We start from the raw sequence: 57,671 nt of genomic DNA, 5'->3' as shown, positions 1-57,671 counted from the left end.
CGGTCCGGAGTGGGGCGCGTACAACAGCACCACCTTCGTCGGCTGGCCGAGCGAGGAGGACCCCTACGCGACCCTCTCCCCCGAGTCGTCCAGCACGGTCAAGGTGCTGACCACCATCCACCCGCGCTAGTCCCCGCCGTCGGCGGCGGGGCCCCCGGGTCCCGCCGCCCCCCCCCTCTCGAAAGCGACTCCCGTGACCCTGTTCTACAAGCCCGAGCGCGCGCGCCTCGGCGACACCATCCCCTACTTCGCGGACGGCGTGTTCCACGTCTTCTACCTCAAGCGCTACGCCGACGACACCCACGACCGCATCGAGACGGACTGGTGGCACGTCTCGACGACCGACTTCGTCGAGTTCGAGGAGCACGGCCCGGCCGTCCGCCGCGGCGGCCTCCGCGACGCCGACGCCTCGGCGGCGACCGGCAGCGTGATCCGCATCGGCGACCGCTGGTACGCCTACTACACCGGCTTCGGCGAGTGGCAGAAGGAGCAGGGCGGCCGTCACCAGACCGTCCTCCGCGCCACCAGCACCGATCTCGTCACCTGGGAGAAGGACGCCGGCTTCGCACTCGTCGCCGACGCCGAGCGCTACGACGCCCACGAGTGGCGCGACCCCTTCGTCCTCGAGCAGGAGGACGGCACGTACCTGATGCTGATCGCCGGCCAGAGCCTCGAGGGTCCTGCCCTGCGCCGGGGAGTGACGGCCACCGCCACCTCGCTCGACGGCCTGACCTGGACCGTCGGCGAGCCGCTCTGGGCGCCCGGCCTGTTCTCGATGCACGAGTGCCCCGACCTGTTCCGGATGGGCGACCGCTGGTACCTCGTCTACTCCACCCTCACCGACCGCACCGTCACCCGGTACCGCACGGCGACCTCGCTCGAGGGCCCCTGGACCGCGCCGGACGACGACGAGCTCGACGGCCTCGGCCTCTACGCCGCGAAGACGATCTCCGACGGCGAGCGCCGCTACCTCGTCGGCTGGTGCCCGAACTACGCCGTCGGCAAGGACGGCGCGCCGTGGCTCTGGGGCGGGAACCTCGTCGTGCACGAGCTGCTGCAGAACGAGGACGGCACGCTCCGCGTCGTCGAGGCGGCCCTGACCCGCCGGACGCTGCAGCGGGATCGGGCGGCCGCTCCGGTCGCCCTCGCTGCGACGAGCGTGGGCTCCGAGCACGACTTCGAGCGGCTGGTCCTCACCCGGATGCCGCACACGGGACTCGTCGACCTCGTGCTCACGCCGCAGCCCGGCACGAAGGCGTTCGGCGTGGAGCTGCGCACCGACGAGACCGGCCGCTCCGGCTACTCCGTGACGATCGAGCCCGGGAAGCACCGCGTGCGGATCGACCGCCTCGACCGGTTCGGCTCGGACGCGCCGTTCGACGTGCGCCCGTTCGAGGCGCCGGAGGGCGAGCTGGCGATGACCGTCGTGTTCGACGGCGAGGTCTCGGTCGTCTACCTCGGCGGCACGTCCGCCTTCACCTTCCGCGGCTACGACCAGCGGGGCGACTCCCTCGCGGTCTTCGCGCAGGAGGGGCGCATCGAGGTCTCCGGGGAGCTCCGGAGCATCCAGGACGAGAAGGAGGACGACCGATGAGCAGCGAGTTCCTGACCCGCTCGAACGCCGCACTGACCGCTGGGGACCGCTCGCGGTCCGTCACGGCGGAGAACCCGACCGGTGCGCCGGGCGAGGGCGGGCGCGCCGCCTCGATCCTCGGCCCCGGTCGGAAGGGCGCCCCGTGCATCACCCTCCCCGCCGGCGAGACGACCGTGCTGGCCGATCTCTCCGGCGCCGGCGAGATCCGGCACGTCTGGTTCACGGTCGGCACGCACACCGAGGCCGTCGGCTTCGTGCTGCGCGACCTGGTGCTGCGGATGTACTGGGACGGCTCCGAGACGCCCGCCGTCGAGGCGCCGCTCGGCGACTTCTTCTGCAACGGCAACGGCCAGCGGAGCCTGGTCACCTCGAGCCTCGTGCTCGTCGCGCCGACCGGCGGGATGAACGCCTACTTCGCGATGCCGTTCGCCGAGGGCGCGCGGATCACCATCGAGAACCAGCACCCGGTCGATGTCGGCGGGCTGTTCTATCAGATCGACTACGTCGAGAAGCAGGACGCGTCGGCGATCGGCCCGCTGCGCTTCCACGCGGAGTACCGGCGCGAGAACCCGACGGTGCGCGGCGTGGACTACACGGTCCTCGACGGTGTCGAGGGCTCGGGCGTCCTCGTCGGCACCTCGCTGACGATCGTCCAGCTGGAGCGCTACTGGTGGGGCGAGGGCGAGATGAAGTTCTTCCTCGACGGCGACACCGAGCACCCGACGATCTGCGGCACCGGCACCGAGGACTACTACGGCGGGGCCTGGGCGTTCCAGGACAGGCTGTCGAAGGAGTTCGAGCCGCAGGTCCTCACCTACAGCGCCCCGTACGTCGGCTACCCGACCTACGCCACCCGGGACGAGTCGCAGCAGGCGGTCTACGCGACCGCGATGGCGCCCGTCCACGGCATGTACCGCTGGCACGAGCCCGACCCGATCTACTTCCACTCGAGCCTGCGGGTGACCCTGCAGCAGATCGGGCAGGTCGGCCCGGACCTCGTCGAGCGCTCGGACGACGTGTCCTCGGTCGCCTACTGGTACCAGGACGCGCCGAGCCGCCCCGCTCGCCCCTTCCCGGCTCGCGCGGACCGTGTCCCCCGCTGAGTCCGTCCCGTCCGGCGCGCGCCGGGCGGGACGCCCCTCCCCCTCCCTTCGATCCTCCGGAGGACCGCAGTCATGACCTTCGTGCTCCGCCGCCTCGGCTTCTACCTCATCGCCTTCTGGGCGTCGCTGACGATCAACTTCCTGCTCCCGCGCCTCATCCCCGGCGACCCCGTCGGCCGGATGATCGGCACGATGCAGGGCACGCTCACCGACGAGCAGATCGATCAGTTCCGCCACCTCTTCGGCCTCGACGACCGCCCGCTGCCGCTGCAGTACGTGCAGTACCTCGGCGACGTGCTCACCGGGCACCTGGGCATGTCGATCTCGCAGTTCCCCACCCCGGTCACCGAGGTGATCGGGACGCAGCTCGGCTGGACCCTGCTCCTGGGCGGCTCCGCCCTGATCGTCGCCGTGGTCCTCGGCAACCTGCTCGGCATCGTCGTCGCCTGGCGGCGGAACGGCGTGCTCGACCGGATCCTCCCGCCGCTGCTCGTCTTCGTCGGCTCGTTCCCCTACTTCTTCATCGCGATGGGCGCCCTTTTCCTGTTCGCGGTCTCGCTGAAGTGGTTCCCGATCGGGCAGGCCTTCACTCTCGGGTCGCAGCCGTCGTTCTCGCCGCAGTTCCTCGGCGACGTGCTCACGCACCTGTTCCTGCCGGCGGTGACCATCGTCGCCGTCTCGATCGGCGGCTGGATGCTCGGCATGCGCAACACGATGATCGCCACGTCGGCCGAGGACTACATCACGATGGCCCGCGCCAAGGGCCTGCGGGAGGGCCGGATCATGTTCCGCTACGCCGCCCGCAACGCGATGCTGCCCTCGATCACCTCGTTCGGCATGTCCATCGGCTTCGTCGTCGGCGGCGCCCTGCTGACCGAGGTCGTCTTCGCCTACCCGGGCATCGGCTACCAGCTGCTGCGCGCCGTCCAGGCCCTGGACTACCCGCTGATGCAGGGGATCTTCCTCACCCTGACCGCGGCGGTCCTGATCGCCAACTTCCTGATCGACATCGTCTACGTGCGGCTCGACCCGCGCGTGCGAGTGAGGTAGTCATGTCCCTGCAGAACCCGATCCCCGTCACCGCCGTCGACGACCCGCTGAGCGCGACGCCCGCGCCGCCTCGAGTGGTCCGCAGCCACTTCCTCGCGCGGATCCTCCGGGACCGCCGCGCGCTCGTCGGCGTCGTGATCCTCGCCCTCTTCGTGCTGCTCTCGCTGGCGGCTCCGCTCCTCTCGCCCGGCGATCCGAACACCGCCGTCGTCGCCGGCTCCGAGCCGCCCTCGCTCGCGCACCTGCTCGGCACGACGGCCAAGGGCGAGGACGTGCTCGCCCTGCTGATCTGGGGCTCGCGCAGCTCGCTCTCGATCGGCTTCGCGGTCGGCATCGCCGCCACCGCCGTCGGCCTGATCGTCGGCCTGGCCTCCGCCTACTTCGGCCGCGTCGTCGACGACGTGCTCTCGGTCGTCACCAACGTCTTCCTGCTCATCCCCGGGCTGCCGCTGCTGATCATCCTCGCCGCGTTCCTGCCGCCGGGGCCGGCCACGATCGTCCTGGTCCTCGTCGCCACCGGCTGGGCGGGCTCGGCCCGCGTCATCCGCTCGCAGGCGCTCTCGCTGCGCGGCAAGGACTTCATCGACGCCTCCGTGGTCACCGGCGAGCGCTCGCCGCACATCATGCTGCGCGAGATGCTCCCCAACATGGCGTCCGTCGTGATGAGCACCTTCCTCGCCTGCGTCATCTTCGGCATCGGCGCCCAGGCCGGCCTCGAGTTCCTCGGCCTCGGCGACGTCTCCTCGGTCAGCTGGGGCACGAACCTCTACTGGTCCAGCATCGAGGGCTCCCTCATCCGCGCGACCTGGTGGACCTTCGTCCCCTCGGGCGTCGCGATCGCTCTCGTCGCCTTCTCGCTCGCCCTCATCAACTACGCGGTCGACGAGATCACCAACCCGCGTCTCATCCGCGCCACGAAGAAGGGCTCCCGGAAATGAGCACCCTCCCCTCCCAGGACGACGTCGTCCTCGACGTCCGCAACCTCACCGTCGAGTACGAGACCGCCACCGGAACCGTGCGCGCCGTCGACGACGTGTCCTTCACCATCCGCCGCGGTGAGACCTTCGGCTTGGCCGGCGAGTCCGGCAGCGGCAAGTCCACCATCGCCACGGCGATCCTGCGGCTGCTCGGCGCCAACGGCCGGGTCGTCTCCGGCTCGATCCACTGCGACGGCGTCGACGTCACCTCGCTCGGCGCCGAGGAGCTGCGCCGCTTCCGCTGGAGCCGCGTCTCGATGGTGTTCCAGAGCGCGATGAACGCGCTCAACCCGGTGATGACCGTCGGCGACCAGATCGTCGACGTCCTCACCACGCACCGCGGCGACAGCCGGCGGGCGGCCAGGGCCCGCGCGGCCGAGCTGCTCGAGCTGGTCGGGATCGACCCCGCCCGCATCGACGCCTTCCCGCACCAGCTCTCCGGCGGGATGCGCCAGCGCGCCGTCATCGCGATCGCCCTCGCGCTCGAGCCGCCGATGCTGATCATGGACGAGCCGACCACCGCGCTCGACGTGGTCGTGCAGCAGGAGATCATCCACGAGATCAAGGAGCTCCAGCGCCGGCTGGGCTTCGCGATCCTCTTCATCACCCACGACCTCTCGCTCATGGTCGAGATCTCGCAGCGACTCGGCGTGATGCGCCACGGCCGGCTGCTCGAGAGCGGGGTCTCCCGCGAGGTCTACGCGAACCCGCAGAGCGACTACACCCGCACGCTGATCGCGGCGTTCCCGCCGATCCAGAAGGGCGGACCGGGAGCCGCCGCGGTCGCGCCCACGCCGCAGGAGACCGACGTGGTCGTCTCCCTCGGCGGGCTGACCAAGGAGTTCCGCACGGGTGGGCTCTTCTCGAAGAAGTCGACCGTCGCGGTGGACCACGCCGACCTCGAGCTGCACCGCGGCGAAATCATGGCCCTGGTCGGCGAGTCGGGCAGCGGGAAGAGCACCATCGCCCGGATGCTCGCGCGGCTGGTCGAGCCGACCTCCGGCCGCATGGTGGTCGGCGGCGTCGACGTGCTGGCGAAGGAGCCGCGGCGGGCGTCCCGCTCCTACCGCCGCACCGTGCAGATGGTCTTCCAGGACCCGTTCGGCTCGCTGAACCCGACCAAGAAGGTCCGTCACTTCCTCGAGCGGCCCCTGGTGCTGCACGCCCCCGAGCTGAGCGCCCGCGAGCGCGCGGCCCGCGCAGAGGAGCTCCTGCTCTCGGTCGAGCTCGACCCGGCCTTCCTCGACCGCTACCCGCACGAGCTCTCCGGCGGCCAGCGCCAGCGCGTCGCCGTCGCCCGGGCCCTCGCCGCCGACCCGACGGTCATCCTCGCCGACGAGCCGACCTCGATGCTCGACGTCTCGGTGCGGATGGGCGTCCTCCAGCTGCTGCGCCGCCTGCGCGACGAGCGCGGGATCTCGATCCTCTACATCACCCACGACCTCGCCTCCGCCCGCTTCCTCGCCGACACCACCAGCGTGATGCTCCAGGGCGTGATCGTCGAGGGCGGCAGCAGCGCCGAGGTGATGGACACGCCCAGCCACCCCTACACGCGCCTGCTGATCTCGGCCGCACCCGACCCGCACCGCACCACGGCCTTCGACCGCGCCGACCGCGCCCGGGCCCGCGCCGAGATCGCGGGCATCACCGCCCGCCGCAGCGCGGGCGCCGACCGCGGGGCCGTGCACTGGGTGACCGCCACGCACTGGGTGAACCGCGACGGCATCGAGGACGCCGACCGGCCCGTCGTCGGCGCCCTCGGCGGCAGCCCGTCCCTGGGCAGCCCGTCGCCGGGCACGCCGTCCCTGGGCACCGCCGATCCGACCCTGCTCCCGAACTCCGGAAGGACCCCTCGATGACCACCATCGCTCTCTCCGTGCGCCCGGCCGTGCACTTCGCACCGGCCCGCCACTGGATGAACGACCCCAACGGCCTGATCTTCCACGACGGCCGCTACCACCTCTACTTCCAGCACAACCCGAGCGGCGACGACTGGGGCAACATGAGCTGGGGCCACGCCTCCAGCGCCGACCTCCTCGAGTGGATCGAGCACCCCGTCGCCCTGCTGCACGACGAGCACGAGGGCGTCTTCTCGGGCTCGATCGTGTTCGACCGCACGAACTCCTCCGGGCTGGGCACCGTCGAGCGGCCGCCGCTCGTCGCGCTGTACACCTCCGCGCGCGAGGGCAGTCAGGCGCAGGCCCTCGCGTCGAGCCTGGACGGCGGCGAGACCTGGACGAAGCACGGCGTGGTCCTGGACCGCGGCACGGCCGACTTCCGCGACCCGAAGGTCTTCCGCCACGGGGACCACTGGATCATGGCGACCGTGGAGGCGCTCGACCGGCAGGTCCACCTCTTCCGCTCGGAGGATCTGCGCGACTGGGAGCCGCTCTCGGTCTTCGGCCCGGCCGGCTCCACCGAGGGGATGTGGGAGTGCCCCGACCTCTTCCCGCTCGACGACCGCTGGGTCCTCGTGATCTCGACCAACCCGGGCAACCCGGCCGGCGGCTCGGGCATGCAGTACTTCGTCGGCGACTTCGACGGCACGATCTTCACCGCCACCTCGTGGGACTGGCTCGACCGCGGCCGCGACTTCTACGCGGGAGTGACGGTGGCCGACGCTCCGGAGCCGACGATGATCGGCTGGATGAGCAACTGGGACTACGCGCACACGGTGCCGACCTCTCCCTGGCGCGGATCCGCCGCTCTGCCCCGCCTGCTCTCGCTCGAGGGCGAGCGGCTGGTGCAGCGTCCGGCGCTCCCGATGACCGGGGAGCCCGACTTCTCCTCCGACGACGCCTCCCCGGAAGCGGGGCTCTTCACGGTCCCGGAGAGCGCGCACGGTCGGGCTCTGCGGATCCGCCTCGTGGGCCGGCCCGCCGAGGCTCCCCTCGAGCTCGTCGTGCGCGCCTCGGCCGACGGCCTGCGCGGCACGATCGTGCGCCTCGAGGAGGGTCGCCTGAGCATCGACCGCCGCGACTCCGGCGACAGCGCCTTCTCGGACATCTTCGCGAGCGTCTCGGAGACCGCGCTCCCGCACCGCCCCGACGGGACCGTCGAGCTCGACGTGTGGGTCGACGCGTCCTCGATCGAGGTGTTCGCCGACGACGGCCGGATCGTCCTCACGGACCAGATCTTCCCCGCCGACGACGACATCGCCGTGCTGCTGCGCTCCGAGTCCGCGGTCCTCGCGGGCGTCTCCCTCGACGTCACCGTGCTCGATGGCACCGCGAGCGGTCCCCGCCTACTGAGCGAGTAGCGCGCGGAGCTGGCGCTGCCTGTCGATCCGACAGCCCGCGAAGCGGGCCCACTCCATGCTGATCGAGTAGCCCGCGCAGCGGGCGTATCGAGATCCACCGTCCTGCAGACCGTGGGTCTCGATACGCGCTGCGCGCTACTCGACCAGCATGGAGGGGCTGCGACGCACTCGCCCCGCGCAGCGTGCCCTGCATGCCGACCCAGCAGCCCGCGCAGCGGCCCCCGCATGCTGATCGAGCAGCCCGCGGCGCGGGCCCCCTGCATGCTGATCGAGCAGCCCGCGGCGAGGGCCCCCTGCATGCTGATCGAGTAGCCCGCGGAGCGGGCGTATCGAGATCCACCGCCATGCAGAGAGTTGGTCTCGATACGCGCTCCGCGCTGCTCGACCAGCATGGATGGCGCAGACACGGCCGTTCTCGGATTCATCGGATTGATGCAGATCCGACTCCAGCCGCTTTCGCAAGAATAGCCGGAACTTTCGCAAGAACGCCTTCTCCGACTTTCGAAAGAATCATCGCGCCCGTCTTTTCCGGGCGCCGCTCGAGAAGTACACGAAACGTTTCGTTTTCTTATTGACACGGGTGTTATCGGCTGCTTAGTCTCGTCCTCGTTCCGAATCACCGGCGATTGGATGCTCTCGACATGACGACCCGACCTGGGGCACGCGACGCCTGCACGGCGACCCGTCCGCCCCTCCTCCCGACACCGGTCGGCACGGCATGGTCATGCCGCTGACCGGCGCGCCCGGGACCACCGTCCCCGGCTCGACCGTGCCCGGCGCCCCCGGCCCGGAGGCGCCCGTCCCCGGCGGCCCGGCGTCGATCCGGGGCCGCTCGAACGCCCGCGGCTTCCGCGCCGCCCGGCGCAGCTTCCGGCGGCACTGGCAGCTCTACCTGCTGATCCTGCCGCCGCTGCTCTACTTCATCGTCTTCAAGTACGTGCCGATGTCGAACGCGACCATCGCGTTCAAGGACTACAACGTCATCGACGGCGTCTGGGGCAGCCCCTGGGTGGGCTTCAAGCACTTCGAGCGGTTCTTCTCGAACCCGATCTTCTGGACGCTGCTGAAGAACACCTTCCTGCTCTCCGCGTACGTGGTGCTGGCCGGCTTCCCGTTCCCGATCCTGCTCGCGCTGGCCCTGAACGAGGTGCGGCTGCGCTTCTTCCAGCGCACCGTGCAGATGGTCACCTACGCGCCCTACTTCATCTCCACCGTCGTCGTGATCTCGATGACGATCCTCTTCCTCTCGCCCAAGCTCGGCCCGGTCAGCGACGTCACGTCGTTCTTCGGACTCGGGGCGATCGACTTCCTCGGCGACCCGGACTTCTTCCGGCACATCTACGTCTTCAGCGACGTCTGGCAGACGACCGGCTATTCCGCGGTCCTCTATCTGGCGGCCCTGTCCTCCATCGACACCTCGCTCTACGAGGCCGCCCGGATGGACGGCGCGAGCCGGCTGCAGAAGATCTGGCACGTCGACATCCCGGGCATCATGCCCACGGCGATCACCATCCTGATCCTCGGCGTCGGCAATGTGATGGCGATCGGATTCGAGAAGGCCTTCCTCCTGCAGAACTCCCTCAATCTCTCGCAGTCCGAGATCATCCCCACCTACGTCTACAAGGTGGGTCTGCTCAACGCCGACTTCAGTCAGGCCGCGGCCATCGGGCTCTTCAACGGAATGATCAATCTGGTCCTGCTCCTGGGCGTCAACTCGCTCGCGAAGCGGATCACGGGACAGGGGCTCTGGTGACCGCACTCGACACGCCATCGACCACCGCTCACGAGGACGGCGAGGCCTCCCGGCCGCCGCGCCGCCGGCAGCGAGCGACCCGGATCAAGGACCCGATGGTCGACCGCGTCTTCATGATCGCCGTCTACGTCCTGCTCACGACGTTCCTGCTCGCAGTCCTCCTGCCGCTGCTCTACATCCTGGCCAGCTCGTTCAGCTCGCCGCTGGCCGTCTCGTCCGGCCGGGTGAGCTTCTGGCCGATCGACTTCACCCTCGAGGGCTACGAGCGCGCCCTCGGCGACTCGACGATCGTCACCGGCTTCGCCAACTCGCTCTTCTACACGGCCGCCGGCACCTTCGTCAGCCTCGCGCTGACCGTCGCGATCGCCTATCCGCTCTCGCGGAAGGACTTCTGGGGCCGCGGCGGGATCACCCTCGGCGTCATCTTCACGATGCTCTTCGCCGGCGGCATCATCCCCACCTATCTGGTGGTGCAGCAGCTCGGCCTGCTCGACACCCGCTGGGCGCTGATCCTCCCCCAGGCCGTCGGCGTCTGGCAGGTGATCATCGCCGTCGTCTTCTTCCGCTCCTCCATCCCGGACGAGCTGTACGAGGCGGCGCAGCTGGACGGCGCGAGCGATCTGCGCTTCCTCTGGACGATCGTGCTCCCGCTCTCGAAGCCGCTGCTCGCGGTGGTCGCGCTGATGTACGCGATCTACCAGTGGAACTCCTACTTCGACGCCCTGCTCTATCTCCGCGATCCGAGCCTCTATCCGCTGCAGCTCGTGCTGCGGAACGTCCTGATCCTCAATCAGGCGACACCGGGCATGGACGCGGCCGCGCAGATCGAGCGCCAGCAGCTCGCGGATCTCCTCAAGTACTCGCTGATCGTCATCTCGACGGTCCCGGTGATGATCCTCTATCCCTTCGTCGCCCGGTACTTCAACAAGGGCATCATGCTCGGCGCCGTCAAGGGCTGAGCACCCCGAGCACGGCCCGCACAGGGCCGACTCCCCCGGTCGCGCGGAACTCCCCCGCGGCTCTCTCACCCATGGAAGGAAACACCTTGTTCTCTCGCACACAGCACGGCAGAGTCGCCGCGCGGAGGAAGCACCTCCTCCTCGGCGCCGTCCTCACCACCGCGATCATCGGGCTCACCGGTTGCACCGGCGAGAGCCCGGAGGCGGACCGCAAGGTCATCCGGATCTTCGGCGAGCAGGGCGCGCAGATCGACCTGAACACCAACTCGTTCACCAAGGTCCTCGAGGACAAGTTCGACGTCGACATCCAGTTCGAGACCACGTCCTACGGCGCGTCCGAGGCGGCCGAGGCACGCCAGATCTCGCTCGCCGGCGGCGACCTGCCCGAGGCGTACATGCTCGTCCCCTGGGCCTCGCAGTTCAGCCGCGCCGAGCTCCAGCGCTACGGCGACCAGGGCCTGCTCGTGCAGCTCAACGACCTCATCGACGAGAACGGCCCGAACATCAAGGCGGCCCTCGACGCGGAGCCGGGCTTCAAGGAGCTCACCGAGACTCCGGACGGGAAGATCTGGGGCCTGCCGCAGTGGAACGACTGCTACCACTGCTCCTACCCCTACAAGTTCTGGATCAACACCGATTGGCTCGACACCCTCGGGCTCGCCGCTCCCACCACGCCCGACGAGTTCTTCGCGGTGATGCAGGCCTTCAAGACCCAGGATCCGAACGGCAACGGCCAGGCTGACGAGATCCCGCTGACCGGCAGCACCCAGCAGTCGCTGGTGCCGTACATCATGAACGCCTTCATCTACAACGCGTTCAACACCGGCTCCGGAGCGAACGGGCAGCCCGTCTCGCTCGGTCTCGACGGCGACACCGTGCAGCTGCAGACCATGCAGAACGGCTGGCGCGACGGCCTCAAGTTCCTCCGCAAGCTGTGGGACGCCGGCCTGATCGACCCCGCCACCTTCTCGCAGGGCGGCGACCAGATGACCGCGACCGGCAACGCGGCGCAGGGCGTGCTCATCGGCGGCTTCACCGCCATCCACCCCGGATTCGCCGTGACCATCGGCCAGGAGGACGGGCGCGACACGCAGTACGACCTGCTCCCGCCGCTCACAGGCCCCGGCGGCCAGAACGCCACCTTCCTGCTCCCGAGCGTCCCCGGTGCGACCTTCGTCGTGACCAAGGCGGCCGACGAGGTGGAGCAGAAGGTCATCGTCGAGATGATGGACTACCTCTTCTCGCCCGAGGGCCACGTCCGCGGCGAGTTCGGCGAGGAGGGCATCGGCTGGCGCGCGCCCGAGGAGGGCGAGATCGCGCTGGATCAGAGCCTCGAGCCGTCCCTCGTCGACACCAAGATGGACGAGTCGAACGAGGCCGACTACAACGGCAACTGGGGCCCAATGGCCCAGGTGTTCGACACGGCCGAGTTCCGCGCCAGCCAGGTCCAGCCGCTCGACATCTACACCGAGGCGGGCTTCGAGCGCCGCCTGTTCGAGGCGACCGACCAGTACGCCGGCAAGGAGTCGGACGCGATGTTCCCCTACTGGAACATCTGGGTCCCCTCCGAGGACGCCAGCGAGCTCTCCACCCTCACCGCCAACGTCGAGAGCAGCGTCGCCACGGCGACCGCCGAGTTCGTCACCGGGGTCCGCGACCCCGCGAGCGACGCCGACTGGCAGTCCTACCTCGACGCCCTGACCAGCCTCGGCGCGGACCGCTACGCCGAGATCTGGCAGAGCGCCTACGACCAGTAGCGGCACGCGCGTCCCCTCCCCTCGCCCGCGACCCGGGCGGCGGGAGGGGACTCCGCTGTCCGCGCCCGCACCGCTGCATGTCCGACGCACCAAGCCCGACGCCCCACGCACGACGCACCCCCAAGGAGCACCGCATGACCCTCGCCCAGGAGTGGAACGACCCCGACGTGTTCGAGTGGGGCACGGAGCCGGCGCACGCCGTGCTCACCCCCTTCGCCACGCTCGACGCCGCACTGGAGGGCGACCGCGCGAGCACGCCGCTCGCGCACAGCCTCGACGGCGACTGGCGCTTCCACTGGGCGCCGGACCCGGCAGCCCGCCTGGACGGCTTCGCGGCCGAGGACTGGGACGACTCGGCCTGGCCGACCATCCCGGTCCCCGCCAGCTGGCAGCTGCACGGCTACGACTTCCCGATCGGCACCAATCTCGTGCTGCCGTGGACCGGCGCGAACGGGCGGCACGAGCAGCCGGACCCGCGCGGCGACTACCCGAACGCGCCGACCCTCTACAACCCGGTCGCCCAGTACCGCACCGCCTTCGAGCTGCCGGACGGCTGGGCCGAGCGCCGCACCTTCCTCCAGTTCGACGGCGTGGAGTCGGCATGCTCGGTCTGGCTCAACGGGCAGCGCCTCGGCTACCGGGAGGACAGCTACACGACCGGCGAGTTCGAGGTCACGGAGCACGTGCGGGCCGGCTCGAACATCCTCGCCGTCGAGGTGCACCGCTGGTGCACGGGCTCCTACCTCGAGAACCAGGACAACGTCCGCCTCTCCGGGATCTTCCGGAGCGTGCGGCTGCTCTCGCGCGCGGCGGCGATGATCCGCGACGTCACGGTGCGCACCCCGCTCGATGACACGTTCACCGCCGGGTCGGTCGAGGTGTCGGTCGCGATCGACGCGCACGCCGGGGCGCCCGCGGCCGGTCTCGAGCTCCGCACGCGGCTGTTCGACGGCACCGCGCCGGGTGCGGCGGAGGTCGGCGAGCAGAGCCGGACGGTCGCTCTCGACGCCGACGGACGCGCGGCGAGCCAGGCGAGCATCCCCGTCTCGTCCCCGCGACTCTGGTCCGCGGAGACGCCCGAGCTCTCCACGCTCGTCGTCGAGCTGAGCGACGCGACCGGCGCCGTCCTCGAGCGCGTCGCCTTGAGGGTCGGCTTCCGCCGCGTCGAGATCGTGGACGGCGTGCTGCTCGTGAACGGCCGAGTGGTGTCGCTCCGCGGCGTCAACCGGCACGAGTGGAGCCCGCGCACCGGCCGCACGCTGAGCCGCGACGACATGATCGCGGACATCCGGCTGATGAAGCAGAGCAACATCACCGCCGTCCGCACCTCGCACTACCCGAACGACCCGCGCTGGTACGACCTGGCCGACGAGTACGGGCTCTACCTCGTCGACGAGGCGAACAACGAGACGCACATCAACCGCATCGACGACGACGGGACACCCTTCCTGCCCGGCGACCGCCCGGAGCTGCGCGCTCCCCTGCTCCAGCGGATGCGCAGCATGGTCGAGCGGGACAAGAACCACCCCAGCGTGATCGCCTGGTCGATCGGCAACGAGTCCGGAGTCGGCGCGAACCTGCAGGCGATGTACGAGTGGGCGAAGAAGCACGACCCGACCCGCCCCGTCAGCTATCAGGACCCCGTCGGCTCCGGCACCTGGGTCGTCCCGGCCGGTCTCTCGGACTTCGACGGCGACTTCTACCCGCCGGTCGCGCAGTTCGCCGAGCGCTCGCGCCGGGATCCGCGGCCCTACCTGCTGGTCGAGTACGCCTTCAGCCAGGGCAACACCTCCGGCTACCTCGAGGAGTACTGGGCGGCCGCCCGCGAGGACCCGCGCGCGATGCCCGGCGGCTTCCTCTGGGACTGGGCCGACAAGGGCCTGTACTGGCCGCGCCCCGATCGGCCCGAGGAGGAGTTCCTCGCCTACGGCGGCGACTGGGGCGACGAGCCGAACCAGGAGAGCGCCCACATGAGCGGCCTCGTCCTCGCCGACCGCACGCCGACCCCGAAGCTGGCTGAGGCGGCGCTCGCCTACCAGCCGGTCTCCCTCACCGCGGTCGATCTGCGCGCCGGCGAGCTCCTCGTCGCGAACGAGCACCTGTTCACCGGGCTCGACGGCTACGTCGTGCACTGGACCGTGTCGGCGGACGGCGAGCCGGTGCAGCAGGGGTCGCTGCCCGGCGCGGAGTGGGCCATCGGCCCGCAGGAGGAGGGGCGGGTCACGGTGCCGTACCCGCTGCCGGAGCCGGCTGCGCAGGACACGGCGCGCGAGTACCGCCTCGACGTGCAGCTGGCACTCGCCGCTCCCACCGCCTGGGCGGAGGAGGGACACGTCGTCGCGCGCGCCCAGTTCGAGCTGCCCGTCGACGCCTCTGCGGCCCGCCGCCGGGCGCCGCGGGAGCTGCCGCCGGTGACCGCGACCGAGGAGGGCACGGCGATCGTCGTGCGCGGGCCCGCGTTCTCCGCGACCGTCGACCGCTCCACCGGGCGCCTGACCTCGCTCCGCTACGGCGGTCGCGAGCGGCTCGCCGCGCCGCTGCTGCCGAACTTCTGGCGCACCCCGAACGACCCCGAGCTCTCGATCCCGGACATCCGGCTCGAGCGCCCGGAGCCGTCGCTGCCCTGGCGCGGCGTCGGCGAGGAGTGGGCGATCGATCGGGTCGACGTCGAGGAGACGCCGGGCGCCGTCCGCATCACGGTCGACGGGTCGGTGACCACGGCGGTGCCGTTCCGGCCGAGCGGCCGGGTGACGACCTCTCCGCAGTCGATCGTCTACATGATCCACGGCACGGGCCAGGTCGACGTGCTCTCCACCTTCTCGCCGGTCGAGGGCACGCCGAACCCGCAGGTCGTCGGCACCACGTTCGGGCTCGCGCCGGAGCTCTCGACCCTGCACTGGCACGGCCGCGGCCCGCACGAGTCGTCCGCCGACCGCCGCGCGTCGGCGTTCTTCGGCCGCTGGAGCGGTGCCGTCGCCGACCAGCCGACCCGCTACAGCCGGCCGCAGGACAGCGCGAACAAGGCCGACACCCGCTGGGCGGCCCTCGTCGACGGCGGCGGCGCGGGCGTGCTCGTCCTGGCCTGCGGCGGCACGTCAGGCGGCGGCACGTCGGTCGAGAGCATGTTCTTCAACGCTCAGCCGAACAGCCCGGACGAGCTGGCCGACCGCCGGCACTGGCACGAGGTGCCTGCGTCGACGAGGACGGTCGTCCGGGTCGACGCCGCCCAGGAGGGCCTCCAGGGCGGCAACTGGGACGTGCAGACCCGCCCGGAGAAGTACAGCAACACCCCGGAGAAGGGCCCCTACCGCCAGCACTTCCGCCTCCTCCCCCTGCGCAGCGGCGAGGACCCGGCGTCGGTCGCCGCCGCCGCCGTGCCCACCGAGTCCCCCGTGTCGCAGCCTGAGCGGGTGCCTGCCTGACCGCGGCGGGTCCCGACGCGCCCTGCGCGCTGCTCGACCAGCATGTGCGGACGCACGCCGGCGCACCCTGTGCGGTTCCTGCAGTACGTACGGGCTCGCACCGACGTCCTGGGGGCGATGCGTGCTGATCGAGTAGCTCGCGCAGCGGGCGTATCGAGATCCCCCCACCGTCAGAACGGTGCGGGAACATCGACGAAGTGCGGCCGAGGGGGCGGGTCGGGCGGCCGCCCGGGCAGTGGGGGCGGGCGGTTGCTGATCCGCCGGCCGGTGGGGCTCGTCCACACGAGGGTCCCCTGGTCGTCGATTCTGTCGTAGCTCCACTGGTCCCCGTGCCGGACGTGGTGGTGCGAAGTGCAGAGCGAGACGAGGTTCTCGAGGGAGGTCTCGCCGCCGTTGCGCCACTCGAGGGTGTGGTCGGCCTCGCTTGTGCTGGCGGGCCGGGTGCAGCCGGCGAAGCGGCAGGTCTGGTCCCGCAGCTGCAGGTGCAGGCGCATCTGCGGCGGTGGGACGCGGTGGGTGCGGCCCACGGAGACGACCGCGCCGGTATCGGAGTCGGTGAGGACGCGGGTGAAGGAGGCTGCGGTGCGGATCAGCTCGCGCGCGATCGGTGCGGGGACCGGTCCGTAGCCGTCGAGATCCGCGTGCGCATCGTCGAGACCGACCGCGGTCGAGGCGGCGAGGGTGAGGCGCACCTCGGCCCGCACTCCGGGGACGAAGGTCGGGTCGGGTCGGTGCTCGGGGTCCGGGGTGGTGCCGGCGATGTCGCCGTCGCAGAGCAGGTCGACCGCGGCGTCCGCGCTGAGCTGCTGGAGGGTGCGCGGGTCGCCGTCGTCGCGGAGGGTGCGGGCGATGCGGAGGGTGCGGGCGATGCGGCGGAGGCGGTCGTACGCGCCCGTCACCGCCGGCGCGGGAGCGTGGACGCAGAGGGTGGCCATCCCGTCGACGTCCGGGGTGACCCAGACGGCGCGGTTCAGCGTGGCTCGGGAGTGGCGCTCGGCAAGGGGCTGCTCGTGCAGCGCCTCGCGCCAGCGGCTCAGTGTGCGACGCAGCTGGGTCGTCGTCATCGTGAGCGCGGCGTCGGCCGCGCGCTCGTCGAGGGCCGCGCGGGAGGCCTCGGGAAGGCTGATCGCGGTTCTGCAGATCGCCTCGCCCGCCTCCCAGAGGATCCGCGCGTCCCTGAGCAGGGCGCGAGTGAGCGGCAGGTGCTCCATCAGCATCTGCGCGGTCTCGAGGCGGCGCGAGACGTCTCGCTCGGAGACGCCGAGCGTTACCGCGAGCTCGGCGCGGATGGAGCGCTCGACGAGGTCCCGGGTCTCACTGCGGGACGTGCCGCGAGCGAACGATTCCGGGACGGTGAGCGCGACGCGGTAGCCGCGGTGGATGCGTTCCGCGGTTCTCAGGTGCGTCGGGGATGCGGCGCGCTCGGTGGCGGCGGCGTCGGTGAAGCAGTCGCGCACCTCCGCGAGTGCTGCCGCATTCTCATCTTCTGACATACGCGTATTGAAGCAGGAGCCACCGACACCGGGACCGGAACCATGGGCTGATCGGGGACAACGCCGTCGGATCGACGAGTGTGGAGGAGACTCGCTCCCGGATGTCTCGGCGATGTGGGGTCTCGATACGCCGCCGAAGGCGGCTACTCGACCAACGGGTGGGTCTACTGGGAAGAGACGTCCGCAGACATGCTGGTCGAGTAGCCCCGAAGGGGCGTATCGAGACCCGCCCAGCGTGAGGACGGCTGTCTCTTCCCCGCCCTGCGCCGGCACCGAAGGCGCCCCCTCCGCTCGATCTGCCGCTGGAGGCGGCTACTCGACCAGCACGATGGGCTGCCTCGGTGGCTCTTCGTGGCAGCAGGAGTGGCCGCATCGGTGGCTGCTGGACGGGCACGAGCGGCCGCCCTGCGGGCTGACCGGCGACCGCGCGGGGCCCTGTCACCGCACCGTAGCGACCACGGGCCCCGTCCCGACCTCGGTGCGCGCGTGGGTTCGGCGGCGTCGCCGTCAGCGCCGGGTGAGGAGCGCGACGTGGATCTCCTCCGCGAGGAGGTCCAGCGCTCGCGCGTGAGCGGCGAGGGAGTCCCGCCCGGCACGCGTGATCGAGAACTGCGCGATGCGCAGCAGCATCGTTCGACGGTGTCCTTCCAGGAGCACCATGCCTCGGTTCGCGAGCTCGCGGAGTCGTGACCGCAACTGCACGAGGCCGATCCGGTGATCCACTCGAACCGCCAGAGCCGACAGCAGGCGCGACTCATCGCAGTTCACGCCTCGCGCGAGCTCGATGAGGATCAGGGCGTCGAGGGAGCGGCCGGCGGCGCAGGAGCGGCAGGTGATGGGAACCGCGTCAGGGCGGAAGGCTGCCATCAGGAGCGGAGGCCGAGTGATCGGGGGTGCGGTGAGCGCAAGGTCATCCCTGGGGGAAAGGGGCGGGCGGTGGCGGGCGGGGACGTCGGCGTGCTGATCGAGTGGGCTGCGGAGTGGGTGGGTCGAGATCCACCGCGGTGGGCGGGGTGTGTCTCGATACGCCGCCTGCGGCGGCTACTCGACCAGCAGGAAAGAGGCACGCCGGGGGCTACTCGGCCGGCGTGCGCCGGGTCACTCGAAGAGGGAGAGGGTGAGCGTCGAGCTGTAGTCGCCGGCGTCGACGGTGGTGGGGGTCTTGAGGGTCAGGGCCGCGTTCGCGGTCCAGGAGCCCTCCTCGGCCACTCCGGCGCTGTCGTTGGTGATGGCGAGGAGCTCCTGGTCGACGAGGCCGACGCCGTCGGGGCCGCCGTCGAGGGCGGTGTCGACGACGTCGCCCTCGGCGACCAGGCCCGAGTCGCCGCCGTCGATCAGGTTCGGGGCCCAGCCGAGGTTCTCGGCGCCGATGGTGTCGCCGGTCGACGAGGTGAAGTCGCTGGCGGTTCCGAGGACGTACCAGCCGGCCCCGGCCGGGATGTCGGCGGCGTCGCGGGTGTCGGTGACGGTGACCGTGGGGAGGGTGCCCGTGAACTGGCGAGCCACGCTGGTCGAGCCGTTCTCGGTCAGGGCGGTGGAGTCGCTCGCGACGGTCATCGAGAGCGAGCCGGGCGTGGTGAGCGGCGCGATCTGCACGTTGACGTCGACGTCGTCGGCGCCCTGCTGCTCGTCGGCGAACGCGGTGCCGGCGACGCCGAGCAGGAGCAGGCCTCCGGCGATGCCGGCGGTTCCGCGGAGGAGGAAGGAGCGAGCCGTGGAGGTGTGGTTCTGCATGCGGGTGTTCTCCGTTCTCGAGACGGCGTCGTCGCCGTCCGGTTCAGTGGTGTGGGGTCGGTGGTGTCGGGTGGTCGGTGGGAGGCGCGAGCGCGTCAGCCGCAGCTCGCCGCCGCGTACGGCGCCGTGGCCGTCGCGGTGGCGGGCTTGCCCGCGACGAACGCGGTGGCCGTGGCGGTCGCGGAGCCGGCGGGCAGCGCGGCGGTGCGGGTCGTGAACGAGTGGGTGACGCTCTTGCCCGCGGCCACCTCCTCGAACGTCTTCGAGCCCGAGGTCGAGGTGACGACCATCTTCACCGGGAAGGCGTTCGGATTCGTCGCGACGACCGAGAGGACGACCTTGCCCTGCACGCAGCGGGTCGAGGCCGTGGCCGTCGACGTGATGGCGGGAGCCGCCGGGGGCGCCGTGGCCGTGATCGTCGCCACGGCGAGGGTCGCTGACGAGTTCTGCAGCCGTCCCGTCACCTGGACGGTGTCGCCGGCCTTCTTCAGTCCTGAGAGGTCGGCCGTGCGCCAGGTCACGCCGACGGTCTCGCTGTGGCCGTCCCGGAAGCCGGCCGAGACGGTGGCGGGCAGTGCCACCGTCGTGGCGCCGACCGGGGCGGTGGCGGCGACGGGCTTCACGGAGGTGACCAGGAGGGCCGGGTTCCACTTCGCGGCGAGCGCGTCGCGCTCCTTCGCCGTGATCGACAGGACGGAGCCGTGCCGGGGCGAGCTCGGCAGCGAGAACGCGGCGGGGTAGGTCCACTGGATGTCGCCCTCGAGCGAGTTCGTCGCGAGCGGGATGTAGCCCACTCCCCCGTAGTTGTCGACCCAGAGGAAGTACCGGTAGCCGCTGGTGTCGCCGGGGTTGGCGCGGAAGATCTCGGGTCCCTCCACCTCGGGAGTGCCGGCGGTGCGGCCGATGCAGGTGTCGAGGAGGCTCCAGGCGCCGGAGGCGGTGGTGGCGCGGAGGTCGCTGGAGCGCTGGGCGATGATGTCCGGCGACGGGCACCCGGAGGACTGGGTGGCCTTGGTGAAGCGGTAGTACTGATCGCCCTCCCTGAGCACGGTCGCGTCGATCAGGCCGTTGCCCTTGTTCAGCCCGGCGATGTCCGCGGAGGCGAACCACGGCTCCGGCTCGGTGAAGGTGCGGAAGTCGCGGGTGATCGAGGTGACGATCTGCGGCCCGTTGCCGTCGGGCCGGGTGCGCGCGTCGTCGAGGTACATCGAGGAGGTCCAGTAGACGACGTAGGCGTCGATGGCCGGGTCGTAGGTCGCCTCGGGCGCCCAGGTCATCCCGGCGTTCGGGACGTTGACCTCGATGTGGCGCTGCTCGCCCCAGTTCACGAGATCGGTGGACTCCCAGACCTCCAGATGGCGGCTGCCGTTGCTGGTCGCGTCTCCCCAGCCCGAGCGGCCGACGGAGAGGTCGGTCGCGAGGAGGAAGAAGCGATCGCCCTCGGCCGAGCGCAGGATGTACGGGTCTCGGAGCCCCTGGGTCCCCTCGGTCGAGGTGAGGACCGGCTGGGCGTCGTTGAGGGTCTTCCACTGCAGGGCGTTGTCGCCGTCGGACGTCGCGAAGCGCAGCTTCTCGCCCTCGACGCTGTCGCCGGTGAAGTAGACGAACAGGTAGGCGTTCAGGTCGGCGGGGTCGAGAGGCGAGGCGGCGAGCACGGTGACCGGCAGCGACACCGTCACCGGGGTCGTCCCGTCGACGCGCACGGTGGCGGTCAGAGTGACGGGGGTGTCGGTGCTCCCGCGGGTGACCGAGCCCTTCCGGACGACGTCCGGCTCCGCGCCCTCATCGACGGCGCTGACGACGGCCGGTGCGGAGGAGGACCACTCGATCACCGCGTCCGCGGCTCCCGCTCGGGAGGCGACCGCGTCGAGCTCGGCTCCCGAGTCGGGCAGCGAGAGACTGCCGCGGACCGGCCCCTGCAGCGCCGGGTCGCTGCGCACGGCGTCGGCGACGGCGCGAGCGAGCTCGGCCTGCGCGCTGTCACCGGCGGCGAACGCCTTCACGGTGACGGTGATCGGTGAGCCGATGACGGTCGCCGCCCCGTGGGTGGCGGTCGGGGTCAGCTGCACGACGGCATCGGAGCTGCCGGCGGGCGGCCGGGTGACCGCTCCGGTGCTGGAGACCGTGCGGGGAGCGCTGGAGGACCAGGTGAGAGTCGATCCGTTCGCACCGCCGGCGGGGAGCAACAGATCCGCGGTGACAGCGGACGTGCCGCCGAGCGACACCGCCGCGTCCTTGGTCGCGAGCGCGGAGTGGACGTCCGCGGCGCTCTGCTGGACCTGCTCGGCGGACAGCGCGGAGGACCACACTCGGACGTCGTCGAGTGCACCGGCCCAGAAGGCGTCGGCGCCGTAGAACGACTTGCCGAGGTAGCCCGAGAAGGTGCTGGAGCCGATCGCGGCCGCCGCGGTGGACGTCGTCACCCCACGCCCGACCAGGCTGCCGTCGAGGTAGGTCGAGACGGAGTCGCCGCCGTCGACGACGACGGCCATGTGGACCCAGCGGGCGGCGGGGACCGGAGCCGGAGCGGACGCGCGCACCTCGGTGCCGTTCGTGAGCGCCCCGTAGGCGGACGCGCCGCACTGCGTGGTCGCGAGCAGGTGCGCAGAGACGCCCGACCCCAGAGTGAAGGGCCAGGTGCACTCCGGAGAGCCGCTCCAGAGCAGCCACGCGGACATCGTGACGTCCACGGTGTCGGCCGGGATCAGCCCCGGGGCGATCCGGACGGAGGCGGCGGCCGATCCGCTCGCGCCTCCGGGGAGGGAGAGCGCGCGATCAGAGGCGGACCCGGAGGCCCCGGCCACCGAGCGGGCCCCGGACCCGACGACGGTGCCGGGGTGCGGGTTCGAGGCTCCGTCCGTGACGACCGCCCCGTCAGGGATCGCCGACCCGACGACAGCCGAGGTCCCGACCTCGTCGAAGCTGTAGCGCAGGATCGGCTCCGGCACGGTGGTCGCCGCGCCGGCTGCTCCGAGCGGGGCCATCGCCCCGGTCAGCAGCAGTGCGGCGATCGCCAGGCTCGGCCAGCCGGCCCTGCGTCGTCGGCCGCGGGTCGACTCGGCGGAGGGGCGTCCGGAACGCGGAAGTCGTGACGTCATCAGTGACGCATCCTCTCGGGCTCTGCTTCGAACCATCGGCCGGCCGCGGACGGAGGAGTGTCGTCCCGGTGGCGGCGTCTTCACCGTAGCAACAAAATGTTCACGGTAACAAGTTAACTATCGATTCCGCGGATAACGGACAGTCGTCGGCATCCGGAATACTTCTCGAACGCCGATCGCTCACAAAGCCGAATGGCACTCGGCATGGCGACCTGTCCCCCACTCGGGGCGTCATTCCGGCTTGACAGCAGTCGTCCGGCACGCAGAAGATCGGACCAGGAAGAGTGTTCACGATAACAATCCGCTCGTCCCCGAAAGATCCGGATTCCGGCCTCTCACTCTCCTTCAGTCGCGTCTCTCGACCTCCTGAAGAATGCGCCGGAAAGCCGGATCGACCATCTTCTGACCGTATCCGCGGTGGAAGGAATCAGTACGTCGACCACCCGTCAGGGCGGCCGAAGAACCTGAAAGGCATCGCATGTCCAGGACAGTGAAGTCCACCATCACGACACGCCTCCTCGGAACACTGACGGCAGCACTGATCGCGGGTCTGACCACCCTCGGCGCCGCCGCACCGGCCGAGGCGGCGACCGCGCCCGTCGGGGTCGGCGCGGCCCAGGAGATCCGCAATCAGCACAGCAGCATGTGTCTGGACGATTTCGACTTCGTCACTCAGCCGGGTGCCGAAGTCCGCCAGTGGAGCTGCTCGGAAGCGAGCAATCAGCGCTGGCAGATCCGCGATCTCGGGACCGGTTATGCCGAGATCAAGAACGTCTTCAGCAACCTCTGCTTGGACGACTTCAACTTCGGAACCGCTCCCGGCGCCGAGGTGCGGCAGTGGACCTGCACCGGGGCCGCCAACCAGCAGTGGCAGATCACGGACGTCGGCGGCGGATCCAGCCAGATCCTCAACCGCCACAGCAACCTCTGCCTCGACGACAGGGACTTCGCTCAGACCGACGGCGCCGCGATCCAGCAGTGGACCTGCACCGGTTCGAAGGTGCAGCGGTGGAGCATCACCGACCCGGCCGTGCAGAAGATGACCTACGCCCTCGTCCGCTCGGCGAACCCCTCCGCCGACGAGCTCGACGCCTACGCCCGGATCACCGACGCGATGGATCGGGCGGTCGCGCGCTACAACCGCCTCTCGAACATCGACCGGTTCTACACCGTCTACTACGTGCCCGGCGTGCCCACCGCCGACGCGAACCCGAACGGCACCATCCGCTTCGGCGCCGACCGCGGCTACATGCAGGAGGGCACCGCCCTGCACGAGCTCTCGCACACCGTCGGAGTCGGCTACGACGCCTTCGTCGACCGCTGCCAGAACAACGGCTGGACCTCTGCCCTTCCGCTGCTGCGCACCTGGGACGGCCCCACCGCGACCATCAACTGCGGCGGCGGCCACATGTGGCCCTACGGCCTGAACTACAACCCCGAGTACACCGAGCTCAACTCCGAGCGCCACGTGAAGCTCGTGCAGGCGATGCTCTCCGACGGAATGTAGTCCGAGAGATCCACCTGCGGGCCCCGGCCCGGCGAGCGACCTCAGCACGAGGTCGCCTCGCCGGGCCGGGGCCTTCTGTCTTCTCCTGCCGCGTCACGATTCTGGAATCGACGAGGCCGCGCCCACAGCGCATTCGGATTCACTCGGATACTCGCATCTTTCATCGCCATCGCCATCGCCCTTGCCCTTGCCCTTGCCCTTGCTATTGCCGTGGCCATTGCCATGGCGTCCCGCCCGAGAATCGACGCGAGATCACGCTCGTCCTTCGATTCTCGGTTTCTCTCCTGCCCCTCTTTCTCGAGAGTGCCTCGCCGACCGACTCGGACACGAGAGCGGAGAATCACCACGCGTGTCGCTCCAGCTCCGGTCCGAGTCATCATTCGCTGCGCGGCGCCGCCAGGCGTGTGCGCGATGCGGGGGACGCCGAGAGGGGGCCCGCCCACTCGACGTGGACGGACCCCCTCGGTCGGCTCAGCTGCAGCGTGCTGCGGGGTAGGTCGCCGTCACCGGAGTGGCGGCTCCGTTCACCGTGGCGGTTCCCTCGAGCGTCCCGGCCGACAGGGAGGCGGCCCGGGTGGTGATCGCCAGCGTGCCCGTCTTCTGTGCACCGATCCGCTGGCTGCGCGCGCCCCAGGGGGTGACCCAGGCGACGTCCGCGGTGCCGGCGCCGGCGTTGCGGGTGGTGATCGTGACGACGGCCCTGCCGGAGATGCAGCGCGTCGTGGCGGTCGCGGTCACGGTGACGGCCGACGCCTGGACGGTGATGGTGGCGCGGACCGTGCGATTCGCGGTGAGCACCTCTTCCGCGGCGCTCATGTCGAGGACCGGTCTCCCGTCGGCGGCCCAGTGGATCCGGCGGAGGTAGGTGTCGCGGTTGCTGCTTCCGTTCGAGCGGGCGTGGAACACCAGGACCTCGTTGCCGTCCTCGTCGACCGTGAAGCTGTTGTGTCCAGGGCCCCACAGGTTCGCGGCCGGGTCGCTCGTGAGGAGCGGAGCGTCGGACTTGGCCCAGACCGTCTGATCGGTGAGATCGGCGCCGGACGGGGCGGTCAGGAGGCCGACGGCGTACGTGCGATCGGTTCCCGATCCCGAGTAGGTGAGGTAGACCTTCCCGTTGTGGGTGATGGCCGTCGCTCCTTCTGCGACGTTCGTGAGGTTGGTCTCCCAGCCGTAGGAGGCGGTGACGAGCTTGCGCGGTTCGCTGGTGAGGCGCCACGGGTTCGCGGGATCGATGGTGGCGATCCAGAGCTCGGCGTCGCCGATGACACCGCCGGTGACGTAGCGCTGCGACCAGGACACGTAGGTGCGGCCGCCGTCCTGGAAGACCGTCATGTCGAGGCTGATGCCGGGGTGCTGGGCGTCGCGCTGCAGCGCCGTGCCGTCCTGCTTGAGCACGGGTTTCGGCGTCTCCCAGTCGGCGAGACGTGTCGGGTCGCCGCCGGTCTTCAGCTTCTGCACGTAGGACGTCACGCGCTGCCAGTCGATCGCGCCGATGCAGGGCGAGTAGTAGATGTAGAGCTCGCCGTCGAGATCGTGCAGCTCGGGCGCCCAGTAGCAGCCGGCGATGCCGGCCGTGCCCTGCGCGACGACCATGCTGTCGGCGGAGGTGCGGAGGCCGTCGATGGTCGGTGAGCTCCGCAGGAACATGCCGGGCTGGTCGTCGCCGCGGTCGTCCGTGGAGATGAAGAGGTAGCGGTCCTTCCAGCGGAGGATGTCCGGGTCGGCCTCGGCGCGGAGGAACGGCGCCGCGTAGTCGCGCTGTCGCACGGTTCCGCTGACCTGGTAGGTCCCCGGCGTGGTCGTGTCCACGGCGGCCAGATCGGCGGCCGACCAGTCGACGGGCAGCTTCTTCGTGGAGCCGTCCGAGTAGCCGAGGGTCGCTGCCCCGAGCGCGGGCACCGCCGCCCCCTGCGGGACGGTCGCGGCGTCGACGGCCACGGTGGTGTTCCGGATCCGGCCCAGTCGCTTCTCGAGAGAAGAGGCGGTGTCGGCGGGGACGACCAGCAGATTGGAGGGCACGGCTCCGGTGATCGAGGTGGAGACGGCGGCATCGGGCAGCGAGATCGCGCCTCGGCGCAGGTCGCCGCGGGTTCCCGCGTCGGCGAGGTCGGTGAAGGACCGCGAGAAGTCCGCTCCCGCCGCGTCCTTCCAGGTCACTCGGTACTGCCTCGCGGCCGAATCCCAGACGGCACGCGGCTCGGAGGCCACGGTCACCCCGAGGTCGACGAAGCCACGCGGTTCGTAGGAGACGAGGTCCTGGGTGGTGAAGAAGAGCGGCGTTCCGCGGCGCTCGGAGTCGACGTCGCCGTTGGTGAGCGTGCGGGTGGCGAGCACGCCGTAGCCGCCGGTCGCGAGCTGGAAGACGTAGGGGTCTCGGAGCGTCCGGGTCTGCACGACATCCAGCACGCCGGTGGGCTGAGCGTCTGCGAACAGGACGCCGGTGTTGTCGTTGAGCGCCTCGGTGCTGGTGCGGGTCGTACCGAGGCCGAGGTGCATGCTGTACGCGACGTTGCTGCCGTACTCCTGCGATCCCAGCGCAGTGCGCTCGTAGGCGAGGAGGTAGCGGGCCTGGCCCACCGGGAGGACGCGGACGGAGAAGGTCTTCGTCGTGGTGGCCGTTCCGGAGCGGAGCTCCCCCGTGACGGTCGCGGACACGGCCGCCGTGCCGCTCGCGCGCACCGCGCCCGCTGCGATGCTCACGCCGGCGGTCGTGGTGCGCCAGGTGAGGGTCGCGCCGGCGGGAGCGGTGGGGAGCAGCTCGCCGTCGGCGAGTGTCGGGCGGAGGACGATGCTCTCGGCGAGAGCGTCGAGGTCGGCCTGGGCGTTCTGCGTGGCGACGGTGAGCGGGAAGCTTCGGGTGGACGAGGCGCCCCCGAGGGTGAGGGTCGCGGTCAGTGTGACGGCGGCGTCGGCGGAGCCGGAGGGCCGGGTGACCGCTCCCGTGCTGCTGATGCGGGCCGGGTCGGAGCTGGTCCACCGGATGCTCGAGCCCTGCGCGCCGGTGGTGGGGAATGCGAGGTCGGAGCTCACGCGGGAGGGTCCGAGGTCGATGGCCGCCGCGTCGGAGGCGAGGGCCGCGGTGCGGACACCGGCGTCCACGCCGCTCCAGTAGCCGTCCGCCACCTGCTGGGCGGAGAGAGCGCTGGTGCGGATCTGGAAGTCGCGCACGCTCCCCTTGTAGTAGGGGTCGGCGTAGGACGAGCGGCCGATGTAGCCGACGAGGTCGGTGCCCAGATCGCTGATCGATCGGTTCGTCACGGTCTCGGCGATGAGGCGGCCGTTGTAGTAGCCGGTCAGCTTCCCGGGCTGCAGGACGGTGGTGTAGAGGCCCCAGGAGGCGTCGGTGGTGGGCCCGGTCGGTCCGCTCGCGGGGATCCCCGCTTCGGTCGTCCACGGCGCCTGCGGGTTGCGGCTCGCGGTGATGACCGATTTGAAGTGCCCGCCGGGGTCGCGGGGGTTGAGCAGCCAGTACTGGGACGGCGGGCTCTCGGCCGTCCCGAAGAACACGGCGGCGTAGTTGCCCGCTCCGGTGTCGTTGCGCAGCCAGGTCTGGATGGTGAGGGTGTCGCGACCGTCGAGGAGGCCGCGCGGCAGCTCGAGGTAGGCGGCCGCGCTGCCGCTCGCGCCTCCCGGAAGGACGAGCTCGCTCCCCGAGACCTGTGCTCCGGAGCCGCGGAGGATCGCGGTGCGCCCGCCGCCGGAGGCATCGGGGACCGTCGTGCCGGAGAGCTGGGAGAAGTCGTAGCGGACGAGGAGATCGTCGGCGGCGGTCGCCGGGACGGCCGGCAGTGCCACGCCGGCTGCGACGACCACCGAGGCGAGCGCACCGACCAGGGCGGCGCGCCATCGTGTGGTGGGTTTCATGGGAACTCCTTCATGTCGGGGCGAGGCAGCGCTGCCTGCCCTGATCCGGTGCGGATCGAAGTCAGAGGGTGGAGGGTCGCGGGAGTGGGGCCGGCCCGCGGACCGGCCCCACTCCCGGTGCCCTATCCGCAGCGAGCGGCGGGGTAGGCCGCGGTGACGGGCGTGCTCGCGCCTCCTGCGACGGACGTCCCGGTGAGGGTCCCCGCCGTGACGGCGGCGGCCCGGGTCGTGATCGCAAGAGAGGCGGTCTTCTGCGCGCCGATGCTCTGGGTGCGCTCACCCCAGGGCGTCGCCCAGGTGACGACCGCAGCGGCGGCGCCGGCGTTCTTGGTGACGACCGTGACGACGGCCTTCCCCGCGACGCACCGCGACGAGGCGGTGGCGGTCACCGTCGGGGTCGTTCCCCGGACGACGACGGTGGCGGTGACGGTCCGGTTCCCCGGTGCCACCTCCTGGGTCTTCGTCAGCGACAGGTCGAGGGTGCCGTTGGCCCGGACGTTGACGCCCTTCAGCCAGGTGTTGCGGTCGGAGTCGAACAGGCCCCCGGCGTTCACCGGATCCGTCGCCAGGTGCGGGTCCTGGTACGGGCGGGCGTGATAGGCCAGGACGAGGTTGCCGGACTCGTCCTTCGCGAACGAGTTGTGACCCGTTCCGGCCTGCTGCTTCGTGTAGTAGTTCGTCTCGTCCGCTCCCAGACGACCGGTGAAGGTGTCGTTGGTGTCGAGGACCGGGAACGCGGTCTGCTTCCAGCTCGCGGGATCCTGCAGGTCCGCCGTCGCGGTCGTGCTCAGGAGTCCGAGGCTGTAGTACTTGTCCACCGTGCCTCCCGAGTAGGTGATCGAGATGGTGTCGCCCTGCTGCACCATGAAGGGCGCCTCGACGACTCCCTGGTCGCGTCCTTCGGTCGTGTCGCTGGGAGTGGGTGCGAGCTTGCCGATCTCCCACGGCTGGCTCTCGCCGTAGACGCGCGTGAGCTGGCCGTCGACGAGGGGGACTGTCCCCTTCGGGCCGGAGACGGCCTTGCCGATCAGGATCTGGCCGCCGGAGGGCATGATCCAGTAGCCCTGCTGCTTGCCGGCCTCGGTGCGCTCGAAGTAGCTGACGTCGAACGCGGCGCCGTCGAGGACGACGGGCTCGCCCCACTTGGTCTGGTCGAAGAAGCCGCCCGCGGCGATCGACGCGTCGGTGCCCGTGTAGGGGATGAGGACGGTGTTGTCGCAGAAGCCGCCGACGGGGGCGTAGCCCTTGTTCATCCCGGCGACGATCCACCAGGTGCCGTTGATCTTGTGGAACTCCTGCGCCCAGATGAAGCCGCCCCAGCCGTAGAACGTGTTCGGATACTGCCCCTCCTTGCCGGGCGTGCCCTTGTCCGGGTCGATGACGATCTGCTCCGGCGCGTCCTGCAGCCCCGCGAGCGTCGTGGCCCGCTTGAGGCCGATCTTGCGGTAGCTCGAGCTCTCCTCGATCGGTCCGAGGGAGGACTGCCCGTAGTGCGATCCGGTGAGGTAGTAGTAGCCGTCGTCCGGGTTGAAGAAGACGTGCGGATCGGCGCGGGCGTCGCTCACCATCTCCTCGGGGTCCTGCTGGACGGTGCCCGAGACCTGGTAGCTGCCCGGCTTCGTGGTGTCCACTGCGGAGAGGTCGTCCTGCCAGTCGACGTTGAGGCTCTTCTTCGATCCGTCGTTGTAGTCCAGCGTGGCCTGCTTCGGAAGCGCGGCCGCGACTCCGGCGGCTCCGGCTCCCTGGGCGACCGTGGCGTCGATCCTCTCGACGCCCGTGTTCTGGAGGTCGACGTAGTTCTTGTAGAAGACGTCGAACTCGGCGGCCGTCAGCGCGAGGTCGCTCGCCTGGCTCTGCGCGGCCCAGGACGGGAGTCCTGCGCCCTGGACGCCGAGGACCCGGGTGTCCGCCTTCGACGTGACGCCGAGAGGAGTGCTCGCGGTCAGGTCGGCGAGGACCGTCACCCGTCCCTCACCGGTGAGCAGGTCCGTCCAGAACACCTTGTACGTCTGCGCCGTGGCGTCGAACACGATGCGCGGGTCGGTCACGACCGAGCCGGGAGCGATCCGCACGGCACGCTGCTGCGAGAACGTGCTCCCCTCGGGGGAGGTCCACACGTAGACGGAGTCGGTCGCGTTGTTCTGCGCGGACACCGCGCCCAGCGCCCCGTTCGCGGACCGGAAGAGGCTCGGCGAACCCACCTGCGCGTTCGGCTTCGAGGCCTGATCGCCGTCGTTCGCGACGTACAGGATCGCCTGGGAGCGGTTCAGCGGCTCCCAGCTGCTGCCGCCGGCGGGCAGTGCCGCGGCGTACAGCGCGTCGGCGCGGCGGTCGTCGTTGTAGGCCAGCGGGTCGTCCTTCGTCCCGGCGGTGGTCGTCACCGTCTTGACGTAGGTCGCGATCCGTCCGCCGGGAGCGGCGATGCGGCTGTCCCAGCGGAAGGTCTGGCTGCTGCCCTCGACGGTGGCGGTGAGCGTCACGGCGGCGGTCCCGGTGCCGAGGCCCGACGTGTCGATCGCTCCGTTCGACTGCACGCGGCCCGCTCCGGCGCCGGTGGCGCTCCAGGTGACCTGCTTGCCGAGGACGCGGGACGGCAGGTCGCCGAGCACGGTGGCCGGCACGGCCAGTGCGGCGCCCGCGTCGGAGGTGACCGCCGGGTTCTCCGCGCCCAGCTCCGTGCCGGAGAGCGCCCGGTCGTAGATGCGCAGGTTGTCGATCAGGCCGGAGAAGTACTCTCCCCCGCCCCAGTTCGGCTTGCCCACCTGGAGGACTCCGCCGGACGAGCCGAGGATCTGGCTCAGCGGGACCCCGGAGCCGTTGACGGCGACCGGCTTCCTGTCGACGAAGAGACGCGTCGTCGTCTCCGTGACGACCAGATCGACGTGCTTCCACTCGGCGTTCGTCGCCGTCGTGGCCAGGTTGCCGGCCGTGTTCCGGCCGTTCGTGTTGTCGTACCGCTCGACCGCGATCCCCGAGGTCCGATCGAGGACGCCGAGGTAGTGCTCCTGGGCGTACTCCTGACGCGTCGCCGAGCGGGCGGCGAAGACGGCCCAGCCGGTGTTCGCCGAGGCGTCGGGCTTGCTGTCGTACGAGATCGTCACGTTCTGCTGGCCGGCCAGGAGCGCCGTGCCGTCCGTGGCGGTCAGGTCGAGCCACGAGGCCGACGAGAGGCGCGCGGCTGTGCCCTGGCCGGTGTTCCCGGGGACCAGGTTCGCCGCTCCCTGGACGGCGGCGCGGGTGCTGCGATCGACGAACGCGCCGTTGCTCGGGGCCGCATCGAAGGTGAAGTCCGCGAGCAGGCTCTGCTCGGGAGACGGGACCGCATCGGCTGCCGCAGCGGCTGTCACCGGGACCGCGCAGGACGCGAGCAGCGCGACCGACGCCGCCGCGGCGGTGACGAGTGCGCGCATCGCCCTCGGGTCGGGTCGTCTGGAATCCGGTCTTCTCGAACCCGGTCTTCTCGCATCCGGACTCTTCAGGTGGGGGGACGTCGACATTGACGGTTCCTCTCCGGATTCGCCTCTGAATCCGATGTGGGGAAGGCGGAAAGCGCGAGTTGCGCAACACCTGTCGAGCTTCTGGGAGGACGGGGGATCCTCGTCGACACGCTGAACCTAATGCAGATTGTTCACGGTAACAAGACGACCGACTCCGCAGGATCGCGCTCCTCCTGCGCAGGATCACGACACCGCGGCGGCCGCGTCCGACCGAGAGTGGAACCGACCCGTTCTCCCCCAGGAAAGGACCACCATGTCGAGAGTCGTGATCGTCTCGGGCGCCTCGAGCGGCTTCGGAGCGATGACCGTCCGCGAGCTCGCCCTCGCCGGCCACCGCGTCTACGCGGGCATGCGGGCGATGGACGGCCGCAACGGCCCCGCCGCCGAGGACGCCCGCGCCTTCGCCCGCGAGCACGGCGTCGATCTCCGCCCGGTCGAGCTCGACGTCTCCGACCAGGCGTCGGTCGACGCCGCCGTCGCCCGGATCGCCGAGGAGAGCGAGCGGATCGACGTGGTCGTGCACAACGCCGGCCACATGGTCCTCGGGCCGACCGAGGCGTTCATCGTCGAGCAGCTCGCCGAGGTCTACGACGTCAACGTGCTCTCGACCCAGCGGCTCAACCACGCGGTGCTGCCGATCCTCCGCGCGCAGGAGGACGGCCTGCTCGTCTGGGTCGGCTCGTCCAGCTCCCGCGGCGGCACGCCCCCGTACCTCGGGCCGTACTTCGCGGCGAAGGCGGCGGAGGACGCGCTGGCCGTCGGCTACGCGGTCGAGGTCGCGCGCTTCGGGATCGACACCGTCATCGTCGTCCCCGGCTCGTACACGACGGGCACCAACCACTTCGCGCACGCCGGCCGGGCCGCGCGCGCGGAGATCGCCGCCGCCTACGAGGACCGCTATCCGGGCCTGATGGACGACGTCTCGGCGCGCCTCGCAGAGCTCGCACCGGCCGACGCGGACCCGCGCGAGATCGCTGTCGAGATCACCCGTGTCGTCGGGCTGCCCCGCGGCGAGCGCCCCTTCCGCGTCGTCATCGACCCGGCCGACGACGGCGCCGCCCGCGTCTTCGCGCTCGGCGACGCGGTCCGCCGCGAGTTCTACGAGCGGATCCGGATGCAGGACCTGCTGAGCCCCGCCGACACCGGCGTCCCCGCCACGACCGCAGCTCAGGGAGAGAACCGATGACCACCCAGGACCAGCCCCGCACCGCCCTCGTGACCGGAGGGTCCGGCGGTATCGGCCGCGCCGTGGTCGAGCGGCTCGCCCGCGACGGGCTCTCGGTGGCCGTGCACTACTCCGGCAACCGCGAACGCGCCGAGGAGGTCGCGGTTGCCGCACGCAAGCACGATGTCGAGGCCGTGGTCGTCGGCGGAGACGTCGCCGACGAGGCCGCGATGGCCGCGGCCTTCACCGAGGCGGAGGACGCGCTCGGCGGCCTGGACGTCGTGGTGAACACCGCCGGCATCATGATCCTCGGCCCCGTGGCGACCTTCGATCTCGCGGACCTCGACCGGATGCACCGCACCAACGTCCGCGGCTCGTTCGTCGTCGCGCAGCTCGCCGCGGCCCGCCTGCGACCGGGCGGGGCGATCATCACCTTATCCACGAGCGTCACCCGCACCTCGTTCCCGAGCTACGGCCCCTACGTGACGTCGAAGGCGGCCGTCGAGGCGCTCACGCTCGTCCTCGCCCGCGAGCTGCGCGGCAAGGACATCACCGTCAACGCCGTCGCGCCCGGCCCGACCGCCACCCCCCTCTTCCTCGACGGCAAGTCGGAGGAGGAGGTCGCCCGCCTCGCGGGCGCGGTGCCGCTCGAGCGCCTCGGGCAGCCCGAGGACATCGCCGAGACCGTCGCCTTCCTCGCCGGCCCCGGCCGCTGGATCAACGGCCAGGTCCTCTTCGTGAACGGCGGCCTCGCCTAGCTCGAGCAGGGACGCCGGGTCTCGAGACGCCGCTCCGCGGCTCCTCGACCAGCACGACGCCGGCCCGCCCCCTCATGCTGATCGACCAGCATCCGCAGAGCGCCCCCTCATGCTGCTCGACCAGCATCCGCAGAGCGCCCCTCATGCTGATCGAGTAGCGCCCGCAGGGCGCGTCTCGAGATCCACCGCACCCCCACCCACCACCGGCTCCGCCCCGTCGTACCGCGCCCGCGCCGCCTGCACCGCCGGCAGCTGGCGGTCGGTCCAGCGCAGCAGCGCGTCGACCAGCTCGTTCAGCGTGTCCCCGATCGGCGAGATGCGGTACTCGACCGCGATCGGCCGGGTCTCGAGGACGACGCGGCTGATCATCCCGTTGCGCTCGAGCCGGCGCAGCGTCGCGGTCAGCGACTTCTGCCCCACCGCCGGAACGGCCCGCCGCAGCTCGTTGAAGCGCAGCGGCCGCTCGCAGAGCTGATCGAGCACCTGCAGCGACCACTTGTCGAGCAGCTCGTCCAGCAGCTCCCGGTGCGGAGGGTCGACCTGCAGCAGCTCGGTCACGGTGGGGGCGGCGGCGGGTGGGGGCGTACTCGGGAGGCGTGCAGACCCGCCCGCTCCTTGCCGGTCGAGGAGCGCCGGAGGCGCGTATCGAGACCCGCCCGCCTCAGCACTCAGCCCCCCCAGCACCGCGATCAGGGTCATCCCCGATGCCGCGCCGCCCACGACCTCCGAGAATCGACTCATGCCTCCTGCCCCGTCCCGCCCGCGCCTCGTGCGCGCCCTCCTCGTCGCCCTGGTCGGCGGCCTGCTCCTGGGCGGGCTCACCAGCCTCCTGCAGGGCTCGCTGCCCGGGCCGGTGAACTCCTTCGCCAACTCCTCGGGCGGCTGGTCGATGCTGGTCTTCGCGCTGGTGCGGCTCGGCGGCGCGCGGCCGGCAGCGGCGGCGGCGCTCGGCCTCCTGACCTTCTGGTCCCTGCTGGAGGGCTACGACCTGGTGACCGCCGCGCGCGGCTTCGGCTACTCCCCGCCCTTCACCGACGTGTTCTGGCTGCTGGCCGTGCCGGCCGGACCGATCCTCGGCGCCGCCGCCGCCCTGACGCTGCACGGCTCGACGCCCTGGCGCGTGCTCGCGGTCGCCCCGCTGTCCGGCGTCCTGATCGGCGAGGGCGTCTGGGCCCTGCAGAACGTCGCCGACACCACCAGCCCGGTCTACTGGTGGCTCGAGATCGTCCTCGGCACGGCGTTCCTCGCTCTCGCGGTGATCCGGAGGCGACCGCGGTGGCCGATCGCCCTCGCGGCCGTCGCGGTCACGGCGGCGGCCGCGCTCGCCTTCGTCGTCGTCTACTCCGTCCTGTGAGCCGCCGCCGCTCCGGATCGCCCGCCCGATCCCTCCCCGTCCTCGCCGCCGGCCTCGCACTCGTGCTCTCCGGGTGCGCGGTATCGGGCACGCCCTCCGCCTCGCGTCCGCCGACGGCGCTCCCGTCGATCTCCGCCGCATCGTCTCCGGAACCCGCCCCCGTCGACGTCTCCGCCGAGCTCGCCGCCCTCGAGACCGAGTTCGACGCGCGGATCGGCGTCAGCGCCGTCGACACCGGCAGCGGCCGGCAGGTCCTGCACCGGCAGGACGAGCGCTTCGGCTACGCGTCGAGCATCAAGGCCCTGGCCGCTGCGGAGTTCCTGCGCAGCGTCCCCGTCGGCGAGCGCGACGAGGACGTCACCTGGACCGCGGCCGACGTCGAGGCCGCCGGCTACTCCCCCGTCACGGGCGAGAGCATCGACGGCGGGCTGCCGCTGGCGCAGCTGGCCGAGGCCGCGGTCCGCCGCAGCGACAACACGGCGCTGAACCTGGTGCTCGACCGCCTCGGCGGACCGGCCGCCCTCGACCGGGCCCTCGAGCAGCTCGGCGACACGACGACCGACGTGGTCGACGAGGAGCCCGCCCTCAACACGATCGCCCCGGGCAGCACCGCGAACACCACGACTCCGGCGGCGTTCACCGCCGATCTCACCGCCGTCGCACTCGGCGAGGCCCTTCCCAGCGCGGATCGCGCGCTGCTCCTGGCCTGGATGAGCGGCAATGCGACCGGCGACGCGCTGATCCGCGCAGGCGCTCCCGAGGGCTGGACGGTCGCGGACAAGTCGGGCGGAGCGGGCGGCCTCCGCAACGACATCGCCGTCGTCACGCCCCCCGGCCGCGACCCGATCGTGCTGTCCGTCCTGACCTCCCGCAACGACCCGGAGGCGGACTACGACGACGCCCTCGTCGCGCGGGCGGCCGCTGTCGTGCTGGGAGCTCTGCAGTAGCCGGACGAAGGTGAGCGGCTGTCTGCCGCTCCGACCCCCCTCGGGGTGGTGTGTCGCGCGTCCGCGAGTCCCTATCCTGACGAAGCTGGGAGGCTCCCTGAATCCTTCCACAGGCTCGGCACCCGCTCCGGAGGTTCGCCCCCGGAGGTCCGCGAGCACGCGGTTCGCCCTCCCCCGGGAGGGTCGAGAAGCGCCTACCCGACCACCCGCTGCACGGCCGCTCCGGCGTCCGCGCAGCGGCGGCGTCACCGCGGCAGTGCCGCACCCCACAGCCCGGACCGCAGCGACGCGTCCTTCGGCACCGCTCCCCGGCGCGGCACCGATCCGCCGCCCGCTTCGAGGCTCCCTCGTCGACGCGCACCGGGCGACCTCCCGCACAGCACCAGTCCCCTCCCCGCACAGCACGAGTCGATCGGACGACACCACATGCCCCCGACCACCCGCTCCAGAACCGCTCCCCCCCTCCTCCGCCGCCCCAAGGACGCCCTGCGCGTCCTGGCGATCGCCGCCGCCGTGGCGATCGGCGTCACCGGAGTGTCGATCCCGGCCGCGTCGGCCGCGGAGGGCAGCGCCTCCCACGGGCCGGACGGCACGCACTACCCCTCGGCCACCCCCGACATCCGCTCCGGTGTCGCGGACTACACCGTCGTCGACGCCGCCGCGTCCGGCTCGGCGATCCGCAAGGCCCTCGACTCGCTCACCCGCACCCAGATCGCGGAGGGAGCCGTCGTCCGGGTCGCCCCCGGTCACATCTCCGACCTGTCCGCGCTCAACGGCTACCGCAACACCGGCAGCGAGAAGGTCCTGGTCACCGCCCGCGACGGCTTCCAGTCGGTCACCGGCGGCAACTGGGCGCTGCGCTCGGTCACCGGCATCACGCTGATGCGCTTCGACATCGACTCGCTCGACGTGAAGGGCGCCACCAACGCCTCGTTCGCCTGGCTGAGGATCAACAAGAACTGGCTCGGCCTCGCCGCGTCGGCGGGCGTGCCGGTGCGCGACGTCGAGCTGATCGAGGTCGTGGTGCCGGACTCGACGGTCAAGAGCGCCGACTCCGCGCAGATCAAGGCGTTCTCGCCGGACGTGATGGGCGACGTCCTGGTCGAGGGCAGCTACCTGGCGCCCTCCTACTACGTCGACGCCGTCTACGGCGGGTCGAACCCGGCGCGACCGCACACGGACACCCTCCAGATCGAGGGCAGCGGCGTCACCGGCCAGATCACCCTCCGCGACACGGTCGTGTTCACCTCCAACAACAGCGCCGTCATCGTCGGCGGCGTCCGGAACGTGGCGTTCGAGGACTCGTTCATCGTCGGCGGACCGCTCGCGATGAAGCGCTACCCGTTCCTGCGCGGCGGTGCCGGCTACGCCGGTGCGATCAACGGCGCGGGCAGCGTCAGCGCGATCCAGGGCACCGGAGGCGGCAACATCGACGCCTCCGACTCGATCCTCGCCGGCTCGCTCCAGCCGAAGTGGGACACCGTGACGAACACCGTCACGAACATCGCGGGCAAGACCGCCACCCGCGGCGGCTTCACGCTCGACAGCACGCTGAGCTCGATGAGCGTCGACGAGCTCGACTCGAGGACGCCCCGCCCGACCACGTCCCGCCTGATCGGGATCTGGGACGACGTCGACACCTCGACGCCCACGCCGACGCCCACCCCGACCGTGACGCCGACGGCGACTCCCACGGCGACGCCGGAGCCGACCGCGACGCCGACGGCGACCCCGACGGCGACCCCGACCGCGACGCCCGAGCCGACCGCGACCCCCGAGCCGACGTCGACCCCGACGCCGACCAAGACCCCGGAGCTCCCCGCGGAGACGCCCGACGGTGAGGACGGCGGAAGCGGACCCGTCGCCGACACCACCGCCCCGAAGGTCGCGATCACCTCGCCGTCCGCCGGCGCCGTGATCAGCGGCTCGACCACCGCCACCGTCACCGCGACCGACGACACCGCCGTCACCGGCGTGGCGTTCTACCTCGGCAACCTCAAGGTCGGCGACGGCACGAAGACCGGCGGCAGCACCTGGTCGCTGACCACCAGCACCGCCGGCATGCGCGGCACCTTCCCGCTCACCGCCCGGGCGACGGACGCGGCGGGCAACGTCGCCGCGAGCGCTCCCGTGACGGTGACGCTGCGCTAGCTCCCCGCGCTCAGCCCTGAAGGGCCGGCCCCTCGGCGACGAGGCGCCGGCCCTTCGCCGTCCCCACTGATCGCGCCGGCCCACAGCAGCCCCCCCTCATGCTGGTCGAGTAGCCGCGCAGCGGCCCCCTCATGCTGGTCGAGCAGCCGCGCAGCGGCGTATCGAGACCCGCCGTCCCCCCACCCTCACCGGCCGCGGCATAGTAGAGCCCGAATCGGCGTCAGCGCCAGTGCCCCACTGACGGGGCACGTCCCGTACATTGGCCGTGGAAGCACGCCACCCCTCCCCCTTTTCCCTGCCGCGCTGCCTCCACCTCTCCCGTCGACTCCGACGGACCTCCGTCCCCGACCCTCCTCCGCGCACCACCCGCCCTGCTCTCCCCGCACCGACCGCCCGGACCGCACCGCCGCGGGACTCCGAGGCCCCTTGAGGACCCCGGACCGTTCAGCGCCTCGAGGCTCCTGCCGCGCCGTGCTCCGGGCACCCCTCCCTCCGCTGCCCGACCCGATCGGAAGACACCCCATGGCACGAGCCACTCCCCCCAGGTCGTCCCCCTCCCGTCCGCTCCGCCCCGCCGCGCGCCACGCACGCCCCCGAGCGAGGACCGCCCTCGCCCGCCTCCTCGCGATCACCGCCGCCGTCGGGATCGTCATCGGCGCGGCAGTGCTCCAGGACGCACCGGCCGCCTCCGCCGCCGTCTCCGCCACGACCTCCGGGCCCGACGGCACGCACTACCCCTCGGACACCCCCGACATCCGCTCCGGACTCCCCCGCGGCACCACCGTCGTGGACGTCGCGGCCTCGGGCCCGGCGATCCGCACCGCACTCGACCGGCTCACCGCGAACCAGATCGCGAACGGCGCCGTCGTCCGCGTCGCTCCCGGCCGCGTCGCCGACCTCTCGGCCCTGAACGGCTACACCAACAGCGGTGCATCCAAGGTCCTGATCACCGCCCGCGACGGCTTCCGCTCGGTGACCGGCGGCGACTGGGCGCTGCGCGGAGTCACGGGCATCACGCTGATGCGCTTCGACATCGACTCGCTCGACGTCAAGGGCGCGAAGCACGCCTCCTTCGCCTGGCTCCGCATCGCCGACAACTGGCTCGGCCTCGCCGCGTCGGCCGGCCTGCCCGTGCGGGACGTCGAGCTGATCGAGGTCGTCGAGCCCGACTCGACGGTCAAGAACGCCGACTCGGCGCAGATCAAGGCCTACGCGCCCGACCAGCTGAGCGACGTCCTGGTCGAGGGCGGCTACCTCGCGCCCTCCTACTACGTCGACGCGAAGTACGGCGGCAACCGCGAGCCGCGCCCCCACACCGACACCCTGCAGATCGAGGGCTCCGGGATCACCGGCCAGGTCACGCTCCGCGACACCGTGGTGTTCGCCTCCAACAACAGCGCCGTGATCATCGGCGGCGTCCGGAACGTCGCCTTCGACGAGACCCTCGTCGTGGGCGGAAGCACGGCCGCGCAGCGCTACCCGTTCCTCCGGGGCGGTGCCGGCTCCGCGGGAGCGCAGAACGGCCCCGGCAGCCTGAGCGCGATCCAGGGCTCGGGCGGCGGCAACGTCGACGCGTCCGGGTCGACCTTCATCGGCTCGCTGCAGCCCAGCTGGGACTCGGTCACGAACACGCGGACGAACCTGCCGGGCAAGACGGCGCGATCGGGCGGCTTCACGGTCGACCAGAGCCTCGGCTCGCTGACCGCCGCCGACCTCGACGCGCGCAGCCCCCGGCCGACCACGGCCTACCTCACCGGCATCTGGGACGACGTCGACCTCCGCGGCAGCGGTAGCACCCCGGCGGCGACCGCGACTCCGAGCGCCGCGCCGACGTCGACGCCCACGACCGCCCCGGCGACCCCCGCTCCGGCACCGACGGCGACGCCGTCCGCGCCCGATCAGCCCGATTCGCCCGTGGAGCCGGAGGCGCCCGCCGAGGACACCTCCGCCCCCGAGGTCGAGATCACCGCGCCGGAGCCGGGTGACGTGCTCGGCGGCCCGGCGATCGCGACTGTCTCCGCGACCGACGACGTCGCCGTGACCGCAGTCGTGTTCCTCGTCGAGGGTGTCGAGATCGGCGACGGCGTCCAGACCGACGAGGACACCTGGTCGCTGGCCTCCGACACCGCGGGACTGCAGGGGACCTTCGCGCTCACCGCCCGGGCGACGGACGCGGCGGGCAACACGACCGAGAGCGCCCCGGTCTCCGTGACGCTGCAGTAGCGCAAGCAGACCGACGAAGGGCCGCCGTGCTGAGCGCACGGCGGCCCTTCGTCCTGCGCCCGAGCGACGCGACGGCCCGCGCCATCCGCGTCGGCGGCACTGCGCGGCTGGGAGAAGGGTGTGACACTTCCTCAGGTCACCGCTTTGCTCCGCCGAGCCCCCTACAGGAGTCGCAGATGCACACACGCCCACCGCAATCCCACGGACAGCGCCGACCGAGCAGCAGGCCGCTCGACGTCGCGGCGTCCCTCGTCCTCACCGTCGGTCTGCTCGGTGCGGCCGCCCCCGTCGCTCAAGCGGGGACGATGCCGACGGCCGCGGCAGCCCCGACGCCCGCCGCCACCCCGACACCCGCTCCGCAGCAGAACGGGGGGCTGAAGACGTCGATCACGGCGACCTTCGGCAGCGCACCCGACGAGATCCTCAACATCTACTCGAGGGTCCACTTCGATCTCACCGTGACGAACATCACCGACGGTGTGCTCGGCGTGAACCTCGTCGAGTGGCCCGGCTTCGGAAACACGCTCGACCTCCTTCCCGGCGAGTCGAAGGTCTTCTCCGAGAGCGTGTTCCTCGGCGGTGACTCGCTGCGCAAGGGCACGTGGTCGGACCCGATCAAGCTCGAGACGTGGAACACCCCGTTCAGGGAGAGGACTCCGGTGACGGTCGTTCCCGACATCCCCCTCCCGAGCGCCCAGGTGGAGAAGCGCGTCCCGTCGTTCTGGGATCCGATCGTGCCGGAGCCGACCCCGACGCCCACGCCCACGCCGACGACCAGCGCGCCGGAGCCGCCGCCCCTCCCGGTGCCGACCGTCGCCACCCAGGAGATCACGGTGACCGTCACGGGGAAGTTCCTGACGGAGCCGGGTGAGCTCGTGAAGGAGGGCACTCGCGTCGAGTTCTCGCAGGACGTGACGAACACGGGACCGGTCGACATCACGAAGGTCCTCGGTCGCGAGAAGCTCGCGGTCGGCGAGTCGTTCCACCTGACCACGATCGAGGCCGTGGTCACCGCGCAGAACCTGAAGGACGGTTTCGTGACGCCGGAGTCGGAGTCCTCGAACGAGATCCTTCCGGGCGGCACCCGGGTCATCGTGTCGGCGCCGAAGCTGCCCATCCCCGCCAAGGCTCCGGTGTCCACGGAGAAGCCGGATCTCGAGGTGAAGGTCTCCGGCACGTTCCAGGTGAAGGAGGGCGAGCCCGTCGTCGCCGGCACGAAGGTGGAGTGGGTCGCCGCGCTCACGAACACCGGGGACACCGCTCTCCGCGACGTCCAGGTCGCCGACAGCGAGAAGCTCGCCGAGCTGCCCGTCGGGAAGACCGGCGTGGTCTCCTTCGAGAGCACCGTCAGCGAGCGCGACGTGCTCGATCACTCGATCTCCGTCGCCGCTGCGGCCACGGCGATCACGCGGGACGGCTACGACTACTCGAAGCAGACCCTCGGTACCCTCGCCATCCCCGCGACGACTCCTGACCCGGCCGGTCCCGACGCCCCCGCGCCGGCGGGACCCGCATCCCCCACTGCAGCCGGAGCCGACGCTCAGCCCGCCGCGACGCCGTCCAGCGCCACGGCAGCCCGGTCGGCCACCGAGGTCGCCACCTCGTCGAACCGCGGTGAGGTCGCCACCTCGGCCGCAGCGGCGGCGAGTCGGTCCACGGCCGGTCACCTCGCCTCCACCGGTTCCGATGCCGCCGCCGTGCTGCCCGCAGCGGGGGTCCTCGCCCTGCTCGGCGCCGCCGGCGTCTTCCTGGGCCGCCGCCGCAGGAGCCGCACCGTCACCGAGTGACGATCGTGCCGGGCCGGCGGGTCGACACCCTCCTCCACCGACTCGGCTCCCGCGCTCAGGGAAGGGCCGCCGTGCACCCTGCACGGCGGCCCTTCTGCGCGTCCGGCGACCCGACGTGCCGCGCCAGTCGATGCGGAGAGAAGATGTGACTCCGAGAGCGGTGTGAGACTTTCTCGCGTCCACGTTGCTCCGCCGAGCCCCGACAGGAATCGAAGATGCTCACACCCTCACCTCGCCCGCACGGCCCGCGCCGATCGAGCAGCAGACCGCTCGACGTCGCGGCCTCCCTCGTCCTCACCGTCGGCCTGCTCGGCTCCGCCGCGCCCGCCGCCTTCGCGGCCGACGCGGCTCCGGCCGCCCAGCCTCAAGCTGCGCCGTCCTCGCCGGCGACGGTCGCCGTGAAGCCCGCCCTCGAGCGGTCGGTCACCGCCGTGTTCGAGCCGTTCGACACCGGGAACCCCAGTCAGAAGGGCGTCCGAGTGAAGTACACGGTGCGCCTCAAGAACACCGGCGACGTCCCGCTGAACGTCTTCCTCAAGGAGATCCCGCAGCCCGGGAACGCACCGATCACGGTCGCCGTCGGGGAGACCAAGGACGTCACCCGGCCTTCCATGCTCACCGACGACGAGCTGCGCAGCGGCGTCTGGTCCTTCGCCACCGCCGGAGACGCGTACGCCCCCGACGGCGCCCGCATCGACGCGAGCGTGAGCGCCACGATCCCCGTCCCCGGTGCGCAGCCGGCCACGCCGGCCCCCGCACCCACGCAGCCCGCCACGCCGTCTCCGACGCAGCCCGCCACCCCTGCACCCACGTCGGCGCCGGCGGTCGAGCACCCCGCCCTGGAGCGGACGGTCACCGCCACGTTCAGGCTCGGTGAACCCACCACGGGTGGTGAGGAGCGCACCATCCGAGTCGAATACACGCTTCACCTCAAGAACACCGGCGACGTCCCGCTCAACGTGTTCCTCGACGATTTCCCACTGCCGAACAATGCCCCGATCACGCTCGCGGTGGGCGAAAGCAAGGACCTCGGCCCTGACGTCGACCTGGAACTGCCGAGCAGGCTGACGGGCGGTTCATGGCGCTTCAAGAACGCGGGGAAGGCGTACACCCCACAGGGAGCTAGCGTCGACGCAGGTCTCGACACCCTGATCCCCGTTCCCCAAGGGTTGTTGCCCGCACCGACCCCTGCGCCGACGCAGCCCGCCACGCCGACCCCTGGTCCGTCGCAGCCCGGGACCCCGAGCACGCCGACCCCGGGGCCTTCGACTGCGCCGGCCAGCGCCGATCCTGCGGTGACGGTGACGATCACGGGGAAGTTCCTGACGCAGCCGGGTGAGCTGGTGAAGGAGGGCACGCGTGTCCAGTTCACGTACGACGTGAAGAACACGGGCGGAGTCGATCTGAAGGACGTCCTCGGGCACAAGACGCTCAAGGTCGGGGAGTCGTTCCTGCTGAACACGACGGAGGCCGTGGTGAGTGCGCAGAACCTCAAGGACGGCTTCGTCTCGGCGCAGTCGAAGCTGGTCCGGGGAACGCTCCCGGACGGAACGCGCGTGACGGTGTCGGCGCCGTTCGAGTACAAGCTGCCCATCCCCGAGAAGCCGCCGATCCCCGTGCCGGCGCCGGATCTGGACGTGACGATCGCCGGAACGTTCCAGGTGAAGGAGGGCGAGCCCGTCGTCGCCGGCACGAAGGTGAAGTGGGTCGCCCAGCTCACCAACACCGGCAACGTCGCACTGCGCGACGTGCAGGTCTCGGACAGTGAGAAGCTCGCCGAGCTGCCCGTCGGTGAGACCGGTGTGGTCTCCTTCGAGACCGAGGTGACCGAGCGCGACGTCTTCAACCACTCGATCTGGGTCGCATCATTCGCCACCGCCACCACGCCCGAAGGGACCGCGTTCAGCAAGCAGACCCTCGGCACCCTCGCCATCCCCGCGGTGACGCCGACGCCGACGCCCACCCCGACGCCGACGCCCGGCCCGACCGCCACCCCCACGGCGGGCCCCACTCCGGTCGGCCCCGACGTCCCGCCGAGCGGCGGCGCGGTCGCGCCTGCCGCCGGAGCGGCGAGCAGGGCGGGCAAGGAGATCGCGGTCCCGACCGCCCCCGCCGCAACATCGTCGTCGTCGTCGAAGCAGTCGACCGCGGGTCACCTCGCCTCGACAGGGTCTGACGCCGCCGCAGTGCTGCCCGCCGCCGGAGTCCTCGGACTCCTCGGCGCGATCGGCGTGCTCCTGGGCCGCCGACGCCGGGGGCGCACGGCCACCGACTAGAGCTCGAACCGTCCCGGTGAGCGAGGCGAGTCGGTCGCGGAGACGGAATCGCTGCCGACGAGGGGCCGCCGTGCATCGCGCACGGCGGCCCCTCTCTTGGGTCCGCGCTGACCGACGTGCCGCGACATCCCGGTGTGAGGCGGGAGGGGGCGATCCCAAAGCTGTGACACTTCCTCAGTCACCCTTCGTGCTCCGCCGAGTCCCCCAGGAGTTGCAGATGCTTCCACGTACGCCCACGACGCCACTCTCGCGCCGATCGAGCGGTCGCCCGCTCGACGTCGCAGCGTCCCTCGCCCTGACCGTCGGCCTCCTCGGCTGCGCAGCGCCCATCGCCCAGGCGGCCGACGCGACCCCGACCACCGTCGGTGCCGACCCGGCGCCGACCGCCCTCGGTCAGTCCGCGCCGCCCGCGAGCACCACTGGAAAGCCCCCGTGGAAGGGGGCGTTCGACGTGTTCTTCCCACCAGGACCCGTCGCCGTGGGCACGAAGATCACGGTCAAGGCCCACCTCGTCAACACCGGCGCTGTCCCGCTGAAGGTGACCATCGACCCGCTTCCCCAGCCCGGCGGCGCTCCCGTCGACATCGCTCCCGGTGAGAAGAAGACCTTCATCGGCGAGTCGACCGTCACGGCGGAGGAGCTCCGCACGGGCACCTGGGCCCTCGACATCTCGATCCGGTCCGTCAGCCCCGACGGCTCCGTCGACGTCACGACCTCGAATCTCCGGAAGCCGTTCCCTGCGGTCGCGCCGACCACGCCGCCCTCGCAGCCCGCCACGCCGGCTCCGGCACCGACGCAGCCCGCCACGCCGGCACCGACGTCGGCGCCTGCCGTCGAGCACCCCGCCCTCGAGCGGACGGTCACCGCTACTTTCATCCTTCAACCCACCACCGATGGAAGCGAGCCTTCCGTCGAGATCGGGTTCACCATCCACCTCAAGAACACCGGCGACGTCCCACTGAACGTGTTCCTCGACCGCTACAGCCGGCCGGGCGTTGGTCCAATCCCACTTGCGGTGGGCGAATCCAAGGACCTCGACCATGACAACGACTTCGTTGGGGTGAGCAAGCTGGCGAGCGGTTCATGGCGCTTCACTACCGGGGGGACGGCTTACACCCCGAAGGGAGCTCGCATCGATGCAGGCATCGACACCTCGATTCCTGTTCCACAAGGGATTTTGCCCGTACCGACGCCCACGCCGACGCAGCCCGCCACGCCGACTCCTGCACCGACGCAGCCCGCTGTGCCGAGCACGCCGACGCCGGGTCCTTCGATGGCGCCGGCCAGCGCCGATCCTGCGGTGACGGTGACGATCACGGGGAAGTTCCTGACGCAGCCGGGTGAGCTGGTGAAGGAGGGCACGCGTGTCCAGTTCACCTACGACGTGAAGAACACGGGCGGAGTCGATCTGAAGGACGTCCTCGGGCACAAGACGCTCAAGGTCGGGGAGTCGTTCCTGCTGAACACGACGGAGGCCGTGGTGAGTGCGCAGAACCTCAAGGACGGCTTCGTCTCGGCGCAGTCGAAGCTGGTCCGGGGCACGCTTCCGGACGGTTCGCGCGTGACGGTCTCGGCGCCGTTCGAGTACAAGCTCCCCATCCCCGAGAAGCCCCCGATCCCGGTGCCGGCGCCGGATCTGGACGTGAAGATCTCCGGAACGTTCCAGGTGAAGGAGGGCGAGCCCGTCGTCGCCGGCACGAAGGTGAAGTGGGTCGCCCAGCTCACCAACACCGGCAACGTCGCACTGCGCGACGTGCAGGTCTCGGACAGTGAGAAGCTCGCCGAGCTGCCCGTCGGTGAGACCGGTGTGGTCTCCTTCGAGACCGAGGTGACCGAGCGCGACGTCTTCAACCACTCGATCTGGGTCGCATCATTCGCCACCGCCACCACGCCCGAAGGGACCGCGTTCAGCAAGCAGACCCTCGGCACCCTCGCCATCCGCACGGTGACGCCGACCCCCGCGCCGACCCCGACTCCGACTCCGACCCCGACCCCGACGCCCGGCCCGACGACCAGCCCGACCGCCACCCCCACGGCGGGCCCCACTCCGGTCGGCCCCGACGTCCCGCCGAGCGGCGGCGCCGTCGCGCCTCCCGCCGGAACAGCGAGTCGTGCAGGCAAGGAGATCGCGGTCCCGACCGCCCCCGCCGCAGCATCGTCGTCGTCGTCGTCAGCGAGACAGTCGACCGCGGGTCGCCTCGCCTCGACCGGATCCGACGCCGCCGTGCTCCCCGCCGCCGGAGTCCTCGGACTCCTCGGCGCGATCGGCGTGCTCCTCGGACGCCGCCGTCGGCGCAACGGCACCGCCACCGAGTAGTCACCACGACGAGCCGGCGGGTGATGGCGGTCACCCGCCGGCTCCTCACGTACCACCCGGATCGGGGTGGTCCTCCCCCGGACCCACCCCGCGGAGCGGGGGCAGCGAGGACTTGGGAACACAGCCTTCTCGGCCAAACAGCACATTCCGTGCCATTTTCTTCCGGCCCTCAGAACTGGCGCCATACGTTTCCCCTTGTTGCTCAGCGCACCGCTCGGTTCGACCGAGTGCCGCCGCCCCGCCGATGCTCATCGAGTTCGAACGGGAGCGGCCCCGCCGCTGCTGAGCCGCCCGGAACGCACCGCTGCGTGTCTCCGGGGCTCCTCCCCCGTGCGAGGTCCCCGGTCCGTCGCGCCTCGGAGTCCTCGACCCCATGCGTCGGCGATCCGTCACTCCGCCCTCCGATCGAAAGACACCGCCATGTCACGCATCACCTCCGCAACCCCGTCCACCCGCCGCACCCGCGCGCTCCTCCGCTCCCTCGCGGTCACCGCCGCCGTCGGGATCGCCGCCACCGGTGCCTCGTTCCAGATCGCGCCGGCCGCCTCCGCCGCTCCGGCCGCGGCCTCCGCGAGCGCCTCGACCTTCGGCCCGGACGGCACGCACTACCCCTCCGACACCCCCGACATCCGCTCCGCGCTCCCCGCCGGCACGACCGTCGTCGACGTCGCGGCCTCGGGCCCTGCGATCCGCGCCGCGCTCGACGCCCTCACGCCCGCCCGGATCGCCGCCGGCGCCGTGGTCCGCGTCGCTCCGGGACGCATCGACGACCTCTCCGCGCTCGACGGCTACACGAACGACGGCCCGCTCAAGGTGCTGATCACGGCGCGCGACGGCTTCCAGTCCGTCACCGGCGGCAGCTGGATGCTGAAGGGCGTCACCGGCATCACGCTGATGCGCTTCGACATCGGCTCGATCGATGTGAAGGGCGCGACGCACTCCTCGTTCGCCTGGCTGCGGATCGCGAACAACTGGATCGGCCTCGCCGCCTCGTCGGGGATCCCGGTGCGCGACGTCGAGCTGCTCGAGATCGTCGAGCCGGAGTCGAAGCTCAAGAGCGGCGACTCGGCGCAGATCAAGGCCTACTCCCCGAACACGGTGAGCGACGTTCTGGTCGCGGGCGACTACATCGCGCCCTCCTACTATCTCGACAAGCAGTACGGCGGCGGCGCCAACCCCGCGCGCCCGCACACGGACAGCCTCCAGATCGAGGGCGCCGGCATCATCGGGCAGGTCACCGTCCGCGACACCGCCGTGTTCAGCTCGAACAACAGCGCCGTCATCGTCGGCGGCGTGAAGAACGTCCTCTTCGACCACGCGCTCATCCTCGGCGGCGACGTCGCGGCGCAGCGCTACCCGTTCCTCCAGGGCGGCGCCGGCTACCCCGGGGCCGTCAACGGCAAGGGCAGCGTCAGCGCGATCCAGGGCAAGGGCGGCGGCAACGTCGATGCGACGGATTCGATCTTCACCGGCTCGCTGCAGCCCACCTGGAACGCCGTCTCCGGTTCCCGGACCACCCTGACCGGCAAGGTCGCCCGCAGCGGCGGCTTCTCCGTCGACACGGCGCTCAGCGCGCTGACCGCCGCCGGCTTCGACGCGCTGGCTCCGCGGCCGACCACCGCCCTCCTCACCGGCGCGTGGGATCGGGTGACCGTCTCGGGCGGCACGACCGCCGCATCCGCGAAGGTCGCCCCGCGGACGGCGGCTCCGGCGCCCGCAGCCTCGGCCGCGCCGAAGACGGCCACGCCGGCTCCGAAGTCGACCTCCACTCCGAAGACCAGCGCTCCGCACGCCACGACCGCCCCGAAGGCTCCCGCGACGCCCGCGCCCGCTGCCACCCCTGCGTCGGCCGCTGCGAAGCCCGCTCCGAACAAGGCCGCCGTCGACCGGACCGCGCCGACCGTCGCGATCACCTCGCCGCGCACCGGCACGGTGCTGGGCGGCTCGACGACCGCCACCGTCACCGCGACGGACGACACCGTCGTCAGCCGCGTCACCTTCCTCCTCGGCGGCACCGATGTCGGCGACGCCGTGCGGAACGCCGACGGCACCTGGTCGCTGACCACCAGCACCGCGGGCACGCACGGGACCTTCCCGCTCACCGCCCGGGCGACCGACGCCGCCGGCAACAGCACCGTCAGCGCGCCCGTCACCGTGACCCTGAAGTAGCCCTCAGGCGGGTGGATCTCGATGCGCCCGCTGCGCGGGCTGCTCGATCAGCATGACAAGAGCGAGGTGGTGGGCCTGCTCGGCGACAACGGCGCCGGCAAGGCACCCTCCTGAAGATCCTCTCCGGAGTCGTCCCGATGACCTGGGGCGATTACTCCTGGGACGGGAGGCTGCAGCCCGAGGTGGACCGCTCGGTGACCGAGGAGCTCGGCGTGGGGACGATCCACCAGTACTCGGCCCTCGTGCCGACGATGTCGATCAGCCGCAACATCGTCATGAGCCGCGAGATCACCGACCGCCTCGGCTTCATGAGGACGAAGGAGATGGACGCGATCGCGACCGAGATCCTCGACACGGTCGTCACCATCGAGGGCACCAAGAGCTCGCGTCAGCTCGTCGCCTCGCTCTCCGGTGGGCAGGCGCAGGCCGTGGCCATCGCCCGGGCCGTGCACTTCAAGCGGAGCCTGCTGATCCTCGACGAGCCGACCTCGGCCGTCGCGGTCCGGGCGACGGAGGCGCTGCTGAACTGCCTGCGCCAGCTGAAGACGGAGGGCGTGAGCTCGATCCTCGTCACCCACAACCTGCACCACGCCTACCAGGTCTGCGACCGGCACATCGTGATGAACCACGGCCCGCGACCGCTCACGGCCGCTTCGGCGCAGCGGCTCCCGTCGAACCTCGGACGACCAGGGTGGTCGTCAGCGACGGCCGGCCCTCGCTCATGGCCTCGCCGGCGAGGCCCGCGAGAAGGTCGGCCACGGCGCGCCGACCCGCTTCGACCAGCTGCGCGCGCACGGTCGTCAGCGGCGGCGAGATCAGCTCGCTGCCGAAGATGTCGTCGAATCCGGCGACGCTGAGCTCCTCCGGCACGCGGATCCCCTGTCCCGCCGCCGCCTGCATCAGTCCGAGGGCGAGGAGGTCGTTGAAGGCGATGACCGCCGTCGGCCGAGCGGCGAGGACTCGCCTCAAGGCGTCCTTCCCGCCGTCGATCGTCGGCGCGTTCGGCCCGATCTCGACCAGGGCGAAGCCGAGACGGTCCGCGTCCTCGAGCATGCGCTCGAACCGCCGGTCGCTGATCCACGAGGTGTCCGGGCCCGAGAGGTAGACGATCGATCGGTGCTCGAGCGCGGCCAGGTGCTCGAGGAGCTCCCCGACTCCGCTCTCGACGTCGGGAAGGATGCTCGGCACCCCCGGGACGGCGCGGTTGATGAGGATGACCGGCTTGCGCTCGGCGATGCTGACGATCCGCTCGTCGGAGAGGCGGGTCGTGGCCAGCACGATGCCGTCGACGGTCGGGATCAGCCGTTCGATGGCCTCGGCCTCCGCCTCGCCGGACTCCTGCGATTCGGCGATGACGAGCGTGTAGCCCGCCGCACTGGCGGCGTGCTCGGCGCCGCGGACGATACCGAAGACGACGGGGTTGGTGATGTCGGCGACGACCAGGGCGAGCGTGTGGCTCCGCCCGGACAGCAGGGCGCGAGCCATCGGGTTGAAGCGGAAGTTGAGCTGATCCGCCGCCGCGCGGACGCGCGCCTCGGTCTTCGCGCTGATCCGCCCCGGCTTCGACAGAGCGCGCGAGACGGTGGAGGGGGCGACGCCGGCCAGCTCCGCGATGTCGTAGATCGTCGCCGCGCCCCCGCGCCGGTGCAGGCGGGCCGCCAGCTCGGCGGGGATCTCGGCCGCGATCCCGTCAGGCATCGGTCGACCGGCGGAGGGGTGCGGCGAGGGGCATGGAGCGATCATCCCTGCTGACCGTGCGCGACGCCAACCCGCCGCGCACCGCGGCCGCGGCACCACCCCCCGCGACGGTCATCGGGCAGCCTCCGCGAAGACCTGTCCGCGGATCTCGTCGAGCACCCGCGCGACGGAGAGGGTCGCCGCGGCGTCGTGCTCGGGGTGCTCGCGGAGACCCGCCGAGACCGTCGCCGCCACCGATCGGATCATCGGCACGTAGCCATTGCCCTCGCGCGGGCGCCGGAGCGGGATCGGCTCGCCGAACAGCGCTCCCTGCGAGCCCGCGTGCACTCGGGCGACGTCGCCCGCCCAGAACATGGCCGGGATCTCGATCCAGCCGGCGGTGCCGCTGACCGAGGCGGACGGGTCGAGGGCCTCGAGGACGGAGCAGGCCAGCTGGGACGAGGCGCCATCCTGGTGCTGCAGCGAGATCTGCGCCGCCACATCGACACCGTCCCGCACCACCCCGGTCGCGGAGACCGAGACGACCGGCCCGAGCAGCCACTCGGCGAGGGTGACCGGGTAGATGCCCTGGTCGAGCACCGTACTGCCGCCGAGATCGGCATGCCAGCGGCTGCCGCCGGCGGGGAAGGGCATCCCGAAGGCAGCGCGGACGTAGCGGGGTGTTCCGAGGACGCCGTCGCGCACCTCGCGCGCGACCTCGAGGTGGAGGGGGTTGAACTTCATCCACATCGCCTCCATGACGAAGCGGTCGTGCTCCGCGGCGGTCTCGAAGAGGCGTGCGGAGTCGGCGGCGCTGGTCGTCATCGGCTTCTCGACGAGGACGTGCTTGCCCGCCTCGAGCGCGCGCGTCGCGAACTCGAGGTGGGTGGCCGGCGGCGTGGCGACGTAGACGACGTCGATGTCGGGATCGCCGAGCAGGGCGTCCGGCTCCGTCGTGGAGCGCGGGACGCCGTGCGCGGCGGCGAAGGCCTCCACCGTCTCGGTGCGCCTCCCCCACACCGCGCCGACGACTCCGCCCGACGCGCGGATGTCCGGGACGAAGGACTCCGAGATGCGGCCGGTGCCGAGGATCCCCCAGCGCAGCGGCGGTGCGTCGCCGCCGCCCCCGCTACTCATCGCTGGACGGCTTCGCGCCGTCGAGTCCGCGCCAGCGCTTGCGCAGCGCCCAGGCGGCGGCCTTGGGCTTGCGGTCGCGGGAGAAGACGCCCTTCTTGTTGCCGTCGACCCGGTGCAGGCCGTTGTCGGTGGCGAAGTCGGCGAAGTTCCAGACCTGCTCGCCGACGAACTGGGGAAAGCGGTCGAAGACGCGGTGGTTGGCCTCGAGGTAGGCGATCTGGTACTCCTCGGTCCAGACCCGGTCCTCCCAGACGGAGTGCAGTCCGGGCTCGGTGTCGGCGCCGTACTCGCTCATCATGATCGGCTTGTCGATGCGGTCGATCCAGCCCTGGATGTCGCCCTGCAGGTAGGCCTGGGCGACGTCGAGCTCGCCGCCGGCGATGTACCAGCCGTAGTAGCGGTTGAGGCTGATCACGTCGAAGAGGTCGATGATCCGGTCGTTCTGGAAGGTCGCGAACATCACCAGGGAGTAGGTGAGCGGGCGGGTCGGGTCGAGCTCGCGGGCGAGCTCCACCAGGGGTTCGAAGTACTCGCGGGCGCCCTCCTCGTTCGAGGCGGGCTCGTTGGCGATGCTCCACATCACGACGGACGGGTGGTTGCGGTCGCGGACGAGCAGCTCGCGGAGGTGCTGCGCATGCGCGGCCTGCGTGTTGTCGTTGGCGAACTGCTCGGAGAAGGTCGGGAACGGCGGCGTGCCGCTCATCCCGCCGACGACGCCCATGTTCAGGCCGACGGCGGCGGTCTCGTCGATCACGACGATGCCGTGGCGGTCGGCGAACTCGAGCACCTCCTCGGCGTAGGGGTAGTGCGAGGTGCGGAAAGAGTTGGCGCCGATCCACTCGAGCAGCTGGAAGTCGTGGACGAGGTAGGCGTCGTCGTGTCCCTTGCCGCGGATCGGGGTGTCCTCGTGCTTGCCGAAGCCGGTGAAGTAGAACGGCTCGCCGTTGAGGAGGAACTCGTGCCCGCGCACCTCGACGGTGCGCACGCCGACGGCGAGCGGGTAGCTGTCGACGACCTCGTCGCCGTCGAGAAGTTCGACGGTCAGCTCGTAGAGGTAGGCCGCGCCGGGCTTCCAGAGCACGACATCGGCGACCTCGAGGACGCCGTGCGCGCCCTCCCCCCGGGCGACGACGGCGCCGTCGGCGTCCTCGAGGCGCACCCGGACGTCCGCGCCGCCGGTCGACTCGACGCGGTAATCGACCGAGCCGGTCGAGCCCTCGAAGCCGGTGACGACGACGACGTCGTCGATGCGGCGCTTCGGCCGGCTGTGCAGCCGGACCGAGCGCGCGAGTCCGGCGTAGTTGAAGAAGTCGTGGAAGTAGGTCTGCTTGCGCTTGCCGGTCGCGGTGACGTCGATCCGGCCGGGCGGGATGGTCTCGTTGGTCAGGTCGCCGCTCACCGCGACGGTGAGGCGGAACTCCCCGCCGGCGGCGACGCGGTCGGTGATGTCGACGTCGAAGGGCGTGTAGCCGCCGACGTGCTCGCCGGCGAGCTCGTCGTCGACGTAGACCTTCGCGGCGTGGGTCGCGGCGTCGAAGCGGAGCAGGACGTCGTCTTCGCCCCAGCCGAGGGGCACGCGGACGGTGCGCTGGTAGTAGACCCAGCCGACGTGCTTGCGGATGGCCGGGTCGGTGAAGAGGTCGTTGTAGGAGGCGGGGACGGCCGCTTCGAGCGGCGTGCGCAGCGTCGCGGTCCACGGCGACTCGTCGACGCGGGAGTCGAGCGCGAAGCGCCAGACGCCGTCGAGGCTGACGAGCTCTCGGGTGGGGGTGGGGCGGGGCTTGAGCATGCTTGCCTCTCTTCGGGTCGGCGCGGGGCCGGCGTGGTTCAGTGTGGTCGAGGTGTCGGAGGGATCGCGGAGCGATCCGGGTGGGTCAGGGGGCCGGGCTGCGGACGGTCACTCCGATGAGCGCCCCGCCGAGCAGCGCGAGCGCTGCTGCCGTGAGGTAGAGGGCGGTGAAGTTCTCGCCGCCGCCGAGCGCGAGCACGAGCGGCGCGGCCAGCGGGGAGATCACTCCCGGGATCTTCTGCGCGAAGAGGGTGATCGCGGTGTAGCGGCCCGCCTGCGTCTCCCGGTGCGGAAGGACGTCGAGCGAGAGCGCCTGCCCGACAGCGGAGAACAGGGCGATGCCGAGGGAGGAGAGCAGCGAGCCGACCAGGAGCGCCGGGAGGGCGCCGGCCGTGGCGGAGACGATCGAGCCGGCGGCGAACAGCGCGGCGCCCGCGACGACGAACGGCCGCCGGACTCCGGTGCGATCGCTGAGCCGGCCGCCGCCGAGGGAGCCGACCAGGGCCGTGCCGATGCTGAGCGCCGAGGTGAGCGCGAGCACCCCTGCGACGTCCGGCACCGCGAGGTCGAGGCGCTGGGCGAAGAAGAACACGGTGAAGCTGGTGGTGAGGCTCAGCCCGAGGAAGAAGACGAAGCGGCCGATCCAGTTCCGGGTGAAGTCGGGGAAGGCGCGCGGGTCGAAGGCGTAGCTGCCGAGGATCCGGCGGAGGGTCATCCGGTCGGCGGGCGCCGGTCCCCGGCTGTCGGGGTCGGCGGCGAGCAGCGCGAACGCCCCGGCGAGCAGCAGGCCGACGGCGGCCGGGATCGCGAAGACCAGGAGTGTCTCGGAGCGGACGGTCCCGACGAGCAGGATGCCGAGGACCGGTGAGATCTGCATGGTGAGGCCGGTGAGGCCGGAGACGGTGCCGCGCTGCTGAGCCGGCAGCCGGTCGGCCTGCCAGTTGCCGATCGAGGCGCCCGCCGTGTTCCAGCCGACCGTCGACAGGATCCAGCCCAGGGCGAGGACCGGGACGGTCGGCGCCGTCACCAGCACGGGGACCGCCGTGACGCCGAGGGCGAGGCCGGCGACCGTGAACGGCCGGCGCCGCCCCCAGCGCGACCGGGTGCGATCGCTGAGCACGCCGGTGAGCGGCGCGACGACCAGCGTCGCCGCGGAGCCGACGCCGAGCAGCACCCCGAGCAGGTCGGGGCGGCCGGGGGCGAGCTCCTCGAGCCGCACCGCGAGCGAGTAGGCCATCGGCACGATCATCGCCATGCCCGAGCCGAACGTCGCCGCGACGAGCAGCGCGACCGCGAGCCGCCCGAGCGGCTGCTGCTCGGCGCCGACGCCGGTCAGCGACACCGGCGTCGCCGTGCTCCCCCTCATGCGGCCCGGCCCCTCACGCGGCCGAGAGCGTGAACCGGGTCACCAGCGCGTCGGCGCCCAGCGCCTCGACGCCGATCACGCGACCGGTGAAGCCGCCGGCGACCTCGGTCGAGAGGTACCGGCCGTCGAAGGACGCGAGCTCGACGAACCCCTCCGGGCCCTCGGCGCCGAGCACGATCCGGTCCGGACCCTGCCGCTGGCCGGGCTGTCCGCCGAAGGGAACCGCGCGGGCCACCAGGCGCGCCAGAGCGCCCAGGTCGTCGCGCTCCCCCAGGACCTCATCGAGCGGCCCGACGACGAGGCGCGCGCGGACGACGCCGCCGACGCGCTCCACCATCGCCTGGTGCTCGTCGTCGATCCGGACCGTCAGGGAGAGGTCGCCCTCGCCCTCGACGGAGGCGGTCCAGGTCTGCTCGGTCGCGCGCACGGTGAGCAGCCGCTCGGCGGCCGGCGACTGCGGGGCGCGGCCGGCCCGGAGCCGGAGACCCTCGGCCGACGGCGACGCGAACGATGCGGGCACCGCGCCCGGCGCGATCCAGCGCGGATGCAGCGATGGACCGCTGAAGCGCTCGTCGAGATCGGCCGCGCGGGTGGCCGGGGCGAACCGGTCCTCGACGACGACGGGCCAGTCGTCGACCCAGTCGATGCCGGAGAGGAAGGTCTCGCGGCCGTTGGTGTGCCACTTCGGGAAGGACCCGCGCGGGCGGGTGCCGAGGTGCACGATCGCCCAGCCGCCGTCGGCGAGCTCGACGAGGTCGGCGTGACCGGTCGACTGCACCGGATCGGTCGTGCTGCGGTGGCTGAGGATCGGGTTCGCCGGGTTCGACTCGTACGGGCCGTCGGGAGCGTCCGCCCGCGCGATCGTCACCATGTGGCCGTGCGCCGTCCCGCCCTCGGCGACCACCAGGTACCAGCGGCCGCCGCGGGAGAAGACGTGCGGCCCCTCGGCGTGCGCGCCGCCGGTGCCGCGCCAGATCTCCGTCGGCTCCGAGAGCACCGCCCCGGTCAGCGGGTCGACGACGGCCTGGGAGATGCCGCCGTTCACGACGTCGGACCAGGTCAGCCGGCAGACGCCGTCCTCGTCCCAGGAGAGGTCGGGGTCGATGCCGAGCAGCCCGGTCGTGCGGACGGGCTCGCTCCACGGGCCGGCGGGATCATCGGCGTGCACGATCAGGTGCCCGTCGCGGATCTCGTGCAGGTTCGTGGTGACCATCCAGAAGCGGCCGTCGTGGTGGCGCAGGGTGGGGGCGTAGATCCCGCCGCTCGCGTTCTCGATGCCGGTGCGCACGTCCAGCTGCGAGGGCCGGTCGAGGACGCTGCCGAGCTGCGTCCAGGTCGCGAGATCGGTGCTCGTGAAGAGCGGGACGCCGGGGAAGTACTCGAAGCTGGAGGTGATCAGGAAGTACTGCTCCCCCACCCGGCAGATCGACGGGTCCGGGTGGAAGCCGGGCAGGGCGAGCGCGGTCACGAGGCCTTCTTCAGCGTCTCGCGGCGCTGCTCGCGGCGCGCGCTCTGGCGGCGCGGGTCGGCGACCGGAGCCGCCAGCAGGAGCCGCTGGGTGTAGGGGTGCGAGGGGGTCAGCGTGACCGTGGGCGCGTCTCCCGTCTCGACCAGGTCGCCGCGGTAGAGCACCGCGACGCGGTGGCTGATGTGCCGGATGACGGAGAGGTCGTGCGAGACGAAGAGGTAGGCGACGCCCGTGGCGCGTTGAATCTCGACGAACAGCTCCATCACCCGCGCCTGGGTGGAGAGGTCGAGCGCCGAGACGGGCTCGTCGCAGACGATCACCCGGGGGCCGGGGGCCAGCGCCCGGGCGATGGCGACGCGTTGGCGCTGCCCGCCGGAGAACTCGCGCGGCAGGCGCTCGAGGGCGTCGGACGGCAGCTGGACCTGATCGAGCAGCGTGCGCACCCGCGCTCGGGCGTCCTTGGGGCTCGAGCCCTGGACGACGAGCGGCTCGGCGAGGATCTCGCCGATCGTCATCGACGGGTTCAGCGAGGTGTACGGGTCCTGGAAGACGACCTGGATCTGATCGGCGATCGCACGCCGCGCGGCGCCGCGCAGACCGCCGATCTCCTGGCCGTCGAAGCGGATGGTCCCGGCGGAGGGCCGGACCAGGCCGAGGACGGCGCGACCGATCGTGGTCTTGCCCGAGCCGGACTCGCCGACGAGGCCGACGGTCTCGCCCGCTGCGACGTCGAGGTCGATGCCGTGCAGCACCTCGACGGGCTTCGCGCGGAAGCCGCGGCCGGGGAAGGCGACGCGCAGGTCGCGGATCTCGAGCAGGCTCACGCCGCACCTCCGGTGGTCGTCGCCGTCACCGGCGGGTCGGTTCTGACCGTCTCTTCATCGAGGATCGAGTCGAGCAGCATCGCGGTGTACGGGTGCTCGGGGGCGTCGAAGACGGCCTCGACCTCGCCCTGCTCGACGATCTCGCCGCGGCGCATCACGGTGATGCGGTTGCAGACGTCGGCGACGACGCCGAAGTTGTGGGTCACCAGCAGCACGGCCATGTCGAGCTCGTCCTGCAGATCGCGCAGCAGGTCGAGGATCTCGGCCTGCACCGTCACGTCGAGGGCCGTCGTGGGCTCGTCGGCGATCAGCAGCTTCGGGCGGCTGACCACGGCGCCGGCGATCAGGACGCGCTGCGCCATCCCGCCGGAGATCTGGTGCGGGTAGGAGCGGAAGGTGCTCTCGGGATCGGCGATGCCCACCCGGGCGAGCAGGGCGAGGATGCGCGACCGCGCCTCCTTCTTCGAGACGCCGAGCGCCGCCCGGGCGCCCTCGACGAGCTGGGCCCCGACGGTGAACGACGGGTCGAGGTTCGACATCGGCTCCTGCGGGATGTAGGAGATCGCCTTCCCGCGGAAGGGCCGCATCTCGGCGTCGGAGAGACCGATCAGCTCGGTGCCGTCGAAGAGGATCGAGCCCCGCACCACCACCGCCTCGTTCGGCAGGACGCCGAGGGTGGCGAAGGCGGTCTGCGACTTCCCGGAGCCGGACTCGCCGACCAGCCCCATGACCTCGCCGCGGGCGACGGTCAGCGAGACCCCGTGGACCACCTCGTTGAGGGTGCCGTCGGGGCTCGGGTAGGCGATCACCAGGTCGCGGATGTCGAGCAGGGAGCGGGCGGCCCGCTCGCGGTCGACGGCCTCATCGGCGACGACCCGCTGCCCTCCGCCGATCTTCGCGGGCGTGGGCTTCGAGCCCTCGAGCGCGTCGCGGAGCGAGTTGCCGAGCAGGACGAGGGACGCGGTGATGATCCCGAGGCCGATGCTGGGCCAGAGGAACTGGGTCGGCGCGATGTAGAGGTTGCGGAAGCCCGACGCGATCATGGCGCCGTAGCTGGGGACCTCGAGGGAGCCGACGCCGAGGAACGCCAGGCCGGACTGCACGGCGATGGCCGAGCCGAAGAGGAAGGCGGCGGCGATGATGATCGGCCCTCGGACGACCGAGAGCACGTGCCGGCCGAGGATGCGGAGGTCGCC

Annotated in this window: 37 protein-coding genes (2 of these 37 cut by a window edge); 23 read left to right on the top strand and 14 right to left on the bottom strand. The window is 71.6% G+C overall.

The annotated features are described in order from the left end of the window. From EDF43_RS12625 to EDF43_RS12575, 11 genes are all read left to right on the top strand, one after another. On the top strand, window positions 1-130 hold the final stretch of the coding sequence (locus tag EDF43_RS12625; RefSeq protein ID WP_132437199.1) for an ABC transporter substrate-binding protein. 1,535 nt of this gene lie to the left of the window's left edge; the window shows 130 of its 1,665 coding nt (coding positions 1,536-1,665); the start codon falls outside the window, past its left edge; it ends in the stop codon at window positions 128-130. A gap of 63 nt (window positions 131-193) precedes the next feature. After that, on the top strand, window positions 194-1,594 hold the full coding sequence (locus EDF43_RS12620; RefSeq protein ID WP_132437198.1) for a family 43 glycosylhydrolase: 1,401 nt from the start codon (window positions 194-196) through the stop codon (window positions 1,592-1,594). Next, a complete protein-coding gene (locus EDF43_RS12615; protein WP_132437197.1) occupies window positions 1,591-2,697 on the top strand; it encodes a glycoside hydrolase family 172 protein in 1,107 nt (368 codons plus the stop codon). The genes EDF43_RS12620 and EDF43_RS12615 overlap by 4 nt, the downstream gene beginning before the upstream one ends. A gap of 72 nt (window positions 2,698-2,769) precedes the next feature. Further along, window positions 2,770-3,747, top strand: coding sequence for an ABC transporter permease (locus tag EDF43_RS12610; protein WP_132437196.1), 978 nt, complete (start codon window positions 2,770-2,772; stop codon window positions 3,745-3,747). A gap of 2 nt (window positions 3,748-3,749) precedes the next feature. Next, on the top strand, window positions 3,750-4,685 hold the full coding sequence (locus EDF43_RS12605) for an ABC transporter permease (protein ID WP_132437195.1): 936 nt from the start codon (window positions 3,750-3,752) through the stop codon (window positions 4,683-4,685). Then, window positions 4,682-6,583, top strand: a complete 1,902-nt coding sequence (locus EDF43_RS22150) for an ABC transporter ATP-binding protein (protein WP_132437194.1) — start codon at window positions 4,682-4,684, stop codon at window positions 6,581-6,583. Before EDF43_RS12605 ends, EDF43_RS22150 begins: the two co-directional genes overlap by 4 nt. Further along, window positions 6,580-7,983 carry a glycoside hydrolase family 32 protein gene (locus EDF43_RS12595; protein WP_132437193.1) on the top strand — a complete coding sequence of 468 codons (1,404 nt, stop codon included), beginning with the start codon at window positions 6,580-6,582 and terminating at the stop codon, window positions 7,981-7,983. Before EDF43_RS22150 ends, EDF43_RS12595 begins: the two co-directional genes overlap by 4 nt. A gap of 724 nt (window positions 7,984-8,707) precedes the next feature. Next, window positions 8,708-9,736 (top strand): ABC transporter permease subunit, encoded by a 1,029-nt coding sequence (locus EDF43_RS12590; protein ID WP_132437192.1) that lies wholly within the window; start codon window positions 8,708-8,710, stop codon window positions 9,734-9,736. Continuing rightward, on the top strand, window positions 9,733-10,695 hold the full coding sequence (locus EDF43_RS12585) for a carbohydrate ABC transporter permease (protein WP_243646304.1): 963 nt from the start codon (window positions 9,733-9,735) through the stop codon (window positions 10,693-10,695). The genes EDF43_RS12590 and EDF43_RS12585 overlap by 4 nt, the downstream gene beginning before the upstream one ends. Before the next feature lie 86 nt (window positions 10,696-10,781). Continuing rightward, complete coding sequence (locus tag EDF43_RS12580) at window positions 10,782-12,452, top strand: extracellular solute-binding protein (protein WP_165909099.1); 1,671 nt, start codon at window positions 10,782-10,784, stop codon at window positions 12,450-12,452. Window positions 12,453-12,586: 134 nt separating this feature from the next. Next, the gene (locus EDF43_RS12575) at window positions 12,587-15,874 is read left to right on the top strand and encodes a glycoside hydrolase family 2 TIM barrel-domain containing protein (protein WP_165909098.1); all 3,288 of its coding nucleotides are present in this window, start codon (window positions 12,587-12,589) and stop codon (window positions 15,872-15,874) included. A gap of 170 nt (window positions 15,875-16,044) precedes the next feature. Here the strand turns inward: EDF43_RS12575 and EDF43_RS12570 are convergent, their stop codons facing one another. Then, a complete protein-coding gene (locus EDF43_RS12570; RefSeq protein WP_132437189.1) occupies window positions 16,045-17,367 on the bottom strand; it encodes an HNH endonuclease signature motif containing protein in 1,323 nt (440 codons plus the stop codon). A gap of 531 nt (window positions 17,368-17,898) precedes the next feature. On the opposite strand from EDF43_RS12570, the gene EDF43_RS21835 reads away from it, so the two are divergent. Then, window positions 17,899-18,057 carry a hypothetical protein gene (locus EDF43_RS21835; RefSeq protein WP_165909097.1) on the top strand — a complete coding sequence of 53 codons (159 nt, stop codon included), beginning with the start codon at window positions 17,899-17,901 and terminating at the stop codon, window positions 18,055-18,057. Window positions 18,058-18,465: 408 nt separating this feature from the next. Here EDF43_RS21835 and EDF43_RS12560 read toward each other — a convergent pair whose 3' ends face one another. Further along, the gene (locus EDF43_RS12560; protein ID WP_132437188.1) at window positions 18,466-19,101 is read right to left on the bottom strand and encodes a hypothetical protein; all 636 of its coding nucleotides are present in this window, start codon (window positions 19,099-19,101) and stop codon (window positions 18,466-18,468) included. A 95-nt stretch (window positions 19,102-19,196) separates the two neighbouring features. After that, on the bottom strand, window positions 19,197-22,199 hold the full coding sequence (locus EDF43_RS12555) for a LamG-like jellyroll fold domain-containing protein (protein WP_165909096.1): 3,003 nt from the start codon (window positions 22,197-22,199) through the stop codon (window positions 19,197-19,199). 478 nt (window positions 22,200-22,677) lie between these two features. Between EDF43_RS12555 and EDF43_RS12550 the strand changes: the two genes are divergently transcribed. Next, entirely contained in the window at window positions 22,678-23,706 is a 1,029-nt protein-coding gene (locus EDF43_RS12550; protein ID WP_132437186.1) for an RICIN domain-containing protein, read from the top strand. 471 nt (window positions 23,707-24,177) lie between these two features. Here the strand turns inward: EDF43_RS12550 and EDF43_RS12545 are convergent, their stop codons facing one another. Both EDF43_RS12545 and EDF43_RS12540 read right to left on the bottom strand, forming a co-directional pair. Continuing rightward, window positions 24,178-27,570, bottom strand: coding sequence for a family 43 glycosylhydrolase (locus EDF43_RS12545; protein WP_132437185.1), 3,393 nt, complete (start codon window positions 27,568-27,570; stop codon window positions 24,178-24,180). A gap of 122 nt (window positions 27,571-27,692) precedes the next feature. Then, window positions 27,693-30,980, bottom strand: coding sequence for a family 43 glycosylhydrolase (locus tag EDF43_RS12540; RefSeq protein WP_165909095.1), 3,288 nt, complete (start codon window positions 30,978-30,980; stop codon window positions 27,693-27,695). A gap of 340 nt (window positions 30,981-31,320) precedes the next feature. On the opposite strand from EDF43_RS12540, the gene EDF43_RS12535 reads away from it, so the two are divergent. Together EDF43_RS12535 and EDF43_RS12530 are read left to right on the top strand one after the other, a co-directional pair. Continuing rightward, window positions 31,321-32,253: an SDR family NAD(P)-dependent oxidoreductase gene (locus EDF43_RS12535; RefSeq protein WP_132437183.1), complete on the top strand. Its 933-nt coding sequence runs from the start codon at window positions 31,321-31,323 to the stop codon at window positions 32,251-32,253. Then, window positions 32,250-32,990: an SDR family oxidoreductase gene (locus tag EDF43_RS12530; RefSeq protein WP_132437182.1), complete on the top strand. Its 741-nt coding sequence runs from the start codon at window positions 32,250-32,252 to the stop codon at window positions 32,988-32,990. Before EDF43_RS12535 ends, EDF43_RS12530 begins: the two co-directional genes overlap by 4 nt. Window positions 32,991-33,131: 141 nt before the next feature. Here the strand turns inward: EDF43_RS12530 and EDF43_RS12525 are convergent, their stop codons facing one another. After that, a complete protein-coding gene (locus tag EDF43_RS12525) occupies window positions 33,132-33,548 on the bottom strand; it encodes a helix-turn-helix domain-containing protein (protein WP_243646303.1) in 417 nt (138 codons plus the stop codon). A 181-nt stretch (window positions 33,549-33,729) separates the two neighbouring features. Between EDF43_RS12525 and EDF43_RS12520 the strand changes: the two genes are divergently transcribed. The 8 genes from EDF43_RS12520 (at window position 33,730) to EDF43_RS21830 (ending at window position 48,214) form a co-directional block, all read left to right on the top strand. Then, a complete protein-coding gene (locus tag EDF43_RS12520) occupies window positions 33,730-34,344 on the top strand; it encodes a DUF6518 family protein (protein ID WP_132437181.1) in 615 nt (204 codons plus the stop codon). Beyond that, window positions 34,341-35,291 (top strand): class A beta-lactamase, encoded by a 951-nt coding sequence (bla, locus tag EDF43_RS12515; protein ID WP_132437180.1) that lies wholly within the window; start codon window positions 34,341-34,343, stop codon window positions 35,289-35,291. The genes EDF43_RS12520 and bla overlap by 4 nt, the downstream gene beginning before the upstream one ends. A gap of 426 nt (window positions 35,292-35,717) precedes the next feature. Continuing rightward, complete coding sequence (locus tag EDF43_RS12510) at window positions 35,718-37,442, top strand: Ig-like domain-containing protein (protein ID WP_132437179.1); 1,725 nt, start codon at window positions 35,718-35,720, stop codon at window positions 37,440-37,442. A 522-nt stretch (window positions 37,443-37,964) separates the two neighbouring features. Continuing rightward, a complete protein-coding gene (locus EDF43_RS12505; protein ID WP_132437178.1) occupies window positions 37,965-39,665 on the top strand; it encodes an Ig-like domain-containing protein in 1,701 nt (566 codons plus the stop codon). Window positions 39,666-39,841: 176 nt separating this feature from the next. Then, entirely contained in the window at window positions 39,842-41,452 is a 1,611-nt protein-coding gene (locus EDF43_RS12500) for an LPXTG cell wall anchor domain-containing protein (protein ID WP_132437177.1), read from the top strand. A 215-nt stretch (window positions 41,453-41,667) separates the two neighbouring features. Next, window positions 41,668-43,728, top strand: coding sequence for an LPXTG cell wall anchor domain-containing protein (locus EDF43_RS12490; RefSeq protein WP_165909094.1), 2,061 nt, complete (start codon window positions 41,668-41,670; stop codon window positions 43,726-43,728). A gap of 217 nt (window positions 43,729-43,945) precedes the next feature. Then, window positions 43,946-46,045, top strand: coding sequence for an LPXTG cell wall anchor domain-containing protein (locus EDF43_RS22520; protein WP_132437174.1), 2,100 nt, complete (start codon window positions 43,946-43,948; stop codon window positions 46,043-46,045). A 420-nt stretch (window positions 46,046-46,465) separates the two neighbouring features. Next, a complete protein-coding gene (locus EDF43_RS21830; protein WP_165909093.1) occupies window positions 46,466-48,214 on the top strand; it encodes an Ig-like domain-containing protein in 1,749 nt (582 codons plus the stop codon). 151 nt (window positions 48,215-48,365) lie between these two features. Here the strand turns inward: EDF43_RS21830 and EDF43_RS21825 are convergent, their stop codons facing one another. The 8 genes from EDF43_RS21825 to EDF43_RS12440 form a co-directional block, all read right to left on the bottom strand. Further along, a complete protein-coding gene (locus EDF43_RS21825) occupies window positions 48,366-48,569 on the bottom strand; it encodes a hypothetical protein (protein WP_165909084.1) in 204 nt (67 codons plus the stop codon). 287 nt (window positions 48,570-48,856) lie between these two features. After that, complete coding sequence (locus EDF43_RS12470; protein WP_159422827.1) at window positions 48,857-49,912, bottom strand: LacI family DNA-binding transcriptional regulator; 1,056 nt, start codon at window positions 49,910-49,912, stop codon at window positions 48,857-48,859. 111 nt (window positions 49,913-50,023) lie between these two features. Further along, window positions 50,024-51,028, bottom strand: coding sequence for a Gfo/Idh/MocA family oxidoreductase (locus tag EDF43_RS12465; RefSeq protein WP_132437171.1), 1,005 nt, complete (start codon window positions 51,026-51,028; stop codon window positions 50,024-50,026). Next, complete coding sequence (gene uidA, locus EDF43_RS12460; RefSeq protein ID WP_132437170.1) at window positions 51,021-52,817, bottom strand: beta-glucuronidase; 1,797 nt, start codon at window positions 52,815-52,817, stop codon at window positions 51,021-51,023. Before uidA ends, EDF43_RS12465 begins: the two co-directional genes overlap by 8 nt. An 85-nt stretch (window positions 52,818-52,902) precedes the next feature. Further along, on the bottom strand, window positions 52,903-54,183 hold the full coding sequence (locus EDF43_RS12455) for an MFS transporter (protein ID WP_132437169.1): 1,281 nt from the start codon (window positions 54,181-54,183) through the stop codon (window positions 52,903-52,905). A gap of 13 nt (window positions 54,184-54,196) precedes the next feature. Next, complete coding sequence (locus EDF43_RS12450) at window positions 54,197-55,651, bottom strand: glycoside hydrolase family 43 protein (protein WP_132437168.1); 1,455 nt, start codon at window positions 55,649-55,651, stop codon at window positions 54,197-54,199. After that, the gene (locus EDF43_RS12445; RefSeq protein ID WP_132437167.1) at window positions 55,648-56,475 is read right to left on the bottom strand and encodes an ATP-binding cassette domain-containing protein; all 828 of its coding nucleotides are present in this window, start codon (window positions 56,473-56,475) and stop codon (window positions 55,648-55,650) included. The genes EDF43_RS12450 and EDF43_RS12445 overlap by 4 nt, the downstream gene beginning before the upstream one ends. Then, on the bottom strand, window positions 56,472-57,671 hold the 3' portion of the coding sequence (locus EDF43_RS12440; protein WP_207901733.1) for a dipeptide/oligopeptide/nickel ABC transporter permease/ATP-binding protein. It continues 723 nt past the right edge of the window; the window shows 1,200 of its 1,923 coding nt (coding positions 724-1,923); the start codon falls outside the window, past its right edge — the gene reads right to left on this strand; it ends in the stop codon at window positions 56,472-56,474. The genes EDF43_RS12445 and EDF43_RS12440 overlap by 4 nt, the downstream gene beginning before the upstream one ends.

The organism is Rathayibacter sp. PhB179 (assembly GCF_004345345.1).
Taxonomy (GTDB): Bacteria; Actinomycetota; Actinomycetes; order Actinomycetales; family Microbacteriaceae; genus Rathayibacter; species Rathayibacter festucae.
The sequence above is the reverse complement of the archived record's forward strand: the minus strand, read 5'-3'. Positions and strand labels throughout refer to the sequence as shown.

Excerpts from the sequence above, each read along its gene's own strand:
- EDF43_RS12470 (WP_159422827.1), bottom strand. The coding sequence starts at position 49,912 with ATGCCTGACGGGATCGCGGCCGAGATCCCCGCCGAGCTGGCGGCCCGC.
- EDF43_RS12555 (WP_165909096.1), bottom strand. The coding sequence starts at position 22,199 with ATGACGTCACGACTTCCGCGTTCCGGACGCCCCTCCGCCGAGTCGACC.
- EDF43_RS22520 (WP_132437174.1), top strand. The coding sequence starts at position 43,946 with ATGCTTCCACGTACGCCCACGACGCCACTCTCGCGCCGATCGAGCGGT.
- EDF43_RS12570 (WP_132437189.1), bottom strand. The coding sequence starts at position 17,367 with ATGTCAGAAGATGAGAATGCGGCAGCACTCGCGGAGGTGCGCGACTGC.
- EDF43_RS12560 (WP_132437188.1), bottom strand. The coding sequence starts at position 19,101 with ATGCAGAACCACACCTCCACGGCTCGCTCCTTCCTCCTCCGCGGAACC.
- EDF43_RS12595 (WP_132437193.1), top strand. The coding sequence starts at position 6,580 with ATGACCACCATCGCTCTCTCCGTGCGCCCGGCCGTGCACTTCGCACCG.
- EDF43_RS12510 (WP_132437179.1), top strand. The coding sequence starts at position 35,718 with ATGCCCCCGACCACCCGCTCCAGAACCGCTCCCCCCCTCCTCCGCCGC.
- EDF43_RS12590 (WP_132437192.1), top strand. The coding sequence starts at position 8,708 with ATGCCGCTGACCGGCGCGCCCGGGACCACCGTCCCCGGCTCGACCGTG.
- EDF43_RS12465 (WP_132437171.1), bottom strand. The coding sequence starts at position 51,028 with ATGAGTAGCGGGGGCGGCGGCGACGCACCGCCGCTGCGCTGGGGGATC.
- EDF43_RS22150 (WP_132437194.1), top strand. The coding sequence starts at position 4,682 with ATGAGCACCCTCCCCTCCCAGGACGACGTCGTCCTCGACGTCCGCAAC.
- EDF43_RS12490 (WP_165909094.1), top strand. The coding sequence starts at position 41,668 with ATGCTCACACCCTCACCTCGCCCGCACGGCCCGCGCCGATCGAGCAGC.
- EDF43_RS12505 (WP_132437178.1), top strand. The coding sequence starts at position 37,965 with ATGGCACGAGCCACTCCCCCCAGGTCGTCCCCCTCCCGTCCGCTCCGC.
- EDF43_RS12520 (WP_132437181.1), top strand. The coding sequence starts at position 33,730 with ATGCCTCCTGCCCCGTCCCGCCCGCGCCTCGTGCGCGCCCTCCTCGTC.
- EDF43_RS21830 (WP_165909093.1), top strand. The coding sequence starts at position 46,466 with ATGTCACGCATCACCTCCGCAACCCCGTCCACCCGCCGCACCCGCGCG.
- EDF43_RS12610 (WP_132437196.1), top strand. The coding sequence starts at position 2,770 with ATGACCTTCGTGCTCCGCCGCCTCGGCTTCTACCTCATCGCCTTCTGG.
- EDF43_RS12540 (WP_165909095.1), bottom strand. The coding sequence starts at position 30,980 with ATGCGCGCACTCGTCACCGCCGCGGCGGCGTCGGTCGCGCTGCTCGCG.
- EDF43_RS12550 (WP_132437186.1), top strand. The coding sequence starts at position 22,678 with ATGTCCAGGACAGTGAAGTCCACCATCACGACACGCCTCCTCGGAACA.
- EDF43_RS12455 (WP_132437169.1), bottom strand. The coding sequence starts at position 54,183 with ATGAGGGGGAGCACGGCGACGCCGGTGTCGCTGACCGGCGTCGGCGCC.
- EDF43_RS12535 (WP_132437183.1), top strand. The coding sequence starts at position 31,321 with ATGTCGAGAGTCGTGATCGTCTCGGGCGCCTCGAGCGGCTTCGGAGCG.
- EDF43_RS12605 (WP_132437195.1), top strand. The coding sequence starts at position 3,750 with ATGTCCCTGCAGAACCCGATCCCCGTCACCGCCGTCGACGACCCGCTG.
- EDF43_RS12530 (WP_132437182.1), top strand. The coding sequence starts at position 32,250 with ATGACCACCCAGGACCAGCCCCGCACCGCCCTCGTGACCGGAGGGTCC.
- EDF43_RS12615 (WP_132437197.1), top strand. The coding sequence starts at position 1,591 with ATGAGCAGCGAGTTCCTGACCCGCTCGAACGCCGCACTGACCGCTGGG.
- EDF43_RS12575 (WP_165909098.1), top strand. The coding sequence starts at position 12,587 with ATGACCCTCGCCCAGGAGTGGAACGACCCCGACGTGTTCGAGTGGGGC.
- EDF43_RS12545 (WP_132437185.1), bottom strand. The coding sequence starts at position 27,570 with ATGAAACCCACCACACGATGGCGCGCCGCCCTGGTCGGTGCGCTCGCC.
- uidA (WP_132437170.1), bottom strand. The coding sequence starts at position 52,817 with ATGCTCAAGCCCCGCCCCACCCCCACCCGAGAGCTCGTCAGCCTCGAC.
- EDF43_RS12500 (WP_132437177.1), top strand. The coding sequence starts at position 39,842 with ATGCACACACGCCCACCGCAATCCCACGGACAGCGCCGACCGAGCAGC.